The sequence below is a fragment of the Leifsonia sp. AG29 genome (assembly GCF_009765225.1).
In the GTDB taxonomy this organism is placed as follows: domain Bacteria; phylum Actinomycetota; class Actinomycetes; order Actinomycetales; family Microbacteriaceae; genus Leifsonia.
Window position 1 is genome coordinate 1 of the sequence record NZ_VMSF01000001.1, and the last position, 55,423, is coordinate 55,423.

Genomic DNA, 55,423 nt, shown 5'->3' on the forward strand with positions numbered 1-55,423 from the left:
TCAGCGCGAGCACGACGTGCTCGCCGCCCACGCCGTCTTCATGGACGCGTTCAACACCGACGTCCGCGGCGACCTCGCGGCCTACCGCGAGTCGCGCGGACTGCCTGCCGATCCGATGGCCGCCTACAAGGCGTCGGGCTACCAGGAGAAGATCGAGTCCGAGCGCGTGGGCGGGACCCAGGCCGGATGGGGGGGCGTGAGTCCAGTGGATCATTCTAGATGTTGATCTCCATCCTGGCGGGCAGCACGGATGGAGTGAAGGTAAGACCGCTAACCAATCATCGTCTTGCGGGTGCTCGCCAGCTGAGAATTGAGGAACCCGCAGACGTTGGAATTCGTCCCTGGACCACAGGCATGGGCAGTGGCTCGGGCGCTGATCAACGCGATCGTCCGCGAATACAGTCGCTTCACCCGCGAACTCACTTTCATCCTCAACGAGGTCGGAGCCTGACCCGGTTTCCCGGACACCTGATCTGGGGCGATGATCGTGTCGGGAAGGGGGTCTGCTGATGCCTGCTGCGAAGTCGCCGGAGTTTCGGCGTAGGGCGTTGGATTTGGTCGCGCAGGGTGAGCCGGTGGCGCAGGTTGCCCGCGGTCTCGGGATCAGCGAGTCCGGGTTGCGGCCATGGATGGCGCAGGACGACATCGACGCCGGCCGGGCGGAGGGGCCATCGCCGCCGACCCGCAAACGTTGATCGGCAGACTCGCAGCACTCACAGCTGAGACGGCAGCTGTGCCATTCGTCGCGCTCAACCGAGTTCCGAGCTTCGGAGGTCCGACTATCGGGGTGTTGACACCCGACACTGACGTCGCCGAGCTCTCATGATGTTCGATCGGCGGAGTCAGGGAGGCGGCGCGTCTTGCGTTCACGTCGTGGGACTAATCCGACTCTTACCGCTGCCGGCCGGAGCGTGTGCACTCTCGCACGCGACCATGACCGCCACCCTACGGTCCTTAGTTCGTCGCGAGTCAGCGCGGTATAGGCCGGCGCTGATCCTTGCCCATCTCCTCCGAGTAGTGACCGCGACGCGAACCGGAACGTGTTGCGGATCAGCTGGATGGTGCAGGTCTGAACCGTCGCCAACTGCCACGCCGTGTTGATCAACTCGGGCAGACCCTTCAGCCCGTCGCACACGACGATGCAGACGTCCTCGGCGCCACGGTTCTTGATCTCGGGGAGCACCCCGAGCCAGAACTTCGCCCCTCGCCGCCGTCACCGGCCCAGATCCCGAGGATGTCGCGCTCTTTGTTCACAACGACTCTGATCGCGAGATAGAACGGCTTGTTCCGCACCTGCCCGTCCCGCACCTTCACTTTCGAAGCGCGTCGATGAACACGATCGGACAGACCCGCTTCGGCTCGAACTACCCCTCCCTGTCCCGAGGCACCACGATCTCCACCGGGCCGACCCCAGTCAGCACGGTCTTCGATCTGCTGCCGTTGCGGATGTTCCCGCTCGCGGTCTGCTGATGCTTCGCGTGACCGAGCTGCTCGGTCGTCTCCGCCTCCAGCTCTACCTCCAGGACTCGCATGGCGAGCCCGTTCAACAGCTCACCAGGCCCAACGAGGTCAACGCCGTGCTCCTTCGCTTGCTTCAGCAACTGCTGCGCGAGCTGCTGCTCATTGGTGATCTCTCTCGTCACAGGATCGATCATCTCGGTCGTGTCCATCACGGCCTGTTCCTCTCGGTCAGGCGGCCGACCAAGAAACACCGACAATCAGACAGTCCCATGGCTTGCCGCGATCTACTTACCCGTGTTGACGGCATACCTCGACCTGGATCAGCTCAGCGAGACGGCGAGCAGTCCGCGGACTTGCGTGGCGAACATTTCTTCCAGCATGCTCGCGAAGTCGGTCCCGAATGCAGCGAGCGACGGGTCCTTCTGGTATACCGCGGCGACGGAAGGCGCCGGGTGCGCATGAACCCAGAGCGCGCCGGCGAGGACTACGAGTGAACCGGCGGCCGCCCGGGCGCCTGGCTCCCCGAGCTCCGGAAGTGCGCTCAGAATCGTCTCGGCCAGCCGTGCGAACAGGTCACTCACCACACGTTTGTGGTTCTCGGCCAGCGCGGTCGACACGTTCCGTTCCAGCACGGCCGCCTCCGCGCTGAGGAGCTCGCAGAGGACCGGATCCTCGTCGAGCGAGCGAGCTACGCGCTGCGCGAAACGATCCGCACGCTTGAGCGACGATCCCCTCGCCGACTCGGGCCGAGCCTGCAGCGAGGTCGCGAAGGCGTCTAGCCATCGCGCGGCCTCCCGCTCCAGCAGCGCGAGCAGCACGGTCTCGCGGGTCTCGAAGTAGCTGATGATGTGCGCCTTGGACCTGCCGGCCCGGCGAGCGAGTTCGGTGAGCGTCAGGTCGGACACCGAGAGCTCCGCGAGCATCGCGGCGGCCGTTTCGAGGATGTGACGCTGCCGCTCCTCTCGCTGGCCCTGGCTGCGGGCCCGCAGATACGTGGTCATCAGCGGCATTCTATACGCACGGGCGTTGACAAGCTACCGCCAGTCGCTTATTGTCTATTATGCGACCGACGGTCGCCTAAAGCGAGAGGACCGATCGAATGACCAGGAATGAAGGACGAGTCGCTATAGTTACCGGCGCCAGCGCTGGGATCGGCCGGGAGTCGGCGTTGGCGCTGGCTGGCTCCGGCTTTACCGTCTACGGAGCTGCCCGGCGTGCCCAGCGACTCTCCGAGCTTGCCGGCAGAGGCGTGCTTCCCCTCGCCCTCGACGTGACTGACGAGGTGTCATCGAGCGCCGCAGTGACTCGGGTGATTGCCGAGGCGGGGCGCGTCGACGTCCTAGTCAACAACGCGGGATACGGATCGTATGGCGCGCTCGAAGAGGTGCCGCTGACGGAGGCCCGCGCGCAACTCGACGTGAACGTCCTGGGTCTCGCCCGCATGGTGCAACTAGTGCTGCCCCACATGCGCGCGGCCGGGCGCGGGCGGATTATCAACATCAGCTCGATGGGTGGCCGCTTTGCTACCCCGCTCGGATCCTGGTACCACGCAAGCAAATACGCGGTCGAAGGCTTGAGCGACGCCCTCCGCCTCGAGACTGCCCGTTTCGGAATAGAAGCTGTGGTGGTCGAGCCCGGGTCGATCCGCACCGACTGGGGCGATATCGCCGCACGCAAGCTCCGCGAGACCTCGGGTTCGGGTGCGTACTCGGAGCAGGCCGAGGCCATGGCGACCACGCTGAGCCAAAGCTCCCGGCCCGACGCGGCGCGCACCTCCTCGCCTGCCGCCGTAGCAGCCACGGTGCTCCGCGCGGCGACCGTGCGTCGACCACGTACCCGCTATCGCGTGGGGTACGGCGCCGCACCGATGATCGCGCTCGCCTCTCTCCTTCCGGACCGCGCCTTCGACCGGCTCATCCTCGGGCTCTCCCGGGTTCCGTCGTAGCAACGCTGACCCTCCTTTCACGAGTGAGCGCCAGAAGCTGGCCGGGAGTAGCGGGCAGGGGCGACCAATCGGCAATAGGGCGGACTCACCGCACATACGGTCGCCGATGGCGAGCGAACGCTCCGCGGTGCAGCGCTCAGCGACCGGCGAAAACGGAAGATCAAGGGAATTCATGCCCTCGTGCCAAGACGTTGAAGAGCTACGTTCGGTAGTTGGAGAAGCGCCCGTCGATCGAGACGTTCTGCGCCGAGCGCGGGGTCTCCCGAGAGACGTTCTACGCGATCCGGAAACGGGCCGCGGAGGATGGCCACGCGGCGGCGCTGGGGCCGCGACCGAGGCGGGCGCGAAGCAGCCTCTCGCGGATCACCGGCGACGGTCAGACGCCGAGAATGCAGCAGGTCGCCTGGCGACATCAGATGAATCGCGGTGGAGCGCGGGGAGCAGGATCGTGACCACGATGGCGACGGTGAACCCGACGACGAGCGCGAGGCCGGTTGGCCGATCATCCGAGCCAGCCATCTCACGAGGCCGACCGAGAGCGCTGCCAGCGGCCCGAAGTCCGGGCCGACGACCATCGCGCCGACGATGAGGATGGGCTCGGCGAAGACCACGCCTTTGGCGGCGATCATGGTGGCGACGAACATCTCAAGCGCTTCGCCGCGTCCGAGCTTTCGCCCCCGATGTCAAAGGCCGAGATCGAGCCCTGGTGCTGCACTTCCAGTTGCTGAAGCCGGTCGAGGAGGTCGCTCATCCCTTCAAGGGCGACGTCCCAGAGCACCAGGCCGCCTGCCCGGTCGGGTAGCGGTATTCGGAATTTGGACGACGTCGGTCGTCGCAACATTGTATTCAAGGGTCTCGAGCACCAGGTCCACGAGGTGCCCCGGCGCGATGATCCGCACATGCTTCACAGGGCCAGTGTCACCGCAATCGAACCGCCCCGCGGGTGAACTTCGGCGTGTCGGTGAGCGGACAGGTACCATTTTGCGGCGGCCGTTTCGGGTAAAGAGACGTGCGCCCGAGGTTGGGCAGCTCTTCGTGCTGCGTCCAAGGTGACGTTGACGCCCGATGTGCTTGTTTTCGAGTGAAGATCTAATCGCGGGAGTTCTGCACCCCAGGCAGGGCGCCGTTGAGGACTTGGTCGACCAGTCGCGTGCAGTACTGTTCGGCCCCATCCGAATCGGCGTCAGGGGCCACCGTGAATCCGAGAATGGCACTGACGAATACCGCTCCGGTCACGGACTGTATCAAGACGTCCGGATCGCAATCAGCCGCCAGCTCGCCGCTCTGGATGGACTCCGTCACTAGTGCGCGGTTCTGAAAGTGGATGACGTTTCGAAGTCGATCGAGGTATTGGTCGAAGAGTCCGGGTTGCACGTATTGCTCGGCGTTGAGCCTCAGAATGAAAGCCCCCTGCTCCGAATGCACGAGTTGCAGGGTTCGCATGGCTATCTCGATGAGCTCCGCCCGGATGCCGCCGCCGGAAGAGTCTTCGGGGACCAGTTCGTGCGAGCTCAGGATATCGTCCATCAGCTCCGTCGTTGATGGCCATCTGCGGTAGATCGCAGGCTTTCCGACCGCTGATTCTCGCGCGATCGCCTCGAAGGTGAAGCCTGCCATGCCCGATCGAATGTACACGCGCTGTGCGGCGAGAAGGACCCGTGCGCGGATCCCCGGGTCACGCGGCCGCCCAGCGGGTCTGCGCGTCTGATCTTCCATCGCGAGGCCCCTCACTTTTCCCTCCACCCTAGTAGTCGACAACCGCATGTCGGCCCGGCACTGGACTGTCGTCGATGCTTGCGGCCGGGTCGAGGATCGCCTAGTCTCACGATACGTACGAAATTCGTACGTAATAGACGAAGGGGTCTGACATGAATGACGCGGTCGACGCTCCCAGCCGTAAGCCAGGGGTTCCGGTTCTCACTCACGATCTCCTGCTCGGGGATGCGGCGCGGTGGCGCCGTTTCGGTGAGGTGACGCCTGCGGGGGGATCCGAAAAAAGCGACGGGACACCGGATTACGGGCTCTTCGGCCCGGGTTCGATCATGTGGGAGGTTTTGCTGCATCCCGCCACGATCGTCTTCGAGACGGCGGCGCAAGCAGCAGCCCAGACGCTGTACATGCCGATCACCGCCGGCATCAGAGACGCAGACCCGATCTCTCGCAAAGCCCGGGCCGGTAGATTCACAATGTTCGACTTCTTCGAGCGCTTTCAACGCAACTCCGGGATGCACGCGCCGATGTGGCTCGGTGATACCACCACGGCGACGAATATGGCTATGCATCTGCATCGTATCCATGGCCACGTCAAAGGCCCCGTCATCGACCCTGAAGACCCATCGATCGGCGGATACGCGGCAGCCGAGCCAAGAGATGCAATGTGGGCTGCCATCACCGAATTGCACGGGACACTGTGCGCCTACGAGAAGCTCGCCTGGCACGGCGACGAGGCGCCTCAGCCATTGACCGCAGAACAACGAGACCAGTTCGTGCGCGAGATGGCATCGTACCTGCGGCTGGTCGGAGCGGAGGAAGCGGAGATTCCCTTGAGCATGGCTGAGTTGAATGCGCTCTACGGCAAATACTCGCCCTATTTCGGGCACCGAGAAAGCGTTCTCCGGGACCCCGAGACCGGAGTCTCCATGAATGTTCAGTTTGCGCAGGTGGCCCGGGAGAATTGGCATCCCTCGCATGCGCTCGCGACCGACGCTCTCAAAGAGGTCTATGAGCAATGGAATGACGTCATGCCGGCTATCCTTCCGGAACACCTGCAGCGCGCCGCCGGTCGTACGCAGGAGCAGATCGATTCTTCGGCTGACATCATCCGTCGCCGAGAGTCAGATATCCGCGAAATTCAAAGTCCCGAGAACGAAGCGCGGATCATGCGCTTGCTTTGGGGACCCGATGGCGTCGATCTGATCGAAAACGCCCGACGTCTTCACCGGAAGGCGACGAGCCAAGCTGCATAGGGGCGCCCCTGAGTTCTCCCTGAGACGCTGGCCAAACGCGGCGTTCGAGTGCGTGTTCGTACGTATGCAGTCGGGGCCGGACGCGGTGGAGCTCGCCGAGGCCGCATGCGCCTCGCGGAACCAGTCGCTCGCCGCGGGGCGGACTGAACCACGACCGGCCCGTTCACTTCCTGGGAGCCCGTAGCGGAGGTGCAGGTCAGACGAATGACGGCGCCATCGCCGACAGGAGCTTCATGGCGCGATCGACATCGGGCTCCGGATCGTCGACCCATACCTCGATCGCCGCCATCCCGCCGCCGGCGACGAAGGCGGCCAGGAACTCGATTGCCGAATTATCGTCGGGCCCCACACCGGCCGGAAGCGCCTCGGGATGACGGCGCAGATAGTCCTCGGTCCACAAGCGGAAAGAGTGAGCCAGAGTCAGACGCATCGACTGCATCAGTTCGACACGAAGCGGTCCGCGGTACACCGCCCCCCACTTCGCGATGTGGGTCAACGCCAGACGAGCCCGCAACGTGCGGACCTCGTCGTCGCTGTAGCGCCCCTCGATGTCGTCGAACTGGGACAGCAGTTCATCGCTCAGCGCCTCGGCGAGCAGCTGGATGGGCGCCGGGGCCAGACGGTAGTAGTCGTCGCGGGAGATTCCCGCCGCGCTCGCAATCGAGGAGACGTTGAGGGCCGTTTCGGGGCTCGTCATCACGAGCTCGAGAACCGCGGTCCGCAACCGCTCCACCGCTTCGTGGGTGTCCATGGGAAAAGTCTAGGGCGACTGGTCGACAGGCGTGCCGAAGGAGCCTGCAGGGTCCGACGCGCCCTCAGAGGGGAAGGGAGTCGAGAACATTCGCGAGACTGTTGCGGAGGTGCACGGCGGTCACCTGGGAAGCGAACATCTCGTCACCGCTGAGGATGGCCTCTACGATCTGGATGTGCTCTTCAATCGCGCGCTCCTCCCGATGCGGATTCGAACGCGCATGGAAGCGAACGCGGGCGATCTGCCCGCGGATATCCTCGAGTGCGGACTGCAGATAACGGCTCTGACAGGCCGCATCGATCGCCACATCGAGTTCGCTGGCGAGGAAGTAAGGCCGCCGCGGATCCGCGTCGCCCTCTGAGCTCGGCCCCCGGCGAAACTCCTCCAGCAGCTCGGCGAAGCGTTCGGGGGACCTCCGACGGGCGGCGAGACGAGCGGCCTGCGTCTCGAGGGCTTCGCGCAATTCGAACAGCTCGAGGACGTCCTTACGTGTCAGCGAGGTCACGATCGCCGTGCGCCCGGAGGTAGACACAAGCCCCTCGGCGGCGAGCCTGGCGAGTGCTTCCCGTACGGGGGTGCGGGAGACGCGGTATCGCTCCGCCGTCTCGATCTCGCCGAGCGTCGATCCCGGGGGAAGCACCCAGTCGATGATGTCCTGCCGCAGCCCCTCGTATGCCAGGTCGCTCGCCCTCACGGAACACATCCTAGAACGGGGTGGAACTCGAGGTGGATGCGCATGAGGACCGCTGCCCTGGCGGGTCAGCGGTCCTATCGCCGGAGGGGGATCAGACGGATGAGCGAGGAGGGGCGGCAATCACCTGGAGCTCCGTGAAGCTGTAGTAGCCCCACGGGCCGTTTTCCACACCGAGACCGCTCGACTTGTGTCCGCCGAACGGGAGATGGGGCAGAACCGCGCGGCCGTGCTGGTTGATCGCCACCTGACCCGCGTCGATCTGACCTGCCAGTGCCGCCGCGTGGTCGAGGTCTTGTGACCAGACTGACGCTGTCAGACCGTACTCGCTCGCGTTCGCGCGGCGGATCACGTCCTCCTCGTCCCTGAACGACAGCACCGGGAGGACCGGGCCGAACTGCTCCTCTGCGACAACACGGAAGTCGTCGGTGACGCCGTCCAGCACGGTGGGCCGGTAGAAGTAGCCGGGTCCGTTCAGGGCCTCCCCGCCGGCGACTACGCGCGCACCTCGGGCTCTGGCGTCGTCGACCAGACCCTTCACACGCTCGAACTGCGGGCGATTGTTGATCGGCCCCAACTCGACGTCCTCCTCGAAGCCGTCGCCGACGCGGACGCTTTTGGCCAGCTCGCCCAAGGCCGCTACGAGCTGCGGCTGGATCGACTCGTGGGCGTAGACGCGCTTGACCGCGAGGCAGATCTGGCCGTTGTTCGCGAACGCGCTCCAGAACAGACTGGAAGCGATCTGCTCGACATCGACGTCGGGGAGGATCACGGCAGGGTCGTTCCCGCCGAGCTCGAGGGTTACGCGCTTGAGGTCGGGAGCCGCAGCTGAGGCGACCTTGCGTCCCACCGCGGTTGAACCGGTGAAACTCACCTTGCGCGGGACAGCATGCGACACCATGGCCGAGCCGAGCGGCTCCAGGCCGGTGACGACGTTGAGCACGCCATCCGGAAGGATGCCGCGAAGCACTTCACCCAGAGCTAGCGTCGCCATCGGAGTGTAGGGCGACGGCTTGACGACCAGAGTATTGCCAGCCCGCAAGGCCGGCGCGATCTTCCACATCGCGAGAGTGATCGGGAAGTTCCATGGAGTGATAGCGCTGACTGCGCCGAGGGGCTTGCGGATCACCTCTTCGTAGGCTTCGGCGTCGTCGCGGATCACTTCGCGCGGGATCTCGAGATCGGCGAAGTAACGCAGCCAGTGCGCAGCAATGAGGAACTCGCCCCGTGCATCGGACAAGGGCTTCCCCTGCTCCGTCGTGAGGATAGGAGCGAGGTGGTCCGCCTCTGCTTCGATGACATCCGCCGCGCGACGCATGGCCTCGCGGCGGGCGTCGTCATCGCGCTTCCAGGTGTCGAACGCTGCCGCGGCGCCAGCGAACACTTCGTCGAGTTGCCCCGGAAGAACGGATGGGGCCCGTCCGAAGACTTCACCGGTGGCCGGGTTGATCACGTCGAACCCGTCGGCCGTAGCGAGTGCGTTGCCTTGGGAGGTCGCGGTCCAGACGCGTGCTGTGGTGTCGATGCTCATAGCCATGCCTCTTTCAGTTCATCAGCAGGACGGGCTTGACCGTCTTGCCTGAGATGGAATCCGCCTCCGCCTGGTTCACGGCGGCGAGGGGATAGGTGGTGATCAACTTCTCGAAGGGGAACCTTCCGGCGCGCCACTCCTCTATGAGGCGTGGCAGGAGGAGTTGGGGAATGGCGCCTCCTTCCAGAGCGAAGGTGACGGTCCGGCCGGTGAGCGCCGAGGGATGGATGTCGAGCCGGCCGGCGCCTGCGCCCACGAGGACCGCCTTGCCCGGTCTGCGCAGAACCGCGATCGCGGTGCCGATGAGGGCCGTCACCGACGTCGTCTCAAACGAGAAGTCGACGCCATCCGCACCGTTCCTGATAGCGGATGCCAGGTCTTCGGCGTCGCCCCGGATCGTGCGCGTCGCGCCCAGCTCCTCGGCCAGCGCGAGCCGGGATTCGTGGAGATCCACGACAACGATGTCGCGGGCGCCGGCGATCTTCGCCGCCATGACGGCGGCCAGTCCGACGGCGCCCGCTCCGAGCACCGCCAGGCTCTGCCCCGGCCGGAGCCTCATCGCGTTGAACACCGATCCGGCTCCGGTCTGCAGACCGCAACCGAGCGGTCCGACCACTTCGAGCGGAACATCGTCGGGAACGACGACGATGTTCCGCTCGGTCGCGATCGCGTACTCGGCGAATGACGACTGCCCGAACCACCGATTGGCGACGTCCGCGCCCGCCTGGTCGACCGCCGAGAGAGTGCCGTCCGCCCGGGCGCCCGTGACGTTGCGCACCTCGAACTGCACGCAATACGCCGGATTGCCTGCGAGGCATGATCGGCACCATCCACAAGCGTCGAAGCTCAGCGCGACATGGTCGCCGGGCTTCGTTTGCGTGACCGCATTCCCGACCGCTTCGACGACCCCGGACCCTTCGTGTCCGAGGATGATCGGCCGGAATCCCGCTGCAAGCGCGGGATTGCGCATTATGAGGTCGGTGTGGCACATCCCGCTGGCGACGACCCGGACCAGGACCTCGTCGGGCCGGAGTTCGCCGAGGTGGATCTCCTCGATCTCGAAGGGCCGGTCGGTCGCCCGAAGAACTGCGGCGCGCATCAGGCGGCAATCCGAACCGGAAGGCGCTTCACACCGTTTATGAAGTCGCTTCGCAGCAGTTCCGGCTCACCGACCTCCATGTCGGGGAGACGCGTGAGGATTTGCTTGAACAGCGCCCGCAGCTGAGCCTTTGCGACGCCGTTGCCGAGGCAGTAGTGCACTCCTCCGCCGCCGAAGCCGACGTGAGAGACCGGCCGACGACGGATGTCGAACCGGTGCGCGTCCGGCCACGAATCCTCATCACGGTTGCCCGAGCAATAGAACAGCAGCACCTTGTCACCGCGCTCGATGTGCTGGCCCCGGATCTCCACATCCTGGAGGGCGGTGCGGGCGAACTGGAGGACGGGCGACGCGTGCCGCACGAACTCTTCGATTGAGGCGGCGATCCGGCCGTCGAAATCCTCGATAAGCCACTGGCGCTGGTCCGGGTTGCGCCAGAGCGAGACGACCGTGCGCGTCGTCGTCTGCTTGGTCGTGTCGTTCCCGGCGACGCTCAGAAGCAGCATCATCGAGCCGATCTCCGCTTCGTTCAGCGGCCGTCCGTCGGGCTGGAAGTTGGCTAGTGCTGTCGCGATGTCGCTCGCCGGGTGCGTGCGTCGATGCTCGACGATGTCGACGCCGATCTGGGTCAGGATGCGGGTCTGCTCGAGGATGTACTCCTGGGGGTTCGCGAGCTCGGCCACGAATTCTGGATCCGCGGCACCGACGACGTTGTCTCCGGCGTGGGCGAACGTCTGGACGAGGCTCTCGGGCACACCGACGAGATCGGCCACCGTCAGCATGGGCAGCTTCGCGGAGACATCCCGGACGAAGTCGAACTCGCCTCCGCCGGCGACCGCGTCCACGATCTGCTCGGCGCGCTCGGTGATCTTCTCGGTCAGGCGAGCCACCGCCTTCGGGGTGAACGCGGCACTCATGATCTGGCGGTACCGCGTGTGGTCGGGCGGATCCATCGTGAGGAATGTGGGAGTCGTCTCGAATCGCGGATCGACCGCGTGGAACGAGATCCCGCCGTTCCGGGTGTCGGAGCTGAAGATGCCGTGGTTCTGGCTGGCGAACGAGATGTCCTCTTTCTTGGTGAGTGCCCAGAAGCCTGCGGGTTGGTATTCCTCGGCGACCTCGGGGGTGTTGCGGCGAGGGTGCCAGCTGACGGGGGCGGTCTTGCGAAGGCGCGCGAACGTTTCGTCTCGTACGTCAAACGGCTGGTCCCAGAACGTGTCTGAGCTGATGTCTTCGTCGGTCGTGATCGGGTGCTCGCGAGAGAATGGGCGCGATTCATTGGGGGTTATCAGGGTCACGGTCATGCTCCGGGTCGTTGTGGGTGACTACGAGCGCGTATGCGCTCCGTTGTGTGGGCGTTACAGTGTATTTGTATACAGAGACACTGCAGCGTGAGCGTACTCAGCTCTAGTTGGGTGTCAAGCAGGGATTTGTTTACCCTGCTCCTTTCGTTTCGTATACAGTTCGCTCCTGATGTCGCTGCAGGCCTGGGCGACGAGGCCCTGCGGCCGGGCTGTGTTTGGGGGCGTGGGGGTCGTCCGTTCAGGAGCTGGCGCCTACGGCGTGGGCGTGCCGCGTCTCTTCGATCAGAGAGAGTGCGTCCTCAACAGTGCCCCGTAGCTGGATGACACGGCGCAGCTTCATCACTTTCCGCTGCTCGTTGAGCGCGGCCGCACCGACGAGCCGGTCGCCGGTGCGGTACAGAGCGATGAATCGGTCGCGCTCCGGATCTCCCGACGCGAAGTTGACGCTCTCCGCGACGGCACTTCCCACGAACTGGATACGGCTGCCGTACCAGTCGCTCCAGAAGTAGGGCACCGTCTCGAAGGCAGCGCGCTTCTCTGGAGCGACGGCGTTGATCCCCGCGCGGGCGCCCTGATCGGCGGCACTGGTCCAGTTTTCCAAGCGCATGGTGGTGTCCATCAGTCGGTTCGGCCAATGGGCGACATCGCCCGCCGCATAAACGCCGGGGATCGACGACTCAAGATACTCGTCGCAGACGACGCCTCCGTCATCCGGGTTCAGTTCGATCCCGGATGACGCGAGCCACCCCGTGGCCGGCGCCGCCCCGATGCCGACCACCACCAGATCGGCGGGTATCCGCTCCCCGTCGGCGAGTACCACCTCGCGCACCCGGTCGACGCCCGCGATCTCGGTGATTCGGGCACTGCGGACGAGGCGTACGCCGTTGCGGTCGTGCAGGCTCGAAAGGGCGGCGCCTACCACCTCGCCGACTGCGCGTACCAGCGGGACCGGGGCGGCCTCGAGAATGGTCACCGTAGCGCCCTTTTCGTGGGCGGACGAGGCGATTTCGGAACCGATGAAGCCGGCGCCGATGATCACGACGTCGACCCCGTCGTGTAGCATCTCTCGAAGCTCGAGGGCATCGTCGAGGGTGCGGAGCGTGACCACTCCAGGAAGTTTCGGGACCCCCGGCAGTCTGCGCGGTGTCGCGCCGGTTGCCACGATCAACGTGTCGAACGGCACGCGTTCCCCCGTGGATAGCACGACCTCGCGAGCCTCCGCGTCGAGCCTGTCGACGCGCGTGGACAGCCGCAGCGTTATGCCCAGGTCCCGGAGCTCTTCCGCGGTCGCGTAGAAGTCCGGCTGTCCGTCTGCTGCAAGGTACGCCTTCGAGAGCGGGGGCCGGTCGTAGGGGAGGTGCGCCTCGTCTCCGATCAGCGCGATGTCGCCCTCGAAGCGCTCCCGACGAGCGGCCTGAGCGGCGCGAAGGCCGGCCAAAGAGGCGCCGACGATAACGAGCCCGCCGCTCATCAGGCCGCTGTCCCCGCTGCGTGCAGCCTGAGCGCTGCGGCCGGGCAGGAGCGCACGGCCTCTTCGGCGGCGGAGAGCTCGTCCTCGCTCACTTCCGCCTTCATGATGACGAGCGCGCCGTTGTCTCCGACTTCGAACCGCGCCGGGTCCAAAGACTCACAAATTCCGATGCCGGTGCACCGGCCGCGGTCGACGATGATCTCCATTGATTCCTCCGTTGAGGTTCTATCGGGTCGCTTCAGCGCGATCACCGAATTGTATACACACGCGCCCTGATTCTGCATAAAGAGGTCATCGGAATGACTTTCTGCATGCAATCGGCTTCGATGGGGCTTGATTGGGCAACGTTGCCATGGTTGTATACAAGAACCGCCCGCGGCGAGGCAGGCGAAGGAGTTGACGTGAAGGCACATGAGAGTCGGGGGCGGTGGCGATGACCGAACCCCAGCCACCCCTCCACGCCCTGGCTTGGGGGGTGAAGCACTCGTTTCTCGTCTACGTGGCGGCCGTCGGCGGGAACGTTGTCACCGATGGAGGCGCGGAGGCCAGCGCGGAGGAATTCCGGTTCCCGTTCGTCGGAGAGGGCGCGCCCGGTGAATACCGGTTCGCCGGCCGCATCCGGTTCAGGGCACACGACGGCTTGCTCGACGTGACCATCCGAGACCCGTGGGTGCGTAAAACTCCGGTGTCCACCCAGGTTTCGGTAAGTGACGGCTCGCAACGGTTCGTCGTCGCAGTCGGTCCAGCCTTTTCGGGGCAAGAGCTGAGTGCAGTGCCGCTGCAGCTCAGCGAGCGTGGAACGGGGCTGTTCCACAACACTTATCCTGCATTCACCGACATGGACTCGGTCCGATTCATCCGACCAAGCCATGATTCGCGGGGAGGCACCCACACCCGCTTCCCCCGCCCAAGCGTCATAGAGAAGGATGAAGTGCTGAGCTAAAAGGTGATCGGACTTCGCAGCTTCGTCGGGCGTCGTTTTCGTCGCGACGACCTATCGGGGTGCGAAAGCGGGTGCCCGCAGACTGCAGGAGGCCGTGGCACAGCGGCGGTTAGGACTCCTTCTCAGTAACGGGCACCCGCAGGTGAAGGCGGCACGGACCGAGGTGTGACCTCCAGAAGGGCCGAGTCACCGCGCGAGGGCCCACCGCCAGGCGCGTCCTGCAGTGCGCCGACAACGGCGCCGACCGCGCCGGAGAGGTCGCCGAGCTCGGCGACCGCGAGTCGCGGCCGGAGGGTGTGGGGACTTCAGGCGCCAGCGCCGGTGCTCTCGCGGATGCACACCCCCCGGTCGCCGCCGAGCTCGCAGCCCCCTGCTTATGGGCTCGTATGTCTGGATGCTGAGCCGATGGGAGATCGTGAGTAGACCGTCGTTCACTCCGATGCGGCGGAGCAGATGCGGCGCAGAGCGAGATCGTCGAGCGCGCGAACCTTTGAGCCGGTCGAGTAACCGCGTTGCGCTCATTCCGACGGCGTCGATCACGGTGATTTCGATACCGGCGTCAGAGGTGGCTGCTCGAGACAACACCAGGCTGTCAGCGGTCCTATGATCGCGGCCAGAAACAGTTACCGGAATATTGATGTTCCCTCATCCGTTAATCGGGAGGGCCCTCTCCGCGTGCTCTGCCCCTAGCTGCGGAACGACATTCGGTCCGCGACCGCGGCTGGGACCCCCGCATCCCCACCGCATAGACGAATGCAGCGGATGCGGCTTGCGGCCCCAGCGGCGAAATTGCTGATGGCGACGAAGAGGGCATCGGTGACCGCATAAGGTGCGGCAACCGTGTCAGTGTCTCCGTCACCAAGGGGCTGGCGTCGGGGAAAGGCGCCACGAAGCGCTCAGACGTCGTAGCCAGGATCAGCGGAGTGCCGATGGTCCCCAACGAGGTTCTTGGCCCCGTGTGGGCGGAAGCGGAACGACGGCAGCCGTCCAACCCTCGAGCAGCCCGCTTAGCCGCACAAGGCTGGCGGCAGATCCATCCACTGCGCTTGCCCGGACAACTGTCTTACCCAGCAGATCGGCAATGGTCCAATCGCCGGTGTCGGATGCTTCAACCTCACCTGCGAACAATGCAGGATCACCGCTCAAGTTCACCATGACCAGGGAACGGTGCTCTTTGTGCCGAGTTTCCACGGCATAGACATCGGCGTGGCCCACGTCGACGCTGCGCGCGACACCGCGTTGGAGCTCCGGCCGCTGAGCCTTGAGGTGCAGGGTGTCGCGCAGAGCGGCTTCGATTCCTTCTTCCCCGCCGGTGAACGTCATGTACGGGCCCGGTCTTAGAGCGAAGAGGTACATGAGTGCTCTCGTGCGCGGAACGTCATAGAGCTCGCGGAGCCACTTGTGGCCGGGTAACTCCCACCAGAAGGTGTCGTGCGAATCGATGTGGTGGGCGGTGAGCGCGCCACGCGGAAGGGCTGCGTCTCGCTCGTTCAACCAGGTTGCGCAGGTCTGCGCGGTGATGGCTTCTTGGTCATCGGGATCCCCTCCGTCGTAAAGAGCGCCGAAGAGCCACTGCTCGTCGTAGTTGTACGTCACATCCATGTCCTGCCGAAGGAGAACACCAGATGGCTCGGTGTAGAGCATGACCTCCGGTTTGATCCGCTTGAGCACGCGCCGCAGGTGCCGGAACATCGGCACACTCCCAAGCATGGACGTGCTCGCGTGGGCCCTGGCGCGGTAGGTCCAGTTGGCGAAGTAGTTAAAGGTCGGCGCATCGAAACGAAACCCATCGATGTCGAGATCGACGACGAGTCGCGTACACGCATCGATGAAGTATTTCTGCCACGCCGGATGCCCGTTATCGAAGGACTTGGTATACATGCCGATGATCATGCCGTCGCGGGACCGTCCGAACCATTCGGGATGCTCGGCCACGAGAGGGTGACGTTCCGCCGAGCCGCCGCTCCAATAGGGCTCGAAGTCGATGATATGGCGACTGTAGGCGACGTGATAATTGTCGCCGTCGCCCTTCCACAGAGGGGATGTGGCCTCGCCGATGCGCCTGTAGTAGGGGCCTCGTCGTACGGCGTCGGCTGCCCGGGTGACAGCCTCCTTGTCGACGACACCGTGGAGGAGGATGTCGAAGATCACCCGCATGCCCCGCTCATGGCATGTCTGGATAATCGCCCGGAGGACGTCGATCTGCCCCCAACTGGTGGAGACGTCCCGGTAGTCGAAGACGTTATACGAGGGGAAGGGGTGCTGCGGCATGATCTGGAGGGTGTTGAAGCCGAGGTCTTGAATGCGATCTAGGTCCTTCAGGAGGTCGTCCGCTGTGGAGTACGGCGAATAATGCCAGCCGCCAGCGAACGTGGAGAAGCCGATCTGGGCCTCGTAGATCCGAGCTCCCGCTACCCACCCCGGAGATGAGTCCGGCTTTCTGACGCCCACCTGTTCGAGCCACTCCGGGATCTCGTCCAGCGCGTCGTTCCAGGACGCGCGGAGGAGGTCAAGATGAATCGTCGTGCTCAGTGAGGTTCCGATCGCCGGTTCGCCCGCGAGGTCGGTTTGGAAGTGTACGAGTAGACCGTCTTCTTGGCCGAAGATTGTCACGTCGCCGATCTCCTCTTCAGGAAACGGCCACACAACCGCGAGCAACCGCTCGTCGCCCGGCCGTTCGAGTCCGATGATGCCGGATGACCCCTTGAGTCCCCCGGGCGGCGACACTGGCGCGGCTCGCGTCAGGGCCGCGATCGGGAGGTCTGGGCGAACCCGATTGCCCGGCGCGTGGACCTTCCAGTGGTGAGGGTCCAGGCCTCTCGCCCGGATCCGGAAGTGAACGTTTCGCAGAACTCGGTCGGCGCTCTCCGTGGGACCGAATTCAGCGCGAAGGCTGATCCGAGGAGAGGTGGCTCGGAAGAATAAACCCATGTGACCTGCCAATCATCGAGGGTGGCCGCCACGCGGTATTCACGCGAATCAAGATGAAGCACCTCGAGAGCTTCCTGGTCGATGCGCTCAGGCTGTGTCAATCGGCGGGTTTGCGTGTAATCGAGACCGCCCACCGGCGGATGTGTTTCCGTCCCGGCGAGAACCAGTTCCGCGTGAAACTGGAAATCCAGTCGGCGCTCACCGTCCGCGAGAGTCACGAGCAGGCCCGTCTCCTGGTCCAGCTCAAGCGTGAGGCGGCTGATTCACTGGTCAGGGCTATCCGTCTGCCGCCGTCGTGCGTTTGGGGGTGTGCAAAGTCATGAATCTCCTCTCGTCTCCAATTCATACTGGGCTGACTGGTATTACCGCAACTAGGATGACGGTATAGATCCGGGCGGCTCCGAGTGTGAACCCGGGCTGGACCAATAGCCCAATTGCCGAAGGAGACGCGAGTGCGTCACGCCGCTGCATCGCAGACCGCGTCGTGGGACTCTGCAGTTATGGGCATCCGCGGTTCCGGCTGCTGGTACGGGACGCCCTCGCGGCGCAACATCCGGCGCCAGCTGCAGGCGCAGTACCCGCGGGACCGTGGAATGGTGCAAGACGAGGTGGTGCGCGATCGGATGCGGACCCCACCGGCGGGTGAAGCGTAACGCGACGATCCGCTGCTCGATGCGCCGACTCAACCGCGACGGCGACGTTGATGGGCAGCAGCTGCGATCAGTCACCGGCACCCTCGCCCGGTAGCGGTCAGCCCAAGCTCCGCTGTTGCCGGCGAGCATTGGAACCGCTCCGCGGCGCGCCGCCTCGGCCAGCCACGATCCACCACGAGGACGGCAAGATGACGACACTCCTCCGGCGTCAGCGGTGGGTTAGCGTGAGTCACGGAGACCTCTGTGCGACGAGTGGTGTGTGGTGCCCCGCATCGCCCCGGAGGCCTTCGCCTAAGTCACGCGTTCACAACGTCCCCGCGAATTATGTCCAGGGCTCGGTGTAGTCTCCTGACTTCGATGGAGCTTGAGAGGGGCATCGGAGTGACAGCGGGGGAAGAGTGGGTTCAGCGTTACCTGATTGCCTGGCGTTCGAACGACCCGAACGATATTCGAGCCTTGTTCACAGAGGATGCGGTGTACGAGTACGAGCCTTCCGCCGAGCCTTTGCGTGGCCGAGAAGCGATCGTCCGAAGCTGGGTGGACCATCCAGATCAGCCCGGGATCTGGTCCTTCGAATGGAAGATCTTTCTCGAGAGACCCGGTCTCGCGATTGTCAGGGGGTGCACCGACTATGTGGGCAGGAAGCTCTTCGACAACCTTTGGATCGTTCAGCTTGCAGAAGATGGGCGGGCCACGCGCTTCACGGAGTGGTTCATGGAGCGTCCGCTTCTCGAAGCACCGGAGTCGGATGCTCAGCGGCGAGATCAGTAGGGCGTATCGGGGCTGATTCTGCTGGATGCGAGTCGGATGTCGGCGCGCGAAAGCGCCCTGCCGCTAATGCCCCAGCCGCCGTCGGGGCTCTCGGTGAGGAGTACCCAGGTCCGTTGAGCGAGCGATTCGTCGCCGGCGACGGCTGACACGATCGCTGTTAGGTCGCGGACCACTCCGATTTGCTGATCTCGGTCGAGGGCGCCTTCGGGTGTGAGCACGTCGACGCGCACGACGTCGTGTTCGCCCGAGGCGGTCGCCACCGATTCCCAGGGGAGTTCATGGATGAAGCCCGCGACGTTCTCTCTGAAGGCCGGGTGATCAGGAGCGCCCTCGTTGCGCAGCAGAGCCTTTGTCAGCTCTGAAATCAGAGTGGACTTCTGCTCCGCATTGAAGCGTCCTTCGACGGTGGTAACGGCGACCATGGGCATGGCCTGCTCCCTTCATCCGTGTTCTATGACGACTGTCATAGGCGTGAACTGCACTGTAGAGTATGATGATCGTCATAGTCAAGGAGGTGTTCGCATGGCCGGCTCGGACGGCAGCACCAGCCGCGCGCGGATGATCGCCAGCACCGCCAAGCTCGTCGCGCGGCAGGGACTCGCAGGCACGGGCTTCGCCCGGGTGATCCAAGAGAGCGGCGCGCCACGAGGTTCGATCTATCACCACTTCCCCGGTGGCAAAGCAGAGCTGGCCGAAGAGGCTGTGCGCTTCGTCGGACAGAGAACGGAGGCGACGATCCGTTCGCTGCCCGCAGAGTCGGCAGCGGATACGATGGCTGATTTCGTGGACCTCTGGCGGTCGGTGGTCCTGCGCGGTGACGGGTCGGGATGTGCTGTGGCCGGCTCCGTGCTCGACGTCGACAGTGCGGACGAGCGCTCGGCCGCGCTTCTGGATGTCGCTCACGACATCTTCTCCTCGTGGTCGGCCGCTCTCGCTGAACGATTCGCGTCGGCTGGGCTCTCGGAGGAAGCTGCCGCCGCTCTGGCCACATCTGCGCTGGCTTCAATGGAGGGAGCGCTCATCCTGAGTCGTGCGGCGGGAGGACCCGGACCGCTCGAGGTCGTCGGCGATCAGTTGGCCGTGCTGGCTCGCGCAGCCTCGTGACATGGACGCGCCGCTCTTGACCTGGTTCGGAGCGACTTATGAGCGCTAGTCGAGCACGCTCAAGGCGGAGTCGACCGCGCCCATCAGGGCGCCGCGGTCGGGCTGGATCATCCCGGATACGCGCAATCCGTGGATGATGGTGACGAAGAACTGTGCCAGTGCCCGGGGGTCTCGGTCCGGTTCAAGGTCCCCCTGGACTTGCGCGGCGACGAGCGCATCATAAACGGCGTCTTCGATCGCTCGAACCGTCTCGCGCACGCGTCCCGCGGCTCCAGTATCGACCGGCAATCGCTCGATCGCGGCGCTCACGATGAGGCAACCGCGGCTGCCGTCGGCTTCGATCGCGAAATCGACGAGTTCGAGCAGGGTCGAACGGAGAAGTGAGCGAAGCGATACTCCGGAGCGGAGGGCCTCGATAAGCGGCTCTGACAGATCCCGGCGGTAACGGTCAAGTGCTGTGAGGTAGAGATTCTCTTTGCTCCCGAATGCTGCGTACAACGAGCCGCGCTGCACCCCGGTTGCCTCGACGATGTCCTGAATCGACGTGGCTTCGAATCCGCGACACCAGAACAGATTCATCGCGGCATACACGGCGGCGTCCGTGTCGAACTCGCGGGTTCGTGCCATGTGACCTCCCGGCTTAATCTTCAGTTTATCTTGACCGATTGTTCCAGTTATGGGTAGCGTTGTCAGCTATCTTGAATGATCGATCCAGAAAGGGTGTTGTCGTGGGGCGCTTCACGGACAAGGTGATCCTCATCACCGGAGGAAACAGTGGAATGGGCAAGGCGGTAGCGCGTCGGATCGCTGCCGAAGGGGGCGCTGTCGTCGTCGGCGCGAGGCGCCAACGCCAAGGAGAGGAGACGGTAGCCGACATCCGTTCGGCGGGTGGAACGGCGTTGTTCGTCCCGACGGATGTCACGGTCGAGTCCCAGGTCGCGAGTCTTGTGGAGACCGCGGTGCGAGAGTTCGGTCGACTTGACGGAGCCTTCAACAACGCTGGCGGAGGTCGGGTTTTCGGTCCGGTGCAAAATATCGACGCGGACGACTGGGCATCCGACGTGGCGGTCAACCTCACCAGCGTGTTCTATGCGCTCAAGTACGAGATTCCCGCTGTCCAGGCGAGCGGAGGCGGAAGCTTGCTGAACAACGCCAGCAACCTCGGCGTCGTCGGCATGCCGACCGCGTCTCCCTACGTCGCGGCAAAGCATGGTGTGGTGGGCCTCACCCGCTCGGCGGCACTCGAGCTCGCCCAATCGGGCGTCCGGGTGAATGCGATGGTCAGTGGGGGTGTGGATACGCCCCTGTTCCGCAGCTCGATGGGCGCAACCGCCGAAGGAGCCGCCTATATCGCTTCGCTGCACCCCGTCAATCGAGTGGCGACTCCTGAAGAGATTGCCGGCTTCGCCGCGTATCTGCTTTCCGATGAGACGACATTCATCACCGGCGCGGCGCTGGCCATCGACGGGGGGTGGACCGCGCAGTGACCAAAAGCGTCACCGGCGGAATCTTCATCCTTGGAACCGGCGGGCGGACGCTCACTGTCCTGTCGGGACGAACTAGGCGCCGCCGCCGACGTGCCTGAGGGGGCTCTCAGGGGATTCCTCTCTCCGGGTGGCGGATGAGAGCTGCGACGACAGGACCGCACCGGGAACCGCGCGGCCCCAGTGCGCGGCACCGGATCGCGCGATTGCCAGCTGTGACCACGGTGGTGGTGACATCCACCATCACGTGTATGGCCTTGGATGCGTGGTTCGGAGCTCGCGCGGGGCAGCCCTGGCCGCCGTGCCTTGGCCGTCGTGCTTCTCGTCGCGGGCGCGCCCCGTGGGGGCTTTGCTGCTTCGCGTCAGCTTGGTCGTCGCCGTCTGCTATCGCCACGCTGGTCGCGCTAGTGGACGTCAGCACGGTAGTGACGTGTGACGGGTTGCTCGAACCTCGACATCGGTCAATGGTGTTGGATCATGAATCCCCCGTCGACGAAGAGGGCGGTACCCGTGATGAAGGAGGCCAGCGGGGACATGAGCCAGGCAACCGCGTTCGCGACATCCGTGGTCTTCGCCATGCGGCCGAGCGGATGCAGGCTCACCGCGAGAGCCTCGAGAGCTTCGGGATTCTCCGAACCCTCCATCGCTTGGTGGGTGAAGCCTCCATCGACCCATCCCGGGCAGACGGCGTTGACCCGTATTCCATACGGGGCTAGCTCGCCCGCGGTTCCGATGGTGAAGCTCAGGACGGCGCCCTTCGTTGACGTGTAGGCGGCGCCGTCTGCGGAACCGATGAAGGCCGAGACGGATGAGAGGTTGACTATCGAGCCTCGACCCGCAGCGCGGAAGTACGGGGACACCGCGCGGGTCGTGCGGAAGGTGCCCGAGACGTTGACGTCGAAAATCTCATCCCAGGCTTCATCGGTCATCGCCGCGAGTTCACCGGTGCGCAGGACGCCGGCTGCATTCACGAGCCCAGTGAGCGAGCCGAACTGCTTGTAGGCGCTCTCGATCGCCTCCTCCACAGAACTTGTGGAACGGACGTCCGCGCTGAGCGCGGTTCCGCGGCCGCCTTCAGCCTGGATTGCCTTGACGACCTCTTCGGCGGCCGCGATATCGCGATCGGCGACCACGACGCGAGCGCCAGCGACCGCGAGCTCGAGCGCAATCGCTCGGCCGATGTCGCCGGCTCCTCCGCTGACCACGACAACGTCGTCAGATAGATCTATCGTCTTCACTTCAGTCCCTTCAATCGGATCGCTCGATGGTTTGGTCTCGCCGAATCGGCCTGTATCGGCCTTTCAGCGACATTCTTATCGGACTTACTGGTCATACCACAATCCCTCGACTGGGTTACCGTTGCTGCGGCCGCGGATGCCGCCATACGCGAACGACTTGACGTTGACGCTACGGGAAGGAATAGCGTCCCGCTCATGAACAGCAGACGTCAGATGCGGTCGCCCATGTCGGACGATGACAAGCGTGAGATGTGGGGCGATTTCGCGGATCGAGAGGACGAGCTTCTCGATGAGGTCGAGGCCCGGTGGGGTGAAACCAACGCCTACCAGGAGTCGGCGAGGAAGGTGTCGCGGTACACGAAGCAAGACTGGGCGCAGATCAATGCCGGCAACACCGCGATCGAGGCCCGGATCCGCGAGCTCATGGATGCCGGGGCCGATCCGACCTCAGAAGAGGCGATCGACGTCGCCGAAGCGCAGCGCGTGCACATCAGCCGCTGGTTCTATGCGATGGATCACGAGTTCCATGTCCAGAAGAGTCAGCTGTACGTCGACGACGATCGGTTCAGGGATGGGATCGAGCGGAACACTCGCCCCGGTGCCGCCGAGTGGCTGCAGGCAGCCATCATCGCAAACGCTCGTCGTGCTCGGCTCGGCCGGTAGGTCGTCTCCCGTCTTCGCCGTCACCGGGGTTGCCGGTTGATGAGGTCCCGACCTGTCTCGAGCCGATCGATATTCGCTTGAACGAGTTCGCTTGCGCGGACCGGCCGATTCCCGGCGACATGCGGCGAGATGACGAGATTCGGCGTTTGCCAGAGAGGCGAATCGGGGGCGATCGGCTCCACCTTCGCGACGTCGATTGCCGCTGCGCGCAGCTGGCCCGTCGACAGCGCATCCGCCAAAGCGACCTCGTCGACGGTCGCACCGCGTCCCACGTTGACGAAGATCGCTCCTCGTTTCAGAGTCGAGAATAGCCGACGGTCGAAGAGGTCTGTTGTGGCGGGGGTGGCAGGGACCAATGAAACGAGCACGTCCGCCTCGGGCAGCACGTTCTCGGCGGCATCTTGCGCAATCACCCTCGTCTCGTTGCGGTAGCCCGCTGTACGCCCCACCCCGATGACCTCGGCGCCGAGCGCTGTGAGCAATGGCTCGAGCGTGGCCGCGATGGAACCGAAACCCCACAGCAAAACCTTCGCGCCCGCCAATGTGTAGAGTGCGCGTGTATCTGCAGCGCTCTGTGCGGCAACGAAATCGGAATCCCATTCCCCGTTCCGCTGGGCGTCACGCAGTCGGTCGAGTCGCCGAACACACGTCAATATGAGCGCCAGGGTGTGCTCTGCCACCGGACCGTCATGAAGCGATCGACCGGAGCAGATCAGGACGTTGGACCCGAAGCCGGCCGCCATCACGGCGTCGGGCCCCGAGGCCAGTGTTTGCACGAGCCGCAGGCGGTTCATTGCGCGCGCCGCGTGCTCGAGCTGCCATTGCGGATTCTGCCAGACGACGAGAACCTCCGCGTCCAGAGCGGCTCCGGAAAGCGGCTGCGTCACGTCGTAGACGATGATGTCATGGCGGCCAGTCACAGACAGTTCGATCGTGTCGGGCAAGAGAATCTTCATCACTGGGCCTCCTAGGTCGAGTCGCACGGGCCTCCCGCCCCACTGCAGTATCGTCTTACCGGACCGCCTGGTCTGACCATAATCCTTCCCAGCGGTGCACGGGTGCCGGCCTAGTCCGAGCGCAGCGCGATGCGCGTCTGGCTTTGGGCGACGCCGCAGTCCCGTTTAAGGCGTCGGAGGAGCAGGTCGAGGTTGCGAGTGTTCGGTGTGTGCGCCCTGAGGAGATAGTCGTACGGGCCCGTGACGTGAATCGTCTCGACGATCTCGGGGATCTTCTTGACCGCCTGTGTGAACTCGCGGTAATCGGTTGCTGGGGCGAGGCGCACATCGATGAACACTTCGATGCCATCCCGTGGGGCGGCGACCGCTCCGGTCATCAGCGTGTAACCGAGGATGATCCCCGTCTCCTCCAAGCGCCGGACTCGGGAGGCCGTGGCGTTCACGCTGAGGCCGACCAGGTGCCCGAGCTGAGTGAATGAGCAGCGAGCATTCGTACGTAACAGGGCGAGAATCTTGTCGTCGATGCTGTCCACGTGTGAAGAATATCGCTTCCACCGCTGAATCTTCCGTCTCCTTCCCGATGCCATAGGACGCTGTCCACTGTGCTGAACGACATCTGGATCTCCCTGGTCGCTGGCGTCGCCGCGGGGCTGGGTGTGGCGATGCCCGTCGGAGCTGTGGGGACGCTCATCCTGCGAACAGGGGTCGTCGACGGTTTCCGGGTCGCCGCGTCAGCGGCGTGGGGCGTTGCAACGACCGATGTGCTGTATTGCGCGATCTCGACGACGGCGGGCGTCGCGTTGGCGCACGTCGTCCAGGAGTTCCGCGCGCCTTTCTTGGTGTGTTCCGGTCTGGTGGTCGTCGTTGTCGGCTTTGGTCAGCTTTTGAGCAATCGGCGAACTCGTCCGTTGGGGACGGTCGATGTGAAGCCGGGCTCGTCCGCGGCGACGTACGTCCGGTTCCTGGCCCTTACGGCGGTCAACCCGTTGACTGTGGTGTACTTCGTGGCCCTGAGTGGCGCGGTGACGCGCCCGGGAGCATCGTGGTTGTCGGCGGCGGTCTTCGTCTTGGCGGTGGGTGTGACGTCGCTTGCATGGCAGTTGCTCCTGGCGGCAGCCGGTTCTCTGCTCGGCGGGATCGGAGGTGTAAGGGCCTCGCGCGCAATCGGGGCGATCGCCTCGCTTCTGATACTGGCGTTCGGCGCGGCGATACTCTTCGAAGGCATAGCGGCCGCGGGCACTCCCTCCGGATGAGGGCCCGAGATCGTTTCAGCTCAGGGTTGAAGTGCGCGGCTACGGGACGACGGAGGGTGCGATTGGGTTGCCTGGAGCCTCTGGTCCGAGCAAAGTCGCCACGAACCGCCGCAGTTCCGTCTCGAAATCTATGCACGCAGACGCGAGTTGACGATCCGCTCCCAGGGCAGCGGCAACGTCCGGGCTCGGGTTTGCGATCTGCCAGATCGCGCCCGCGAACAGCGTCACGACCGAGGCGAGGTAGCTGCCTTGTGCGGGGGAGGGCGCGCCCCCGATCGTACTGAGGCTGTGCCCGACGCGGTCGATGGCTTCCATCGCATCCCTCTTGTAGCGCAGGACTTCTGCGGGTGATGCTTCGTGCTCGAGGGACAATGGCATGTTCGCGATCAGATCGCAGAGCAGTGGCCGCTTGATCAGGGGCTCGACCAGAAGGTCAATGGGATCGCGCTGACAGCAGGCGTCATCCGCCCAGGCGCGCCACTCCTGCGACGCGACGACGAGCAGGACAGACTCCTTGTTGGTGAAGTAGCGAAGTACACCTGACTTGTGGATCCTGGCTCGCTCACCGATCTGCGTGAGGGTCACCCGCCGCGTCGTGTGCTGCTCCGCCAGAGCGCGCGCCGCGGCGACGAGGTCGTCACGGCGCGCGCTCTTCTGCTCGGGATTCCGCGCGCGTTGGTACGAGCGTGCGGGTGAACCGGCTCCGGAGGGGTCAGGCATATCGGAATCGATGTTACCGAGTGCTTGTGGTGGGTTGATCGGCGACCTGATCGGAGTCGGCGTCCACGGGTCGAAAGAGCCGCTTGATCAGAGCGTCGAACACTGAGTCGGGGAGAAGTCGGCGAAGGGCGACCAAGGGCTTTGCGCCCGCTCCCACGACGTAGCGAATGCGAGGTCGCGCCGCGGTGGCCGCATGCGCGATCCTTTCCGCGACGACGTGCGGCGCGGTCGCGCGACGAGGATTGGAGGCCGTGGAGTCGAGCACGCGGCCGAGTCCGAGAGCCTGCGCGCGGTACGGACCGCTGCCGCTCACATCGAGGAGCGAGGTCGATGCGCCGCTTCCCCATTCGGTGAGAACGGCCCCGGGTTCGATGACGGAAACCGAGATCCCGAATGGCGCGACCTCGATTCGCAGCGCGTCGCTCAGGCCTTCGAGGGCGAACTTGGTCGCGTGGTACCACGCCCCGAGGGGCTCGTAGATCTTCCCCCCGATGCTCGAGACATTGATGATTCTTCCCGCGCGTTGGCGGCGCATCGCCGGGAGGACGAGTTGGGTGAGCCGCCCCACGGCGAGCAGGTTGACGTCGACCTGAGCGCGAGCGGCCTGTGGGGCCACCTCCTCGAGGGCGCCGTATGAACCATAGCCCGCGTTGTTGACGACCACATCGATTCGACCGGTCTCCGCGATCGCGCGATCCACCAGCTGGACGAGCGTTTCATTGTCGCGCACGTCGCCCTGCACGGGGCGGAACGCCGGAGTCGAGGCTGCTATGGCCGCGAGGAGCTCGTTGCGGCGGGCCAGCCCATACACCGTGAAACCTCGGTCGGTCAGGGCTTGGACTGTGGCTTTGCCGATTCCTGATGATGCGCCGGTGACGATTGCCGTAGGCATGGTCTTCCTTTCTACTTGAGTGTCCGAGCCCATCTCAGGCGAGGAATCCGCCATCGACTGCCAGGTGCGCGCCCGTGATGTACGAGGCATCGTCCGACAGGAGGAAGGCGATGGCGCGGGCGACTTCCTTCGCGTCACCGATGCGCCCGAGCGGGATCCCCCGGTCGGCAACGATTTGCGTGCCCTCGGGATTTGCTTCGGTCATCTCTGACCAGATCACGCCGGGTTGGAGCTCGTTGACCCTGATGCCGAGCGTGCCGTACTGCTGCGCGGCCGACCGGGTGAGGCCGCGGAGTGCGTGCTTGGCGGAGGAGTAGTCGACGGTCAGTCCGCGGTCGGCGAACACGCTCGAGACGTTGACGATCGAACCGCCCCCGGCGTCGAGCATCGCGGGGATCTCCGCGCGCATAGCCAGAAAGACCCCAGTGAGGTCGGTGCCGAGTACCCGCGCCCAGTCCTCAACGGCGACCTGATGCAGCGGGGCCGGCGTGCCGGCGATGCCGGCGTTGTTGACGGCCCAGTGCAGTGCCCCAAAATGCTCGACGGTCGCGGCGACGACGTTCTGCATCGCTTTCGGGTCGCTGCTGTCGGCTGGGAAGACCAACGCATCACCGCCCACCTCGGCGATCTCGCTCGCGGTCTGGGTGAGAGCGCTCTCGCGGCGGCCTACGAGCGTGACGGAAGCGCCGCGCTCGGCGAGCACGATCGCGGTCGCACGCCCGATTCCGCTGCCGGCTCCGGTGACCAGGGCCACTCGGGGGGATGGAGAGAGAGTCATAGTGCCTCCAATATTCGTTACGAAACAGTGTTTCACAAACGTAGCAAAACAATGTTGCTTTAGTCCAGAGAGCGCGAAGATTGGAGTGCGCGCCAGGCCGGGACGTACTGGTCGAGTCTCGGCGCCGGCCAATGGATCATGTACAGGTCCACGTAGTCCAGACCCAGCCGCCTGAGACTGGCGTCGAACGAGCGGAGCGTGGAGTTACCAGTTGCCGGTTCACCACACCTTGGTGGTCACGAAGAGGTCCTGCCGCTGAATGCCGCAGCCGCGAACGGCCTCGCCGACTTCGGTCTCGTTGTCGTAGAAGGCGGCGGTATCGATGTGCCGATAACCGGCCTCGGTTTCGACGGTGACCGTCTCCGCGGTCGCGCTCCTGGGGATCTTGTACACGCCGGATCCGAGTTGCGGCATCAACCGGCCATCGCACAACTGGACCTCACGAACCGCGGGTCCCGAATCCATGGCGACCTTCCCTTCTTGCGTCGAGCACCGGCCCAACATCATGCCCCAGGGTCTGTGGACCCTAGCGGACCACCGGGTCGGACGAGTCCTCGACAAGGAGATCCTCGTATCGAGGCAGGCTTTCCCAATCTCCCGGATTCATGCAGGCGATCGCACCCGCGCGGTTCGCGTACGCCAAGCGGTGTTCAACATCCCAAGCCATGAGGACGCCGTAGAGGTAGGACGCGACGAAAGCGTCTCCGGCTCCTACGGAGTCATAGACGGGAACCTGTATGGCGGGGCTGTCGTAGTGCCGACCCCCGACGAGCGCATGGCACCCTTTGTCGCCGAGTTTGATCACAACCTGTCGAGCCCCGAGTGCCGAAATCCGCTCACTCGCCTCCTCTGGAGTGCAGGCGGTGCCGAGAAGAAGACATGCTTCATCGAGACCCGCGAACACAATGTCGCTGAGGGATGCCATCGTCCGATACAACTCATCCGGATTGCCTGAGGGCCACAGCTTGGACCGATGATTGACGTCGAATGCCACCGTCTTGCCCGCATCCCGCGCCATCTTCATGGCGAAGAAGACAGCGCCCTTGGCGCTCAATGAGAGGGATGGTGTGATGCCGGTCACATGCAGGATGGCAGAGCCGGCGATGATGCTCGGGTTGATGTCGCCGGATTCTAGGCGGCTGCCGGCGCTATTGTCCCGGTAGTAGTGGACCGCGGTGCGCCCCGTGCTTCGCCGTTCCTTGATCATGATGGCGGTCGGTGCGGTCGGATCGACAACGACGCTCGTCGTGACGCCCTCTGCGCGCAGCTCTCGGGAGATGCGACGGCCCAGCGAATCGTCGCCCACGCGCCCGATCCAGTGGGCGTTGAGCCCGAGGCGACGCACTCCGATCGCAACGTTCGACTCTGCTCCGCCGATGCTGACCCGCGCCGTCGTGGCCGTTTCCAGACCCACGGAATCCTCGGCCCAAACCAAACCCAGGGTTTCGCCCAGGGTGCAAACGTGTACGGGGTTCACGCTCGCACCTCTCCCGCTGCCCGGGCGAGTTCTTGCGCGTCTCGGCAGAGGCGCGCGATCCCCGACCAGTTCTGGTCGACGATCAATTGCTTGGGAATCATCCAGCTCCCGCTGACTGCGGCCACGGCCGGGTGGGCGAGGTAGTCGGCTGCCGTCGTCGATGAGACGCCGCCCGATGGCATGAAGCGAGCGTGAGGGAGGACGGCGGAAAGCGCCTCGATGAGGGCGAGCCCGCCCAGTGCGTGTACCGGATACACCTTGAGCAGATCGAAACCCGCAGCTCGAGCCGTGATGCCTTCCGTCGGTGTTGCAACGCCTGGAATATAGGGCATTTGAATGTCGATACTCGCATCGGCGACCTCCCCTACGAAGCCGGGACTCACGACGAAGGAGGCGTTGAGAGAGTCGGCCAGCTGCACCTGTTCGGCGACGATCACGGTGCCCAGCCCCACAGAGAGGCCGCCGTGTGCGATCAGCTCCGCTGCCGCGTCCGCCGCACCACGGGTGCGGAGGGCTACCTCGACCAGGCCGATCCCGGTGCTCGTGAGGACATCAGCGAGTCGTCGACCGTCCCCCGATCCTTCGAGTATCGCGAGAGGAACCAGGCCCGAAATGGTGGTCGGGGGAGAGGGCAGGCGCCTCGGGGTAGAGTTCACCATTGAACCTTTCTGGTATGGCTGGTAATACCAGAACAGTGCCAGACGGTATCCGCCTTGTCAACGCGGCTTCCAGAGCGGTATTGACGGGTTGCATCGCGTCTTGTAAAACTGGTCAGACCGGACAGGATTGGTCCGAGTACTCGAAGAGGAGTTGTCATGGAAGTCTTACCCTTGCGCCTCAGCCACTCTCGCCGCGAGCTTGGCGATCCCCGGAGGCGAAGGCGGGCGCGAGCGGTCGCTCTCGGGGCGATCGCGGCTGCGGTCTCTCTTGTTCTTGCAGGTTGCGTCGGTTCCGGGTCGGGTGCGGAGAGCACTCAGCAGGCCAGTTGGGCGCTCCCCGCGAAGGATGTCACTACGACGCTTAAGCTCTGGAATTACCAGTCGAGCCCGCAGGAGAAGCAGTGGTGGAATGCGGCCGTGGACTCGTTCAAGAAGGAGTACCCGAACGTCACGATCCAGACGACGATCGTTCCCTACGCAAGCATGACGTCCAAGCTGCTCGGCAGCGGGGTCAGCAAGAGCATCCCCGATGGTGTCCTGTATAACCCGGCCGACAGCGCAAAGCTCTATGAAGCGGGCATCATCCAGGACATCACTCGTGGATGGTCCGGATTCGCGGATAAGGCAAAGTTCCCGTCGTCTGTCATCTGGAAGTCGGGGGACAAGGTTCTCTCGGTGCAGGGTTACATCAACACCACCGCCATCTGGTACAACAAGACCATCCTCGACAAGGCCGGCGTGAGTGCACCTCCGAAGACCATCGAAGAGTTCGGCCAGGCCTTGGCCGCGGTCAAGAAGGCAGGATTCAACGGATTCCTCCTGAGCGGCCAACCGAACGGTTCCGGCGAGTTCGATTTCCTGCCGTGGCTCTATGCGTACGGGCAGAATTACGGAAAGTTCGATAAGGCCACGGTCGAGAAGGTGTTTGCACAGTTCGGTCAGTGGATCGATGCCGGGTACATCCCGAGAGATATCACGAACAACAACGAGGGTGACAACGGCAACATCTTCGCGAATGGGCAGTACGCCTTCGTGCAGAACGGGAACTGGAACCTCAAGGGCGCGCGCTCCGCTAATTACTCGTTCGAATGGGGCGTGAGCGACTTTCCCACCGGCCCGAGCGGGGCACACGGAATCGGCGGTGGCGAAGGCTTCTCTGTCGGTGCTGGAACGAAGTATCCGGCCCTCGTGTACAAGTTCTTCGAGCACATGCTGCTGAACAAGCAGGCTCAACTGGACATTCTGGCCGCGACGGGCAGCCTTCCGGTTCGGAGCGATGCGGCGGAGGACCCGGCGATCCAGTCCAACCCCGACCTGACGGTCTACGCGAAGGTCGTCAAGGATCTCGGGTCGCGCCCGAACACGCCGAAGGTCAGTGACTTCCTCAACACCATGGGAAAGATCTGGAACTCGTTCGCAGGCGGGTCCATCAGCGCCTCCGAAGCCGCCGATCAAGTCGTCTCCCAATTGAACAATCCGTGAAACCGGCTGATCAGATGAACACGACAGCACAGCCTGGTGGGCTGGGAGCGGCGACGCTCCCAGCCCGCCAGGGCCCGGTCTCGAGTAGGGCGAAAAAGCGCGGAAGCCGCCGACGTTGGGCCACTTACGCGCTCTTCTCTGCTCCGGCGGCCGTCCTGCTCGGAGTCTTGGCCCTTTATCCCATTTACATCCTGCTGCGCATGGCGTTCAGCGACGTCGGCGTACAGAACCTTCTGGGCAGCTGGCCGCTGAACGGCGTCGACAATTTTGTTAGCGTCTTCGCCGACCCGGCCTTCCGCACCGTGGTCTTGCAGACGTTGGCTTTCGTGGCGCTCGTCATGGTTGCCACGCTGGTACTCGGCTTCTTGGCGGCGATGCTGCTCCGGGGAGCGAGTCGCGTCAACTCCGCCGTGCAGACGACCATGATCTTCGTCTGGGCGTTGCCGCCTGTTGTCGTCGGCAGTTTGTGGAAGTTCCTCCTGTCGAGCTCCGGTCCGGTCAATTCCGTTCTGCTGGATCTCGGACTGGTCAAGGCCCCCATCCCGTTCCTCGGTCAGCCCTCCACGGCGTTGTTCTGCATCGGCTTGGTCACCGTCTGGGTGGGCATCCCTTTCGCGGCGCTTGTGCTCAAATCAGCGATCCTCGACATCCCTCTCGAGGTCTGGGACGCCGCACGGGTCGATGGCGCAGGCCTACTGCAGACCGTCTGGTACGTGGTCCTCCCGGCAATCCGGCCGACTCTGTACATCCTCGGCGTCTTGAGCGTGGTCGGGGCGTTCCGTGGTTTCGACTTCATCTACGTGATGACCTTCGGTGGCCCCGGCTCATCGAGTTCTACGATCCCGTTCTTCGGTTACCTGACGGCGTTCCGGGATTACCAATTCGGCCATGCTGCCGCGATTTCCGTGGTCGCAATGGTCATCGTGCTCGGCCTGGCGATCGCCTACATCGCCGCTGTGCGGAAAGAGGACAGGTGACATGACCATTGCAGCCAGCCGCACTGGAGCACGCCTCGGACGAGCCGTCGCAATGGTGGGCCTCATCGGTATGTTCGCGCTTTACGCGGTCCCGATGGCGTACGTCCTCATTTCGTCCGTCAAGTCCAATGTGGACATCACGAACTCTCCGCTTTCCCTGGTATTTCAACCCACACTGTCCGGATACCTATCGATCCTGACCCCGGCGTTAGGTTCCGCGCTGTGGAACTCCGCCGTCATCACCGTTCTGGCCACGGCGAGCACGCTGATCTGCGCGGTGCCGCTGGCGTACGTTCTCGCACGGGTTTCCGGTCGATGGACGGGAATCGTCATCGGTGTCCTGATCGCGCTGCAGATGGTTCCCGGGTCGATCGCGGTAATCCCGCTCTACAGCCTGCTGCCCGCGTTGGGGCTGATCGGCACACTGCTGGGAGTGGCGCTGTCGATCGCGGCGGCTACGCTGCCGTACGCGGTCCTGCTCCTGAGACCGTTCTATCTGGCCGTTCCGCGGGAGGTGGAAGAAGCCGCCCAGGTCGACGGCGCCGGTCCGCTTCGATCCTTCTTCTCCGTCACACTGCCGTTGGTGCGCAATGGCGTTCTGGTGGTGACGATCCTCGTCTTCATCGGGGCCTGGGGGGAGTTCTTGTTCGCCATTTCGTTCCTGAGCAGTGCCAGCCAGTACCCGCTGAGCGTTCTCCTCGTACAGCAGCAGGGTCAGTACGGGACCGACTACAACGCACTCATGGCCTTGTCGATCATCGGGTCGCTGCCCACTCTGTTGCTGTTCATCTTCGCCGCGCGTCGCCTGACGAGCGGACTAGCCCTCGGAGCCGGGAAATGACGGGTCTCGATCTGAAGGGCCAGAGGGTACTGCTCACTGGAGGTCTCGGTGCGCTCGGGTGGCAAGCGGCGGAGACATTGACCGCAGGAGGGGCGCGCGTCGTTATCAACGACGTCGTCGCGGAGGTGACCGTTCAGCGCGATCTCGAGGCCGTCGCGGGGTACGTCGAGGGTGATGCCGCCCACGAAGGGCATGCCGAAGCAATCCTGCATGAAGCGACGCGCTTGTTCGGAGCTCTCCCCACTGTGGTCTGCCTGCACGCTGGCATTGTGACGTCGTCGCCCATCCTCGAGTACTCGCTCGAGCAGGTCGAGGAGGTCTGGCGTGCCAACACCCTGGCTGCATTCGCGTTGGCGCAGGTGGCCTGTCGGGCGTGGATCGATGCAGGACAGCAAGGCAACTTAGTCTTCACCACCTCGTGGGTCCAAGACATCCCGTGGCCGGGCATCGCCGCCTACTCCGCCTCGAAAGCAGCGATGAAGTCCATCGCCCGATCGTTTGCCCGCGAACTGGCCGGACAAGGAATCCGCGCCAATCTGATCGCTCCCGGGATCGTCGGCGCCGGCATGGCTTTGCACCAGTGGGAGACAGAGCCGGATTATCGTGCGCGCGCGCGAAAGGCAGTCCCTCTCGGACACCTGCAGACACCGCAGTCGTTCGCCGAGGCGCTCGCCTTTCTCGTTAGTGACTCGTCCGCCTACATGACGGGCGCGACCCTGCTCGTCGATGGCGGAGCAAGTTTGTATCCCATGGATGAGGAGGACCACCAATGACCACCACGACGAGTACGCCCACCGTTCAGCGGATTGTCGAGAACGGGGAGATGGTTCTGTCCTCTGAGTTCTCCACGCTCGCGGTCCATGTATCGACAGCGACCGGTCTCCCCACGGCGCTCGCCCTAGCGGAAGATGGCGGCGCGGAAGTCGAGCTCGTCTCCTCCGCGATCCTCGTCACGGGAGGTATGGATCGGCGGGGGGCGCTGGGCAAGCTCGAATACGACGGTGCCCACTCGGATAGTGGCCTGGAAGTCGTGGGTGAGCCCACGTCGCGCCTGGTACGCGGCGGGCGCGTATTCAGCATCCCGGTCCGGCTCGCCGGGTGGGCGGGGGAGGTGCGGTACACCTTCCGTGCTGTCTCGCCGCGCGTGGAGTGGTCCTGGTCCTGGTGGCCCGCGGACGGCGCAGAGGACCTGCGGGAGTTCGTTCTGCACCTGAAAGTGAGAACCACCGCGAAGGATGAGTGGTCGATCGACATCCCGGGTGCCCCTCTGCGTGCCGATGCTCCTCTAAGCGCGGTCGGCGCCTCGACGCCTGTGGCGACTGTCGGCGGCTTGCGGGGATCCAGTGCCATGTTCGCGCTCACTCACGCCCCCTCTGCGGCGTCGGTCGTCCTCTGGCCGCGCTCCGTCGACGAGATCGGCTCTCTCAGGTTCGTCGTCGACGAGGATTCCGCGGGGGTGGAGTACGCGACTGGTGTGGCCGGCATAGCAGCAGTGGGCAACCGCCTGGACTTCGAGACCGTCGCGATCGATCTCGTCTTGGATTCGGATCCGTTGCGCAACGCCTCGGGTTGGTATGGGCGGGCGGGTATCTCGACACCCCAGGACCGCCCTTCCTGGACGGCGGGCGCCACCATCTATGAAGCGCAGATCGGCACGTCGATCTTCGCAGGCGGCACGTGGACGTACTCTCCATATCCCGAGGCGCACGATCTTTTCGTCGATCTGCCTCGGATCCACGCTCTGGGTTTCGACACGATCCAGCTCATGCCTCGCCAGCCCTTCCCGAGCTACAACGTGATCGATTACGACGACATCGACACCAGTTACGGGGCGGAGGACGAGCTTCGACGCATTGTGGCCTGGTGTCACGAACACGGCATGCGGGTGATCCTCGACGTGCTGCTGCACGGCGTCATCGATAGGGAATCATTCCAGCAGGTGGTCGATGCGGTGAAGAGCGGCCCCTGGGCAGATCTTGTCGGATCGTCAGCGGACGAAATCCGTCAGCGCCATCTCACGGAGGAGCAGAAGTACGCCCTCTCTTGGAGTCGCCATATTCTGGATTTCGAGGCAGCTTGGTTCTCGGGATCAGCCGAGCGCCACCCTCTGGCCGACGAGCACCCAGAGTGGTTCTGCCGGGACGCGCGCGGCAACATCATCGGTATCTACACCAAAGCCTTCGACATGTCGCACCCCGGCTGGCAGCGGTACTTTACCGAGAAGATGCTCGCGCTCGTGGATCGGCTCAACATCGACGGGTTCCGCTTTGACGCTCCGGGCTATAACGAGTTCCCCAACTGGTCCTCTCGGTCTGCGACGCGGCCGGGCCTGCAGACGCTCGGCGCCGTGGAATTGTTCGAGCACATGAGGGTGGCGCTCCACTCCCGGAATAGCGCACTCATGATGTACACCGAACCGAGCGGTCCGCTGTGGCGGCAGTCGATGGACATCAATTACAACTATGACGAGTCCTGGCTTCTGGACTCGCTTGCCGGAACGGGAGGGGATCATCCCGCGAGTCGCGTCCGGACCGGGTCCGAATTGGCATTGTGGCTGCACCGGCGCGATCGCGCGCTGCCCCCGGGATCGGTGACGGCTCACCACATCGACTCCCACGACACCTTCTGGTGGCCGCTGCCGGGCGAGAAATGGCGTCGTGAGCAATTCGGACTCACCGCCGCTCGCGGGTTCATGACGCTGTTTGCCCTGTCGGGAGGTCCGTACATGATGTTCGTCGGAGGAGAGATCGGCTTGGAGGATGCGGTCGAGCAGGTCAACCGCTTGCGGCGTGAGCGTCCGGAGCTGGCGGCTGGTCAGCACCGTTTTGGAGTGCCCGCGGTGGGCGGCGACATCTTCTCCGTCAGCCATAGCTTGGCGGGGAAAGTCATGTCCACTCTGTTGGTCAATGCGTCGCACGCATCCGCGGTCGTCGAGGTCGGAATGAGTGAGGTTGGGCTAGGAGTGTGGTCCGATGCGCTCAGCGGGGATCGGTTCGAGAGTGCCGGGTCGTCCGCGCGGATGGAGTTCGGTCCGTTCCAAGCCCGGTTTCTCACTTTGGAGGCCGCGGCAGAATGATCATTACCGATGCCGATGTCCACGTGACGGGCAGAGGCCGCAACTTTGTCACTCTCGTCGTGCGCACCGATGCAGGGGTCATCGGCCTGGGCGATGCGACGGTCAACGGCCGTGAACTCGCCGCCGCCTCTTACCTGCGCGATCATGTCGTCCCGCTGCTGGTCGGTCGTGATGCGTTCACCATCGAAGACACCTGGCAGTACCTCTACCGCGGCGCCTACTGGCGGCGCGGGCCCATCACGATGGCCGCGATCGCTGCGGTCGATGTCGCCCTGTGGGACATTAAGGCGAAAGCTGCCGGGATGCCGCTATACCAGTTGCTCGGAGGCGCCAGCCGAAGCCGGGTTCGTACGTACGGACACGCCAATGGACGGGACACGGTCGAGCTGCTCGAGTCGGTTCAGCAGAGGATCGACGAGGGTTTCACCGCTGTGCGAATCCAAGTCGGAATTCCGGGGCTAGATAAGACGTATGGCGTGGTTAGCGATCCAACTTCGACGGCGTATGAGCCCGCTAACGGTCATCATCGCCCCGAGGAGGAGCTCTGGGACACCGAGCGGTACCTTCTGAGCATTCCCGGTGTATTTGCAGCGGTGCGGGAGCGATTCGGTGAGGATATTGCTCTGTTGCACGACGTGCATCATCGGCTCACGCCCACCGAAGCGTCTCGGCTTGCCCGTTCGCTGGAGCCGTACCATCCTTTCTGGATCGAGGACCCTAGTCCAGCAGAGAACACTCGCCTGTTCCGGCAACTCCGGCAGAGCACGACCGTGCCCATCGCCACCGGCGAGATCTTCAACACGGTGTGGGATTACGGTGCCCTGATCGAAGAGCGGCTGATTGATTTCGCCCGCTCGTCGGTGACTCACGGCGGAGGCCTGAGCGCCATGAAGAAGTTGCTCGATTTCGCCTCCCTGTTCCAGGTTCGATCGGCCATTCACGGTCCCAGCGACATCTCTCCCGTTGGCTTCGCGGCGGCGCTCCATCTCGACGTTGCTATCCACAACTTCGGAATCCAGGAATTCATGGGCTACCCGTCGGAAGTCTTCGACCTGTTCTCCGTTGAGTACTCGTTCCGGGACGGCTACCTGCACGTGGGAGAATCGCCAGGTCTCGGCGTCGGCTTCGACGTTGCGGCGGCGAAAGCGAGCGAGTACAGATCGGCGTACCTCCCCGTGGCCCGACTCGTTGACGGGACTATGCATGATTGGTGAGACAGCCTCGCCGGGCGGGTACGGTATGAGCGGAGGATCCACATGACGGCACCGAACCTCGGGCAAACGCTTGGAGCGCCTCCCCGTAAGTCCGACATTCTTGACGACTTGCAGGGGCAGATCCTTGAAGGTGCGCTCTATCCTGGTCAGCAGCTCCCGTCCGAACGGGAGTTGTGTCAGCGTTACGGGGTCAGTCGCCCGGTCATTCGCGAGGTGCTCGCGAGCATGGCCGAGGGCGGCTTCATCGCCGTGGTGCCCGGTCGGGGGTCCTACGTGCGTCCGCCCGCCCCTGACGAGTTGTCTCGGCCGATGGCGCGCGCCGCTGCGCGAGCGGGCACGACCGCTCGCGATCTGGTGGCGGCGCGTGTTGCGTTGGAGTGCGCCAGCGTCGAGCTGGCCGCGATGGCCGATGAGTCCGCTGTGGGAGCGATCGAGGAAGCGTTGCGCCGCCACAATGCTTCTGTGTCCTTGGAGGCCCAGGCGCGCACGGACCTGGAGTTTCATCAAGCGATCACGGCGGCGTCCGGCAATCCGGTTCTGTTGCTGATGTTCGGTGCCATCAGCGAACAGATCTACCAATTGATGCTTCGCAGCCACAGTGATGGCAGGGTGCATGAGGTCGGCGATCCTCTCCACGAGACCATCGTCGAGGCGATCAAGAACCGGGATCCGCAGCATGCGGCGCTCGTCATGAAACAGCACCTCCTGCTAGCCCTGGAGTTGTACGGCGACGATCTCGATCGAAGCCTCTTCGACGTGTTGACCGCCCGGGGTCTCCCGAGACCGGCGGGTGCTTAGAAGATCCCTGGCAGCGCCGGCGTGCAGTTGTCATAGTGTGCACATTTGAGAGCTCCACTGGACGCAACGTCTCGGCTCGTCTGCCGGGCGACGATAGCGGCTGCCCCAGTCGATAGCGTGGCCGGATGAGCACCCCGAGCACTGACACGCGCTCGTCTCGGCTCGCGGGCAAGGTCTGCGTCGTCACCGGAGGCGGCTCCGGGATCGGCGCGGCGGTCGTGAGACGGTTTCGAGCCGAAGGAGCGGCCGTCGTGTCGTTCGATGTCGCGGACGGTGTCGCCTCCGGGGCCGATGAGGCAGACCTGGTCGTGCGGTGCGATGTCACGGACGAGGACCAGGTGGTCGCGGCTTACGACGCGGTGATCGAGACGTTCGGGATGGTGAACGCGGTCGTGGCCAACGCCGGGATCGGCGACGAGGTGCCGCTCACCGAGATGTCGTTGGCGCGCTGGAATCGCCTGATCGGCGTCAACCTGACCGGCGCATTCATCACCGCGAAGCACGCCATACCGCGGATGCCACCGGGAGGATCGCTGATCTTCCATGCATCGATGTCCGGGCTCGTCGCAACCGCGAACGAGCCGGGCTATTGTGCGAGCAAAGCCGGAGTCATCGGACTCGCTCGTGCGATCGCCGTGGACTACGCACCGAGGCGCATCCGTTCGAACGCCGTGTGCCCCGGAGTGGTCGACACGCCGATGACGATCCGCCAGTTCGAGAATGCGCCGCAGTTCCGAGACCTGGTCGAGCAGCAGCATCCGCTCGGACGGTTCGCCGACCCCCGAGAGGTTGCCGCGGCCACCGCTTTCCTTGCCTCCGACGATTCCAGCTTCATGACCGGGGCCGTGCTGACCGTCGATGGCGGGTACACGGCCCGGTGAGGGGCCTCAGACCAACGAGGCGAGGTAATCCCGCCACCCTCCGGTGGCCGTGATGTCGTGGGCACCCGTCAGAGCATCGGCGGTGCACCCGAAGCCGACGACCGACCTTCCGTCGGACAACCTCGTGGGCCCGAGCGTCATAGGCGCGGGAAGCGCTCCGAGAAGCGTTCCGAGGGCAGCGGTCGAGATGCGCCACAGCTCACCTGAGATCGAGGCGCCATCGCGAGCGGGCACGAGGCCGGGCTTCGGAGGGTCGGTCGCTAGCGCGAAGAGGCGGTACTCGGGCGCTGTCCGGATCTCGCCGAGGAAGCGCGCACCCGCATCGACGAGTTGACCGTTCAACGGTTGGCCACGCAGGTGGGCGCCGAAGACGGCGAGCTCCAGCCCGGGGTCACCGATCTCCGGCGAAGGGCGCGCTCCGACGAACGCGGAAGCGATGTCGACCACGACCTGGTCCTCGAAGGGTCGCCCCACGAAGGAGACGCCGAAATCGCCGGATGCGCCGTCCGGCCCCAGCTGCCCGGCGGGCACCGCCACAGCGGAGAGGTCGAGCAGGTTGACGAAATTCGTGAACGTTCCCAGCCATGAGTTGGCCGCGACGGGTTCGGCGGCGACATCCTCAAGGGACGGGTGCCCGGGGGCTGTGGGCAGCATGAGCGCGTCGGCTCCGCGGAGCAGCTGCAGGGCCGCGGCCTTGACGCGGTCGAGTTCCTGCCGGTCGCGGACGTACTCCCAGCCGGCGACGTCTCGAGCCGAGCGGATGATCCCCGTAACCGTCGGGTCAAGCCCGGCGCCTCCTTCGACGTAGCCGCCGGCCGCGGTGTACCGTCCCGCCACGATCGCCCCGCCGTAAAGGAGCCGGGCGGCGTCGAGGAGCGGTTGGATGTCAACGACCGTGACCTCGGCCAGGCGCGACAGCCGTTCCACCGACGCATCCCACGCTCGGTGCGCGTCAGGCGTCAAGGATTCCAGTCCGGCGGCCGCCGGAATCGCTACCGCAGGCCGCGGTGGCGCCGCCAGGCGAAGCCCCGCTGGGGCCTCCCGGACGCCCGGGTCGATCCCGTCCGGTCCTCGCATCAGCGCGGTGGCGGCGACTGCGGTCTCGATGTCCCGCGCGAAAGCCGTGATCGTGTCGTACGGCCAGCAGGCCGGGGCCATGCCCGTGGTCGGGATCGTGCCGAGGGTCGGCTTGACGCCGATGATCGCGTTGAGGGCGGCCGGTACCCGACCGGAGCCGGCTGTGTCCGTTCCGAGCGCGATGTCGACGAGGCCGAGCGCGACCGCGACGGCGGAGCCCGAGCTTGACCCGCCTGAGACGAGCGTGGGCAAGCGGGAGCCGCGGACGGCGCCGTACGGGCTGCGTGTGCCGACCAGCCCCGTGGCGAATTGATCCATGTTGGTCTTGCCGACGACGACGGCACCGGCAGCCGTGAGCCGCGCGACGGCCGTCGCATCGGCGGAGGGAACCCGGGCGGCGGCGGGGAGGCCGAGCGTGGTGGGCAACCCGGCCACGTCGATGTTGTCTTTCACTGCCAGAGTCAGGCCCCGGAGCGGCAGGTTCGCCCCGGCTTCACCGGCCTCGTCGACGAGGTCGGCGGCGGCTTCGGCCTCGTCGCGTGTGCGCAAGGTCGTCCACACCTCGGGACGCCCCGAGCGTTCGATCGCTTCGTACGCGCGCCGGACGCTCCTTCTCGCCGAGACCGTCATGACGACCTCCGTTCTTCCGCCGGGTCGGTCTCGTTCAGCAGGTCCGCGACCGCCAGCGCGAACTCGAGCTTCAGACACGTCGCTTCGTCTTCGATGTCCGCTCCGAGGACCTCCCCGACGAGTCGCAGCCGCTCGTGCATCCACGGCCGCGAGACGAACGCGCGCTGGGCAGCCACCGTCTTGTTCCTGCCCGCTTGCAGGTAGTGACGCACCAGGGTGACCAGCGCGGTGCCGTGTTCGCGGTCGTAGCGCCGGAGCGGGTCGAGCGCCTGATCCGAGAACCGCCGGAGCCGCGGATCGTCCCGGAGCGAGTAGATGAGCCCGTGCACGCCCAAGTCGGAAGCGGCGACCACGGGGCCCGGCATGCCGAGCCCCGTGGCCGTCGCGACGGTCTCCATGGCCTCGATGAGGGCTGCGCGGATCGGCTGGGGGCCCCGAACGGGTCCGGACGCCGACAGGACGACCTCCAACCCGCGCGATAGGAGGGATTGCGCCAGTTGCGAGGCCAGGAGTGGAGCCGAGCCCTCCGCCGGAAGCACGGCGAGGACACCGACGGTGAACTCGTCGGCGGGGGCGGTGAGCGCCCTGAGCTGGCGTGCGCGCGCGAACTCCGCGACGGCGACCGTGAGCGACCTCAGTGCGTCCCGATGCTCGTCCGGGTCGGCCCTTCCCGGATGGCGCGGGCGCACGGCGATCGCGACCACCGATGCGCGGCGAAGGGAGACGCCCAACGCCGAGCTCTGCTGGTCGAGTTCGGCGGGATCGATCGAGTCTGCGAGAAGGCGCGTGAAGATGCCCTGGTGGATGCTCAGATCCATCAGTTCGGACTCGCGATCCACGAGGCGCCCGATCGCCAGGGTCGAGGCCGCCTGTTCGACCAGCATCAACAGGCTGCGGGGGATCGACATCGTGGGATCCTCGGCGCCCTCGATCTGGCGCGCCCCCACCGCTCCGGCGAAGAGGATGAGCCGGCCCCAGTCGTTCCCTCGGGCGCCCACCCGGGTCTGCAGCCAGCCCGTCTGCGGATCGTAGAAGGTGCGTCGCGCATCCGGGGGGCGTTTCGAGTGCTCGGCCCATTCGGCGAGCACGTCGCCTCTGCTGCGGTCGGCCGGGTCGAACGCCAGGATCTGCTGCTCGCGGTTCTCCAGCACGACGGCGAAGCCGGACAGCTTGGCCACCTGTTTGAGGACGATCTCCGGTCTGCTGCCCTGCACGGCGAGCGAGCTGAAGATCACGTGGATGCTCTCCGAGGCCTGGAGTTCCCGCACCTGCATGTCCACCAGGGCCGAGTGGACCTCCTCGGTCACGTCCATGAAGGCGATCGTCCGCCGGAGCGCCACGAGGGGAAGCCCTGCGCGGTCGGCGGCGTCCCTCAGGGCGCGGGGGAGCGGCTCGGAGAACCGGGGGCCGAGGCCGATGACGAGCGCCGCGGCATCCGCGTCGGCGAGCCGTTCGACGTAGGCGGTGAGCAGCGCATCGTCGTCGCTCAGCATCGCACCGGTCGTCAGGAGGACCTCGCCTCCGCGCAGGAGGTCGGCGACGCCGAGGAAGTCGCTCGTGTGGACCCAGCGAACCCGGCGTCCGAGACCGGCCGCGCCCGCGATGACCACCGGGTCGCCGCGGCGCATGGCCGGATACTCGAGCACGTCGTCCACCGTGAGCGGCTCGAGGGGGTGACGGCCGTAGAGAGGGAGACGGAGCACCATGCTGCTCACCGATCGAGTCCGAGGCGTTCGCCCCAGGACTCGACGAGGTCCCACAACAGGGATGCGGCGAGCTCGACGTCGGCCAGCGGGACGAATTCGTCGGCCGTGTGCGCGTGGTCGGTGGCGCCCGGTCCCAGAACCGTGCTGGAGGTCGACCCGGTCAGCGCGGCGATCATCGCCGAATCGGTGTACGCCTCATGACCGTCGGCTCCGCCGATCTCCGGGGGACGGCCCGCGATCCGCTCATAGGACGAGACGAGCGAGCGCACGATCGGAGAGTCGCGCGCGGCCCGCACGGGAGGGCGGGAGGCGCCGAGCGGCGCCACCTCGTAAGACGCGCCGGGGTAGCGCGCGACGACGGTGTCGGCGACGTTCGCGACGATGCGGCCCGCGTCCTCCGGGGTGAGCGGCGGGACGATCCGCACGTCGAGTTCCGCCTCGCAGAGGGCGGGTACGACGTTGGTCGCGACACCGCCCCGGACGACGCTGCAGGTGAATCGAGGTCTGCCCAGGATGGCGTCGTCGAAGGGAAAGGCGCGGAACGAGGTCTCCAATTCGTGCACGATCTCCGCCGTGACGTGCACCGCGTTGACGCCGAGGTGGGCGCGGCCCGCGTGGGACATCTTCCCGAACACCCGGAGGGACAGCCAGCGCAGGCCCATCTGCGCGATGCGCAGGCGCATGCCGGACGGCTCGAGTGCGAGGATCTGGTCGTCGGGGCGCAGCAGGCCGTCGGCGACCATCTGGTGGGCGCCGAGCATCCCGGGCGCCTCTTCATCGACGGTGTAGTAGGCCACGACGTCCGTGGCGGGGGTCCGTCCGGTCCGCACCAGGGCCTCCAGCAGTCCGATGGTGACCGCCAGCCCCGCCTTCATGTCGCAAGCGCCCCGACCGTAGAGCAGGCCGTCCTCGATCTCGCCGCCGAAGGGATCCCGGGTCCAGCCGTCGCCGACGGGGACGGTGTCCATATGCGACACGAGCACGAGCCTCGGTCCGGTCCGGCTCGCGCCCGGGACGACGACGCGCAGGTTGTCGCGTCCGGGCGCCACCGGGTACCTCTCGACGTCGAGGCCGATTCCGGAGAGGCGCTGCTCGATCCATGCTGCGCAGTCCGCCTCGAGCGCTCCGGGGTTGGTCGAGTCGATGGCGATGAGGCGCTGCAGATCGGCGATGGTGGCGTCCACATCGATCATGATGGCTCCTTTCTGGGGCGTCCGGTCAGAGTGGCGGGCCGTCCACCACGACGGACTGCCCGCTCATCCCGGTGGAGCGCGGACCGGCGAGGTACGCGATGACGTCGGCGACCTCCCGGATGGCGATCAAGCGGTCGAACGACGTGGCCCCGGCGAATTCCGTGAGCACGGCCTCCGTCGTGTCGCCGCGACGGACCGCGACCTGTTCGGCGAGCGTCCGGAGCATCGGGGAGTCCACGTTTCCGGGGCACACGGCGTTGGCCCGAGCACCGAAGGTGGCGATCTCCGCCGCCAGGCACTCCACGAATCCGATGAGCCCGAACTTGGAGGCGGCGTAGACGGAAGCGCCGCTCTCCCCCCGCAGACCGGCGGTCGAGGACAGGAAGACGGCGCTGAACTCGCGCGGAGACGCAGCCAGGTCGAGGCTGAGCGCCTGGCCGACGTGGAAGGCGCCGCGCAGGTTGATGTTCATCACCCGGTCGTAGGCGTCCCAGTCGGTGGTGGACACCGGCCCGGTGTAGTTCGACCCGGCCGCGTACACGAGGGCGGACGCCCCGGCGGCGGTGCCGCCCGGGCCGAGGGCGGCGACCACGGCGTCCCGGTCGGTGACGTCCAGCGACAGCGACGCGTGCGGGCCTCCCGGCAGCCCGGTCCGGACCTCGTCGGCGCCGCGCAGGTCGGCGACCGTCACCGCCATCCCCGCCTCGGCGAGGACCGCGCACACGACCCGGCCGATGGCGCCGGCGCCGCCGACCACCACGACCGCCCGGCTCACTGCGCACCTCCGGCCATGCGCAGGATCGAGTCGAGGATGGACTCCGGTCCGGGCACGATGGCGCGCTCCAGGGTGAGCGCGGCCGGGACGGGCACTCCGGGGTTGCCGTGCCTCCCGATCCTGTCCAGCGCTCCGATGCCGACGCGTTCGATCACGCCCATGGCCAGCTCTCCGCTCAATCCGAATCCGAGGTAGTCCTCGTCGACGACCAGGAGGGAACGCGTGCGCGAGACGGACTCGCACACGGTGGCCCAGTCGAGGGGGACGATGCTCCGCACGTCGATCACCTCCACGGAGATCCCGCGCTCGTCGGCAGCTGCCGCAGCGCTCACGGCGTGACGCACCGTCCCGCTCAGCGTCACGAGCGTCAGGTCGCTTCCCGGCCTCACGATCGCAGCCCGGTCGATCGGGACATCGTAGCGCTCGCGGGGGACGTGGGCGCCGAACGCGAACTCGCTCGCGCGCTGCAGGAGCAGCCCCTTGTGCTCGATGAACACGACGGGGTCGTCGCTGCGCACCGCGGCGGCGATCATCCCCTTGCTGTCGTACGGGTTCGACGGTGCGACGACGCGGAGCCCCGGGAGGTGTGCGAACAGTCCCCAGAGCGTCTGCGAGTGCTGGGCCGCTGCGCCGATGCTCCCGCCCGCCGTCTTGACGACGACCGGCATGCGGACGCGTCCGCCGGACATGTACGGGATCTTCCCCATCGCGTTGTAGACCTGCTCCAGGCAGACGCCGATGAAGTCCACGAACATGATCTCGACCACGGGACGGTAGCCTTCGAGCGCGAGTCCGACGGCCATCCCGGTGAACGCCATCTCCGAGATGGGGGTGTCGAGCACCCTCTCGGGACCGAAGTTCTTGAGCAGCCCCCGGGTCGCGCCGAACACCCCGCCCTGGTTTCCGACATCCTCGCCGAGGACGAGAACGCTCGGGTCCGCCTCCATCTCGAGGCGCAGACCTTCCGCGATCGCCTGGGAGAGGTTCACGTTGCGCGTCGCTTCCGGGGCGGCTGCGACGGAACCGGGTGACGCGGTCATGCGAGGACTCCTTCCCCGGGCACGAGCCCGGACGCGAACACGTGTCGGTGGGCGGTGCCGGCGGGCGGGAGCGGATCGGCCCGGACCTCCTCCAGCACCTGGGCGATGTCGGCCGTCGCCGCCGCATCCGCCTGATCCAGCTCCTCGGGGGTGAGGATTCCCTCCCGGATCAGCCGCTCGCGGGTGAGGACCAGGGGATCGCGGTTCCCGATGCGGTCGGTCTTCTCCTTCGCGTCGCGATAGAGGTCGAGGTCTCCCTCGTAGTGGCCCCGGAAGCGGTAGCACATGGCCTCGACGATGGCGGGGCCGCGGCCGGAGCGGGCATGCGAGAATGCACGCTGCAACGCCTCCGACGTCGCCTCCACGTCCAGGCCGTCGACGCGTTCCCCCGGGGCGCCGTAGGCCGGCGCGCGCTCGGCCAGGGTCGGGGTCGCGCTGGAGGCGGAGAACGGCACGGAGATCGCCCACTCGTTGTTCTCGATGACGACTATGACGGGCAGCCGCAGCACACCCGCGAGGTTCATGCTCTCGTGGAAGCCGCCCGTGTTCACGGAACCGTCTCCGACGACCGCCACCGCCACGGCGTCACGCCGCTCCAGCCGTGCGGCGTAGGCGTGGCCGAGGGCGACAGGGAGCGATGCGCCCACGATGCCGGTCGTGCTGAACCGCCGCTCGGGGCTGAAGAGGTGCATGTGGCCGCCGAAGCCGCCGCACAGCCCGGTCTCCCGCTCGAAGATCTCGGCGAGCAGCGGGCGCAGCGGGACGCGGCTCGCGATCGCGTGCTGGTGGTTGCGGTGGGTGCTGACGACCGCGTCGCCGTCCCGGATGTGCTCCGCGAGGGCCGCGGCGATGGCCTCCTGACCGATCGCCGTGTGCAGCTCGCCGTGGATCTCCTTGCGGGCGACGCCGTCGAGGCAGGCCTCCTCGAAGCGGCGCATCAGCACCATCGTGAAGTAGCGGCGCCGCCACAGGTCGTGCGTTTCTAGTCCCATGATGCCTCCTCGAGCTCGACGACGGTTCCGGCGGGCGTCCAGCAGTACACGGCGCGCCCCTCCTCGAACTGGACGATCTCGCCCATCGCCGACCCGCCCGCGTCGATCAGGGCGTACACCGACGCCTCGAGGTCGCGCACCTGGAAGGCGCTGTGGCCGACGCCGACGTGGACCGGGAATCGGGAGGGGGTCCCCGCCGGAACGCCGCGGACCTCCAGCAGCTCGAGACGGGTCCCGGAGAAAGGGGAGACGAGCTGGGCCAGATCGCAGACGACGCTGTCGAGGCCCACCGTGCGCCGGAACTGCTCGTCCATGTCGCGCACGAGGAAATCAACCTCGAAGGCGAAGGTCTCGCGGTAGAACCGGATGGCCGCATCGAGATCGGCGACCACGAGACCGGAGTGATGCCACGCCCATCCACGCGCTGTGCCGTGCTCGCGGGGGTGCGGGGCACCGCGCGGGGGGGCGGGATCAACGGGCGTTGGCATATGCGGTCCTCCGGGAGTCGGCGCCGGCGGCGAGGACAGTCTCGCCGCCCCTGCGCATGGAAACGATGGTCTGCACACTTCCGGCGTCGAATTCGTTCGCCGGCCAGTCGACGACCTCGTGGCCCCTCCGCTCCAGGTCTTCCGCGACCTGAGGGGGGAACCCGGCTTCGATGAACACCAGCGAGCGGCCCTCAGGATGCGGGTGGAACCCTCCCGGGTAGCTGGAGCCGAACAGTCGGGGTGCCTCGACGGCCGCTTGGGGGGTGCGGCCGTAGACGTCGAGCTGGAGCATGGCCTGCGCGATCGCCTGGACGATCACGTCGCCGCCCGGGCACGCCACGGCCCACACCCCGTCGAGGGCCGGGTTCAGGGCGATGACCGCGGCGGGCGTCACGCACGGGCGCGCCCCCGGCCGGAGGGCGTTGGGGTGCCCGGGGAGGAGCCGGCTCTGCACGCCGCGCGGGGAGCAGATGATGCCGAGTTCGGGGATCACCGGCGCACCGTCGATCGTGTCGCTCGGCGAGCACGAGAAGGCTCCGCCGTCGGCGTCGACGACCACCACCGCGGTGGTCGAGGGGAGCGTGGTGGTCGGCATCCCGAGCGTCGGGGTGTTCGGCAGGGCCTCCTCCCCGATCATCGCTGCGAGCGTGGCGAGGTGGCTGTCCGACAGCAGCTGCGCCGGGTCGACGCCGGTGAAGCGGGGATCGCCGAACGACCGCTCGCGTTCGCTGAACGCGATCTTGAGCGCTTCGACGACCTCATGAGCGTATTCCGGCGACTCTGCCGGGATCGACCGGATACCCCGGCGTTCCAGGATCCCGAGCGCTTGCGCGACGATCAAGCCCTGAGACCACGTCGGAGTGACATGGACCGTCCACTCCCCGAAACCCACGGACGGCGCGGGGGCGACATCGGCGCGGAAGGCAGCGAGGTCGGCGGTGTCGAGGTACCCGCCACGCTCGCGCACGAAACCGACGATGGTCTCGGCGATCTCGCCGGTGTAGAAGCGCCGGTGAGCGGCCTCGATCGCCTCCGTCCGCTCCGCCCCTGCTGCGGCGGCCTCGGCCGCGGCGTCCGACAGGGCCCGAAGCGTGCGAGCCAGCGCGGGCTGCCGAAGTCGTTCGCCTGCCGCCAGGGGCGTCCCGTTCGGCCGGTACACCTCGGCCGATGACTCCCAGCGCGCGAACCCGGCGCCCATCGTCTCCAGGTGCGACGCCGTCCGGGGGTCCAGGAGGAAGCCGTCTTCCGCGAATTCGATCGCCGCCGCCATGACGTCGGGCAACGGCATCGTCCCGTACCGGCTGAGCGCGGTGAGCCAGCCCGACACGGCGCCGGGCACGATCGACGGCACCCCGCCGAGCGGCAGCGCGCCGCCGTAGTCCGCGAGGATGCGGTCGAGGTCCGCCGAGGCCCCCCAGGAACCGACGCCCGCGATGGAGTCGACGTCGGTCGACCCTGCCGCCCGGACAAGGATCGGTGCGATGCCGCCGAGGTTGCACATCTGCACCTGCACGACGTTGGAGACGAAGCCGGCCGCCACTCCCGCATCGACGGCGTTCCCGCCGCGGCGGAGGACGTCGGCGCCGGCCTCGGTCACGAGGGGGTGGCCGCCGACGATCGCCCAGCGTTCTCCGTAGACCGTTGGCCGCATGGCCTCGGCCTGGTCGAAGACGCCCGGCACGATACCGCCGCCCATGCCGGACCCCTGGGGGAGGACCTCCCCCGACCGGGTCCTCAACGTGGTTCTCATGGTCATGGTGTGAGGGTTCCTTCCCAAACAGGCCCGCCGCCGCAACAGGGGGAGCACACGAAGACCGAGCCGGCGTCAGGCTGCCGGATCAACTCGTCGTCGTCCGCGTCGACGCGGGCAGTCGTGATGTACAGCTCCTCGCCGGTGCCGAAGCCGCAACTGGAGACGCGTTGCGCGGGAACGCTCACGCGGTGGACGACAGCGCCGTCCTGGTCCACGCACAGCACCACCCCTCCGCCGAACACCGCGACCCAGACCCGGTCGTGCTCATCGACGGCGAGGCCGTCCAGCTCGCCGGGCTCGCCAGCGGGGTGGCGGTAGAGCGTCCGCGCCGCGCCGAGCTCTCCGGTGGCGGGGTCGTGCTCGATCACGCTGATCGTCGCCGCCGCACTGTCGATGTGGAACAACCGCTGGCCATCGCGACTAAACCCCAGCCCGTTCGAGAAGCCGACGTGATCGAGTGCGACGATGGTCCCGTCCGGGCCTCTCCGGAGAAGGAAACCGTCTGCGGTCGACGCGCCGTCGGCCACGACGCCCAGCCACAGGTGCCCGCTCGGCCCGGCGGTCGCGTCCGAGAAGCGGTGCGTGGGGGGCACTTCGTCGACGGGTACGCTGCGCGTCTCTGCGCCGGATGCGTCGATGACGGCGATCCGCTGCCGAAGTGCCACCGCGGTCTCGCCGGTCCGCAGCGGGAGGAGCGCGCTGGCCGTCTCCCCGTCGAAATGGGCCACCGCCGCTGCTTCTCCGGATGGGTCCCGGCGCAGCACCGTCCCACGAAGCAGATCGACCCACCAGGGATCCGTGCGCCCGGGGAGGAGCCGCGGGCCCTCGCCGAGCAGCGCGCTCCCTCGGGCGTACACCTGCGCCTTCATGCGTCGTCTTCCCCGAGCAGAGCCTCGACGATCCCGACCGACTCGGCGACGACCGCCAGACGCTCCGCCCGCCGCTGTGCGTCGGCGTCGAGGTGCGCTTGGAGGCGCCTCCTCACCTCGCCCGTGTCGAGCAGCGAGCGCCCGGAGCTCACCCGCCGGACCCCGCCGACCCAGACGGTGGCGACGGAATCGGCGGTGCCGAGTCGCACGATCTCCGTGACGGCCGCCGCGGGGTCGGTCTCGAGCGCGAGGGCGACCAGATCCGCCGGGGCCCCGGGCTCCAGGCGGCCGAGCTCGCGGCGGCCGACCGCTTCGGCACCGCCGGTCGTCGCAAGCGCGAACACGGCGGTCTCGTCGATCGGATCGCCGATCCCGGCGGCCGAATCGACCGCGTCGCGCATCACGGAGAACATGTCGGGATGGGCCGTGTTCTGGCTGTCGATCCCGAGCGCCGACGGAATCCCGCGGCGCAGCCACTCAGCGACCCGAGCCGTCCCGACTCCCAGTGCCCGGTTCGAACTCGGGCAGTGCACCAGGACGACCCCGCGCTGCGCGATGACCGTGAGCTCCTCGTCCGTGAGGTGCACGGCATGCGCGGCCGAGAGGCGGGAGTCGAGGAGCCCGGCTCGGTCGAGCCGGGCGACCGGCGGCTCGTCGCCGGCGATCCACGTCCGCTGGTGGACGCTCTCGTTGAGATGGGTGTGGAGCCGGGAGACGGCCGGAAGGCGCGCGAGCCGATCGAGCGCGTCGGGGCTGACCCACTGCGACGCGACCGGGCCGGCGCCCCAGTCGGGCACGCCTCCCTGTTCGGCCTGCAGCCAGGCGTCCGCGAGGGCGCCGAACCCGGCCGGGTCCATGCGATGCGAGACCTCCGGGATGAGCGACCAGGCGCCTCGGGGCGGTTGCGGCGCCCGCTCGGCCCGATCGCTGTAGCCGAGGATGACCAGAGCCCGGATGCCGCTCTCCCTCAGCCCGTGGGCCGTGTCGGCCAGCATCGACCGATACGCGTCCGGATCGTCGAAGGAATGGGCCATCCCCTGGACCGTGGTGACCCCGGTCTCCAGGAGCTCGGCGGCGGCGAGCCGGGCTTCGTCCGCGGGGGAGAGCGGTGTCATGGCCGCCAGAGAGCACAGCCACGACTCGAGCCGGCGCTGCGGGATGCCGTGGGCGTCGAGCGGCATGCCGCGCAGATGCGAGTGCGCGTCGATCATGCCGGGCATCAGCGTTCCCGGGACGTCGATCACCGGCAGCCCCTCGGTCGGCAGGTCGATGAAGCGGCCGACCTGGCCGATCGTCCCGTCGGCGATGATCACGCCTCCGCCGGCGATGGCCTCGCCTGTCGCGCTCGGCACGAGAGTGCGTGCCCGGATGGCGTAGCCGCTGTTCACGTTCGCACCGCCCAGCCGAGGAACAGCCGCTCCGCGAGCGACACGACGCTGAACAGCGCCCAGGCGACCACCGCCGAGAGCACGACCGCTCCCCACATCGTCGGGATGTCCAGTCCGAGCCAGGATTGGACGACGAGCCTGCCGAGTCCGGCGCCGCCGATGACCCATTCGGCCGTCATGACGCCGAGGACCGCGCCGGGTGCGGAGATGCGGAGCGCGCTCACGAACCACGGCATGGCGAACGGGATGCGCACGCGCACGTACTGGAACACTGGGCCGGCGTTGAACACGTGCCCGAGTTCGAGCGCTTCCTGCGGCACGGATCGCAGGCCGACGATGGTGTTGACGAGCGTCGGGAAGAACACGATGAGGGCGCCGACGACGACGGCGGACAGGACGCCTCGACCGAAGAACAGCGTGATGAACGGGGCCAGGGCGACGATCGGGATCGACCGGACCATCACCGCGCCGGGATAGATGATGTCGGCGAGCGGCCGGGAGGCGCTGACCAGGAGCGCGAGGGCGAACCCCACCAGATTCCCGAGCGCGAAGCCGGCGAGCACCGATCCGATCGTGCTCATCGTCGCCGCACCGATCGCCGGCCAGTCGGCCTGGGTCAGGATGGTGGCCGGGCTCGGGAGCACGGTGACGGAGGTGCCGGTCAGCGAGGTCCCGAGCTGCCAGACGACCAACAGGGCGCCCACCACGAGGACGGGGGCCAGGACGACACCGGGACGGAGGCTGGGCCGCGGCATCCGCGGCGTCGCAGAACTCATGCGGACGCCCCTCCCGGACGTGCGGAGCGGTGCCAGGGCGTCGCAGCTCGTCCGATAACGGAGAAGAAGAGCACGATCAGGCCGTTCAGCACGGTCGCCACGAGGATCACCGTCCAGAGCAGGGGGACATCGAAGTTGAACATGGACTGCAGGATCATGACCCCGAGCCCGAGCTCCGCCCCCATCCACTCCGCGAGAATCGCGCCGATGAAGGCCGCCGGTCCCGCGATCGCGAAGGACGAGAAAAGAGCGGGCAGGACCGCCGGGGCGCGCAGTCGGAGAAGTCGCCGGAAGTACCCCATCGCCAGGACGCGACCCAGTTCCTCGACGCGCGGGTCGAGCGTCCTGAGCGCACCGGTCACGTTCACCAGGACGGGGAAGTAGGCCGACAGGGCCGACACGGCGACTTTGCTCGCCATGCCGAGCCCGAACCACGCCGTCAGGGGAGCGGCGATCGCGATCACGGGCACGGCGTACAGCAGCAGAGCGAGCCAATAGAGCGCTGTGCCCGCCGTGCGGAAGCGATCGATCACGACGCTGAGCAGGACGGCGCTCGCAGCGCCGATGGCGAACCCGAGCCCGGCCTCCGCGAGGGTCTGGCCCGAGACCAGGACGATCGCGTTCCAGCGATCGACGAGGGTGCTCGCGATCGTGCTCGGCGGGACGATCGCAGAGCCGGGAGCCATGGTCGTCGCCGTGCCGACCTGCCAGGCGACGAGGGCCAGCAGGTAGAAGCCGATCGGGATCGCATAGCGGAGGGCCTTCTTCGCGGTCACGCGTCCTCCAGGCGCTCGTATGCCGAGCTGAGCAGCGCGGTGAGGGCGCGCTCGTGCTCGATGAACTCGGGCGAGAGCATGTCGTCGAGCGTCCGCGGGCGGGGGAGGTCGATCTCCCGTCGCTCGATGATCCGGCCGGGGTTCCGACCCATGACCAGCACCGTGTCCGAGAGGAACACGGCCTCGCTGACGTTGTGGGTCACCAGCAGCGCCGTCGTGCCGGTCGCCTGCCAGATCCGCTGCACCTCGGCGTTCAGCTGACGGCGCCGCAGTTCGTCGAGGCCGTTGAACGGCTCGTCGAGGAACAGGACCCGCGGATGGTCGATGAGCGCGCGGGCGATGGCGACACGTCGTGCCATACCGCCGGACAGCTTCGCCGGGGCGGTGTGCTCGAATCCGTCCAATCCGACGAGCTGCAGCATCTCCATCGCCCGCGAGCGGCGCTCTGCCCGGCCGATGCCGCGGGCCTGCAGCGGAAGCTCCACGTTGGCGACCGCCGAGCGCCACGGAAGGAGCACGGGGTCCTGGAATACGAACCCGAAGTCGCCGGCTTCCCTGGCCTCCTTGGCGCTCCGTCCGAACAGGCTGACGTTGCCGCGAGAAGGATCGATGATGTCCGCCACGATGCGCAGGACGGTGGACTTGCCGCACCCCGAGGGGCCGAGCAGTGTCGTGAAGCCACCCGCATCGAGTGTGAAGGTCACATCGTTCAGGGCGGTGAGAGTGCTGCCGCGCTCCCCGGCGAAGTCCTTGCCGACCCCGTCGACGACGATCGTCGAGGTCGCCGTAGCGGTCGTCACGGCGTCCTCAGGTTCAGCACCCGGGCCAGGTTCTCGCCCTCCACCAGGCGACGGTCCGCCTCGTTCGGAATGGCCCGCGCGATCTTGGCGCGTTCGAGCGCGAAGTGGCTCCCGGGCCAGTCGGTGCCCATGACGATCCGCTCCGGTCCGAGCTTCTTGTAGGCCATCTGGACCTCGAGCAGCTGGGTGCTCGAAGTCTCCAGGTAGATGTGCGGATTGCGCTCGGCGACGATGAGTGCCTCGGTCACGTTCCACACGGTGCCCATGTGAGCGATGAGCACAGGGGCCTCCGGGAAGTTCCGCGAGATCTCCTCGATCGCGAGCGGGGCGCACCAGGGGTCGTCGAGTGCGTTGACGAGCAGGACGAGGCCCTCCTCGGTCGCCGCTTGGAAGATCGGGTCGAGAAGGCCGTGGTCGGCGAAATGGTAGCCGTGGAGCGTCGGGTGGAGCTTGATCCCCTTGAGACCGAGGCGCGCGCACTCCCGCAGGGTCTCGACCGCGCCGGGGAAGCGCGGGTTGACCTGGCCGAAACCGATGAACCGGTCAGGGTGGGCCTCGACGATGGAGGCGATGTACGCGTTGTCGATGCTCTGTCCGAGGGAGCACCCGACGGCCATGTCGACCCCCGCCTCATCCATGTGAGCAAGGATGAGTTCGGGAGTGTAGGACTCGGCAGTGAGGTAGTCGGAGGTCCCGGAGGCCTCCCAGATGTTGTTGTACGCGTCGATGATCACGGTTCCGCCTTCGCAGCTCGGTGCGGCTGCCGCCCGTGCCGGGCGGCAGCCGCGTGAGGTCATTCCAACAGGCTCGTCTTGTCCCCGTAGACCGCGTCGAGCACCGTCGGGTCCACGACGTCTTTCGCGTCGAGCTTCTTGGTCAGGGTCCCTGCCGCGACCAGCGAGTCGATGAACGCCTGCATCTGCTCTGCGGACACCCGCAGCACACCGGTCTTCGACTCGATGAGCGACGCCTGGATCTTCGCGGTTTGGGTCTCGGTCGACAGCTTCAGGCCGCCTGTCGGGTTCACGTCGTTGACGACGATCTTGGCCGCATCCTCGGGGTGGGCGTTCATCCACTCGTAGCCCTTCACCGCGGCGGTCATGAACTTCTCGATGGTCTTCCGCTTGGCCGGGTCGGCCAGGTTGGCCTTGGTGGTGACGATGACGTTGCCGTAGCTGGGCACCTTGGTGATGTCGTCCACGTACAGGTACTTCACCTTCAGACCCTGGACCTCCAGCGAGGCGCCCTGCGATGTCGCGTAGCCGCCGTACCCGGCGACCTGATGGGTCACGAGCTGGGTCGGATCGGCGCCGGCGGGGACGATCGTCACCTTGGAGACATCGACCCCGTCCGCCTGGAGTGCGGACTTCAGCTGGGCGATGCCGTTGTCGGGGTAGGCGATGGTCTTCCCCTCCAAGTCCTTGGCCGAGGAGATCGGCTTGTCCGCCAGGCTCATGATCGCCATCGGCGACTTCTGGAACACCGCTCCGATCGCGACGAGCGGCTCCCCCTTGGCGATGGCCTCGAGGAGGAGGGTGTTGTCCTCGTCGCCGAGGAGGGCCGTGCCATTGGCGACCTGCTGCCAGGCGAGAATGTTGGATCCGCCGGCGGTGAAAGTCGGTTCGATCCCTTCGTCGGAGAAGAACTTCTCCTTGTCTGCGGCGAAGAATCCGCCGAACTGGGTGATCTTGAGCCAGCTCAGCTGGTACTTCACGGGCGTTTGGGCGGCGGTGCTCTGCGCGGCTCCGCTGGTGCCGGAGCAAGCGGCGAGGACCAGCGCGATGGAGAGGGCTGTGGCAGCGAGCAGCGAACGCTTCACTCGCCTCGAGGTCTTGGTGCTGTGCGTCATGTGATTCACTTCCCTGATTCGGCTTCGGGTGGGTTGCGGCGAATTCCAGTGGTACGGGCGAATTCCCATGGTGCGGGAGGGCCGCTCCCCTCCAGCCGGGGGAGCGAGGGGAGCGGCACAGCCATCGTCTGCTCCGGCTTGCTGCCGTCGCAATCGACAAACTGCCCGTGAGTGGTGCGAGTGACTTTACGATTCGTCAGCGTCGCGCGGATTTCGCGGGTGTGGCTTTCGCGTAAAATCCGCGATGTGCGCTGGTCGCGCGGCCGATCGGGACTACGTGATGTCAGCGACTCTGCGCCGA

57 protein-coding genes and 3 pseudogenes are annotated in these 55,423 nt (G+C 66.2%); 19 read left to right on the forward strand and 41 right to left on the reverse strand.

Going from position 1 to position 55,423, the window contains the following annotated elements; all coding sequences use genetic code 11:
- Positions 1-226: pseudogene (locus tag FPT20_RS00005) on the forward strand (hypothetical protein); the annotation flags it as partial.
- 283 nt (positions 227-509) lie between these two features.
- Positions 510-695 (forward strand): transposase, encoded by a 186-nt coding sequence (locus FPT20_RS18195; RefSeq protein WP_158861648.1) that lies wholly within the window; start codon positions 510-512, stop codon positions 693-695.
- 278 nt (positions 696-973) lie between these two features.
- Here FPT20_RS18195 and FPT20_RS18200 read toward each other — a convergent pair.
- A pseudogene (locus tag FPT20_RS18200) lies at positions 974-1,655 on the reverse strand (transposase); the annotation flags it as partial.
- A 126-nt stretch (positions 1,656-1,781) separates the two neighbouring features.
- The gene (locus tag FPT20_RS00025) at positions 1,782-2,462 is read right to left on the reverse strand and encodes a TetR/AcrR family transcriptional regulator (protein ID WP_158861651.1); all 681 of its coding nucleotides are present in this window, start codon (positions 2,460-2,462) and stop codon (positions 1,782-1,784) included.
- 98 nt (positions 2,463-2,560) lie between these two features.
- Between FPT20_RS00025 and FPT20_RS00030 the strand changes: the two genes are divergently transcribed.
- On the forward strand, positions 2,561-3,406 hold the full coding sequence (locus tag FPT20_RS00030; RefSeq protein WP_158861652.1) for an oxidoreductase: 846 nt from the start codon (positions 2,561-2,563) through the stop codon (positions 3,404-3,406).
- Between the two features lie 170 nt (positions 3,407-3,576).
- Here FPT20_RS00030 and FPT20_RS00035 read toward each other — a convergent pair whose 3' ends face one another.
- The 3 genes from FPT20_RS00035 to FPT20_RS00045 all read right to left on the reverse strand — a co-directional run bounded on the left by FPT20_RS00035 (position 3,577) and on the right by FPT20_RS00045 (position 5,170).
- On the reverse strand, positions 3,577-4,050 hold the full coding sequence (locus FPT20_RS00035; RefSeq protein WP_158861653.1) for a hypothetical protein: 474 nt from the start codon (positions 4,048-4,050) through the stop codon (positions 3,577-3,579).
- Positions 4,032-4,184 carry a hypothetical protein gene (locus tag FPT20_RS00040; RefSeq protein ID WP_158861654.1) on the reverse strand — a complete coding sequence of 51 codons (153 nt, stop codon included), beginning with the start codon at positions 4,182-4,184 and terminating at the stop codon, positions 4,032-4,034. The genes FPT20_RS00035 and FPT20_RS00040 overlap by 19 nt, the downstream gene beginning before the upstream one ends.
- A gap of 311 nt (positions 4,185-4,495) precedes the next feature.
- Entirely contained in the window at positions 4,496-5,170 is a 675-nt protein-coding gene (locus tag FPT20_RS00045; RefSeq protein ID WP_325064778.1) for a TetR/AcrR family transcriptional regulator, read from the reverse strand.
- A gap of 104 nt (positions 5,171-5,274) precedes the next feature.
- Between FPT20_RS00045 and FPT20_RS00050 the strand changes: the two genes are divergently transcribed.
- Positions 5,275-6,372: an oxygenase MpaB family protein gene (locus tag FPT20_RS00050; protein WP_199245609.1), complete on the forward strand. Its 1,098-nt coding sequence runs from the start codon at positions 5,275-5,277 to the stop codon at positions 6,370-6,372.
- A gap of 196 nt (positions 6,373-6,568) precedes the next feature.
- Here the strand turns inward: FPT20_RS00050 and FPT20_RS00055 are convergent, their stop codons facing one another.
- From FPT20_RS00055 to FPT20_RS00085, 7 genes are all read right to left on the reverse strand, one after another.
- Complete coding sequence (locus tag FPT20_RS00055; protein ID WP_158861656.1) at positions 6,569-7,123, reverse strand: hypothetical protein; 555 nt, start codon at positions 7,121-7,123, stop codon at positions 6,569-6,571.
- A gap of 64 nt (positions 7,124-7,187) precedes the next feature.
- Positions 7,188-7,817 (reverse strand): GntR family transcriptional regulator, encoded by a 630-nt coding sequence (locus FPT20_RS00060; RefSeq protein ID WP_158861657.1) that lies wholly within the window; start codon positions 7,815-7,817, stop codon positions 7,188-7,190.
- 91 nt (positions 7,818-7,908) lie between these two features.
- Positions 7,909-9,345 carry an aldehyde dehydrogenase family protein gene (locus FPT20_RS00065; RefSeq protein WP_158861658.1) on the reverse strand — a complete coding sequence of 479 codons (1,437 nt, stop codon included), beginning with the start codon at positions 9,343-9,345 and terminating at the stop codon, positions 7,909-7,911.
- A 13-nt stretch (positions 9,346-9,358) separates the two neighbouring features.
- Positions 9,359-10,444, reverse strand: coding sequence for an NAD(P)-dependent alcohol dehydrogenase (locus FPT20_RS00070; protein WP_158861659.1), 1,086 nt, complete (start codon positions 10,442-10,444; stop codon positions 9,359-9,361).
- On the reverse strand, positions 10,444-11,748 hold the full coding sequence (locus tag FPT20_RS00075) for a cytochrome P450 (RefSeq protein WP_158861660.1): 1,305 nt from the start codon (positions 11,746-11,748) through the stop codon (positions 10,444-10,446). Before FPT20_RS00075 ends, FPT20_RS00070 begins: the two co-directional genes overlap by 1 nt.
- 238 nt (positions 11,749-11,986) lie before the next feature.
- Positions 11,987-13,219 (reverse strand): NAD(P)/FAD-dependent oxidoreductase, encoded by a 1,233-nt coding sequence (locus tag FPT20_RS00080; RefSeq protein ID WP_158861661.1) that lies wholly within the window; start codon positions 13,217-13,219, stop codon positions 11,987-11,989.
- Positions 13,219-13,425 carry a ferredoxin gene (locus FPT20_RS00085; protein WP_158861662.1) on the reverse strand — a complete coding sequence of 69 codons (207 nt, stop codon included), beginning with the start codon at positions 13,423-13,425 and terminating at the stop codon, positions 13,219-13,221. The genes FPT20_RS00080 and FPT20_RS00085 overlap by 1 nt, the downstream gene beginning before the upstream one ends.
- A 227-nt stretch (positions 13,426-13,652) precedes the next feature.
- On the opposite strand from FPT20_RS00085, the gene FPT20_RS00090 reads away from it, so the two are divergent.
- Positions 13,653-14,162: an HtaA domain-containing protein gene (locus FPT20_RS00090; RefSeq protein ID WP_158861663.1), complete on the forward strand. Its 510-nt coding sequence runs from the start codon at positions 13,653-13,655 to the stop codon at positions 14,160-14,162.
- A gap of 915 nt (positions 14,163-15,077) precedes the next feature.
- On the opposite strand, the gene FPT20_RS00095 is transcribed toward FPT20_RS00090, so the two are convergent.
- The gene (locus FPT20_RS00095) at positions 15,078-16,889 is read right to left on the reverse strand and encodes an alpha-amylase family glycosyl hydrolase (RefSeq protein ID WP_158861664.1); all 1,812 of its coding nucleotides are present in this window, start codon (positions 16,887-16,889) and stop codon (positions 15,078-15,080) included.
- Between the two features lie 257 nt (positions 16,890-17,146).
- Here FPT20_RS00095 and FPT20_RS00100 point away from each other — a divergent pair, with 257 nt between their 5' ends.
- Positions 17,147-17,416, forward strand: coding sequence for a hypothetical protein (locus FPT20_RS00100; RefSeq protein WP_158861665.1), 270 nt, complete (start codon positions 17,147-17,149; stop codon positions 17,414-17,416).
- Between the two features lie 231 nt (positions 17,417-17,647).
- Here FPT20_RS00100 and FPT20_RS17790 read toward each other — a convergent pair.
- Positions 17,648-17,979 (reverse strand): annotated as a pseudogene (locus FPT20_RS17790) (helix-turn-helix domain-containing protein); the annotation flags it as partial.
- A 124-nt stretch (positions 17,980-18,103) separates the two neighbouring features.
- Between FPT20_RS17790 and FPT20_RS00105 the strand changes: the two are divergent.
- Complete coding sequence (locus FPT20_RS00105; protein ID WP_158861666.1) at positions 18,104-18,517, forward strand: nuclear transport factor 2 family protein; 414 nt, start codon at positions 18,104-18,106, stop codon at positions 18,515-18,517.
- On the opposite strand, the gene FPT20_RS00110 is transcribed toward FPT20_RS00105, so the two are convergent.
- Complete coding sequence (locus FPT20_RS00110; protein ID WP_158861667.1) at positions 18,511-18,945, reverse strand: tautomerase family protein; 435 nt, start codon at positions 18,943-18,945, stop codon at positions 18,511-18,513. The genes FPT20_RS00105 and FPT20_RS00110 overlap by 7 nt on opposite strands.
- A gap of 94 nt (positions 18,946-19,039) precedes the next feature.
- Between FPT20_RS00110 and FPT20_RS00115 the strand changes: the two genes are divergently transcribed.
- Complete coding sequence (locus FPT20_RS00115) at positions 19,040-19,621, forward strand: TetR/AcrR family transcriptional regulator (protein WP_158861668.1); 582 nt, start codon at positions 19,040-19,042, stop codon at positions 19,619-19,621.
- Between the two features lie 45 nt (positions 19,622-19,666).
- Here FPT20_RS00115 and FPT20_RS00120 read toward each other — a convergent pair whose 3' ends face one another.
- Complete coding sequence (locus FPT20_RS00120; protein ID WP_158861669.1) at positions 19,667-20,248, reverse strand: TetR/AcrR family transcriptional regulator; 582 nt, start codon at positions 20,246-20,248, stop codon at positions 19,667-19,669.
- Positions 20,249-20,349: 101 nt separating this feature from the next.
- On the opposite strand from FPT20_RS00120, the gene FPT20_RS00125 reads away from it, so the two are divergent.
- On the forward strand, positions 20,350-21,108 hold the full coding sequence (locus FPT20_RS00125; RefSeq protein ID WP_158861670.1) for an SDR family NAD(P)-dependent oxidoreductase: 759 nt from the start codon (positions 20,350-20,352) through the stop codon (positions 21,106-21,108).
- Between the two features lie 458 nt (positions 21,109-21,566).
- Here the strand turns inward: FPT20_RS00125 and FPT20_RS00130 are convergent, their stop codons facing one another.
- Positions 21,567-22,343: an SDR family NAD(P)-dependent oxidoreductase gene (locus FPT20_RS00130; RefSeq protein WP_158861671.1), complete on the reverse strand. Its 777-nt coding sequence runs from the start codon at positions 22,341-22,343 to the stop codon at positions 21,567-21,569.
- A 225-nt stretch (positions 22,344-22,568) separates the two neighbouring features.
- Here FPT20_RS00130 and FPT20_RS00135 point away from each other — a divergent pair, with 225 nt between their 5' ends.
- Entirely contained in the window at positions 22,569-23,006 is a 438-nt protein-coding gene (locus FPT20_RS00135) for a TipAS antibiotic-recognition domain-containing protein (protein WP_158861672.1), read from the forward strand.
- Between the two features lie 20 nt (positions 23,007-23,026).
- Here the strand turns inward: FPT20_RS00135 and FPT20_RS00140 are convergent, their stop codons facing one another.
- Both FPT20_RS00140 and FPT20_RS00145 read right to left on the reverse strand, forming a co-directional pair.
- Positions 23,027-23,962 carry an NAD(P)-dependent oxidoreductase gene (locus FPT20_RS00140; RefSeq protein WP_158867667.1) on the reverse strand — a complete coding sequence of 312 codons (936 nt, stop codon included), beginning with the start codon at positions 23,960-23,962 and terminating at the stop codon, positions 23,027-23,029.
- Between the two features lie 110 nt (positions 23,963-24,072).
- Positions 24,073-24,495 carry an Lrp/AsnC family transcriptional regulator gene (locus tag FPT20_RS00145; RefSeq protein WP_158861673.1) on the reverse strand — a complete coding sequence of 141 codons (423 nt, stop codon included), beginning with the start codon at positions 24,493-24,495 and terminating at the stop codon, positions 24,073-24,075.
- 69 nt (positions 24,496-24,564) lie between these two features.
- Between FPT20_RS00145 and FPT20_RS00150 the strand changes: the two genes are divergently transcribed.
- On the forward strand, positions 24,565-25,215 hold the full coding sequence (locus FPT20_RS00150) for a LysE family transporter (RefSeq protein ID WP_158861674.1): 651 nt from the start codon (positions 24,565-24,567) through the stop codon (positions 25,213-25,215).
- Positions 25,216-25,254: 39 nt separating this feature from the next.
- On the opposite strand, the gene FPT20_RS00155 is transcribed toward FPT20_RS00150, so the two are convergent.
- The 7 genes from FPT20_RS00155 to FPT20_RS00180 all read right to left on the reverse strand — a co-directional run bounded on the left by FPT20_RS00155 (position 25,255) and on the right by FPT20_RS00180 (position 29,741).
- Entirely contained in the window at positions 25,255-25,935 is a 681-nt protein-coding gene (locus FPT20_RS00155) for a TetR/AcrR family transcriptional regulator (protein ID WP_158861675.1), read from the reverse strand.
- Between the two features lie 13 nt (positions 25,936-25,948).
- Positions 25,949-26,827, reverse strand: coding sequence for an oxidoreductase (locus FPT20_RS00160; protein WP_158861676.1), 879 nt, complete (start codon positions 26,825-26,827; stop codon positions 25,949-25,951).
- A gap of 34 nt (positions 26,828-26,861) precedes the next feature.
- On the reverse strand, positions 26,862-27,605 hold the full coding sequence (locus FPT20_RS00165; RefSeq protein WP_158861677.1) for an SDR family NAD(P)-dependent oxidoreductase: 744 nt from the start codon (positions 27,603-27,605) through the stop codon (positions 26,862-26,864).
- Positions 27,606-27,664: 59 nt separating this feature from the next.
- Entirely contained in the window at positions 27,665-27,757 is a 93-nt protein-coding gene (locus tag FPT20_RS18085; protein WP_267902686.1) for a hypothetical protein, read from the reverse strand.
- 67 nt (positions 27,758-27,824) lie between these two features.
- On the reverse strand, positions 27,825-27,998 hold the full coding sequence (locus FPT20_RS18090; protein ID WP_267902687.1) for an aldo/keto reductase: 174 nt from the start codon (positions 27,996-27,998) through the stop codon (positions 27,825-27,827).
- Positions 27,999-28,131: 133 nt separating this feature from the next.
- Positions 28,132-29,082 carry a sugar kinase gene (locus FPT20_RS00175; protein ID WP_199245613.1) on the reverse strand — a complete coding sequence of 317 codons (951 nt, stop codon included), beginning with the start codon at positions 29,080-29,082 and terminating at the stop codon, positions 28,132-28,134.
- Complete coding sequence (locus FPT20_RS00180; protein ID WP_158861678.1) at positions 29,079-29,741, reverse strand: bifunctional 4-hydroxy-2-oxoglutarate aldolase/2-dehydro-3-deoxy-phosphogluconate aldolase; 663 nt, start codon at positions 29,739-29,741, stop codon at positions 29,079-29,081. Before FPT20_RS00180 ends, FPT20_RS00175 begins: the two co-directional genes overlap by 4 nt.
- A gap of 156 nt (positions 29,742-29,897) precedes the next feature.
- On the opposite strand from FPT20_RS00180, the gene FPT20_RS00185 reads away from it, so the two are divergent.
- The 8 genes from FPT20_RS00185 to FPT20_RS00220 all read left to right on the forward strand — a co-directional run bounded on the left by FPT20_RS00185 (position 29,898) and on the right by FPT20_RS00220 (position 39,010).
- Positions 29,898-31,223 (forward strand): sugar ABC transporter substrate-binding protein, encoded by a 1,326-nt coding sequence (locus FPT20_RS00185; protein ID WP_158861679.1) that lies wholly within the window; start codon positions 29,898-29,900, stop codon positions 31,221-31,223.
- 200 nt (positions 31,224-31,423) lie between these two features.
- Positions 31,424-32,200, forward strand: coding sequence for a carbohydrate ABC transporter permease (locus tag FPT20_RS00190; RefSeq protein WP_158861680.1), 777 nt, complete (start codon positions 31,424-31,426; stop codon positions 32,198-32,200).
- A gap of 1 nt (position 32,201) precedes the next feature.
- Entirely contained in the window at positions 32,202-33,041 is an 840-nt protein-coding gene (locus FPT20_RS00195) for a carbohydrate ABC transporter permease (protein WP_158861681.1), read from the forward strand.
- Entirely contained in the window at positions 33,038-33,814 is a 777-nt protein-coding gene (locus FPT20_RS00200; RefSeq protein ID WP_158861682.1) for an SDR family NAD(P)-dependent oxidoreductase, read from the forward strand. Before FPT20_RS00195 ends, FPT20_RS00200 begins: the two co-directional genes overlap by 4 nt.
- The gene (locus FPT20_RS00205) at positions 33,811-36,117 is read left to right on the forward strand and encodes an alpha-amylase family glycosyl hydrolase (RefSeq protein ID WP_158861683.1); all 2,307 of its coding nucleotides are present in this window, start codon (positions 33,811-33,813) and stop codon (positions 36,115-36,117) included. The genes FPT20_RS00200 and FPT20_RS00205 overlap by 4 nt, the downstream gene beginning before the upstream one ends.
- Positions 36,114-37,331, forward strand: a complete 1,218-nt coding sequence (gene manD, locus FPT20_RS00210; RefSeq protein WP_158861684.1) for a D-mannonate dehydratase ManD — start codon at positions 36,114-36,116, stop codon at positions 37,329-37,331. The genes FPT20_RS00205 and manD overlap by 4 nt, the downstream gene beginning before the upstream one ends.
- 42 nt (positions 37,332-37,373) lie before the next feature.
- A complete protein-coding gene (locus FPT20_RS00215) occupies positions 37,374-38,129 on the forward strand; it encodes a FadR/GntR family transcriptional regulator (RefSeq protein WP_158861685.1) in 756 nt (251 codons plus the stop codon).
- Between the two features lie 125 nt (positions 38,130-38,254).
- On the forward strand, positions 38,255-39,010 hold the full coding sequence (locus FPT20_RS00220; protein ID WP_158861686.1) for an SDR family NAD(P)-dependent oxidoreductase: 756 nt from the start codon (positions 38,255-38,257) through the stop codon (positions 39,008-39,010).
- 6 nt (positions 39,011-39,016) lie between these two features.
- On the opposite strand, the gene atzF is transcribed toward FPT20_RS00220, so the two are convergent.
- From atzF to FPT20_RS00295, 15 genes are read right to left on the reverse strand one after another with little or no spacing between them, the layout of a single operon-like run.
- Positions 39,017-40,717 (reverse strand): allophanate hydrolase, encoded by a 1,701-nt coding sequence (gene atzF / locus FPT20_RS00225; protein WP_158861687.1) that lies wholly within the window; start codon positions 40,715-40,717, stop codon positions 39,017-39,019.
- Positions 40,714-42,423 carry a PucR family transcriptional regulator gene (locus FPT20_RS00230; protein WP_233265611.1) on the reverse strand — a complete coding sequence of 570 codons (1,710 nt, stop codon included), beginning with the start codon at positions 42,421-42,423 and terminating at the stop codon, positions 40,714-40,716. Before FPT20_RS00230 ends, atzF begins: the two co-directional genes overlap by 4 nt.
- 5 nt (positions 42,424-42,428) lie before the next feature.
- Positions 42,429-43,616: a M20 family metallopeptidase gene (locus FPT20_RS00235; RefSeq protein ID WP_158861689.1), complete on the reverse strand. Its 1,188-nt coding sequence runs from the start codon at positions 43,614-43,616 to the stop codon at positions 42,429-42,431.
- A gap of 25 nt (positions 43,617-43,641) precedes the next feature.
- Complete coding sequence (locus tag FPT20_RS00240) at positions 43,642-44,391, reverse strand: SDR family NAD(P)-dependent oxidoreductase (RefSeq protein WP_158861690.1); 750 nt, start codon at positions 44,389-44,391, stop codon at positions 43,642-43,644.
- The gene (locus tag FPT20_RS00245; protein WP_158861691.1) at positions 44,388-45,431 is read right to left on the reverse strand and encodes an alpha-ketoacid dehydrogenase subunit beta; all 1,044 of its coding nucleotides are present in this window, start codon (positions 45,429-45,431) and stop codon (positions 44,388-44,390) included. Before FPT20_RS00245 ends, FPT20_RS00240 begins: the two co-directional genes overlap by 4 nt.
- Positions 45,428-46,423, reverse strand: coding sequence for a thiamine pyrophosphate-dependent dehydrogenase E1 component subunit alpha (locus FPT20_RS00250; RefSeq protein ID WP_158861692.1), 996 nt, complete (start codon positions 46,421-46,423; stop codon positions 45,428-45,430). Before FPT20_RS00250 ends, FPT20_RS00245 begins: the two co-directional genes overlap by 4 nt.
- Positions 46,414-46,911, reverse strand: coding sequence for a VOC family protein (locus tag FPT20_RS00255; protein ID WP_158861693.1), 498 nt, complete (start codon positions 46,909-46,911; stop codon positions 46,414-46,416). The genes FPT20_RS00250 and FPT20_RS00255 overlap by 10 nt, the downstream gene beginning before the upstream one ends.
- Positions 46,895-48,667: a gamma-glutamyltransferase family protein gene (locus FPT20_RS00260; RefSeq protein ID WP_158861694.1), complete on the reverse strand. Its 1,773-nt coding sequence runs from the start codon at positions 48,665-48,667 to the stop codon at positions 46,895-46,897. Before FPT20_RS00260 ends, FPT20_RS00255 begins: the two co-directional genes overlap by 17 nt.
- A complete protein-coding gene (locus FPT20_RS00265; RefSeq protein ID WP_158861695.1) occupies positions 48,664-49,533 on the reverse strand; it encodes an SMP-30/gluconolactonase/LRE family protein in 870 nt (289 codons plus the stop codon). The genes FPT20_RS00260 and FPT20_RS00265 overlap by 4 nt, the downstream gene beginning before the upstream one ends.
- Positions 49,530-50,921: an amidohydrolase family protein gene (locus FPT20_RS00270; protein ID WP_158861696.1), complete on the reverse strand. Its 1,392-nt coding sequence runs from the start codon at positions 50,919-50,921 to the stop codon at positions 49,530-49,532. The genes FPT20_RS00265 and FPT20_RS00270 overlap by 4 nt, the downstream gene beginning before the upstream one ends.
- Complete coding sequence (locus FPT20_RS00275; protein ID WP_158861697.1) at positions 50,918-51,697, reverse strand: ABC transporter permease; 780 nt, start codon at positions 51,695-51,697, stop codon at positions 50,918-50,920. The genes FPT20_RS00270 and FPT20_RS00275 overlap by 4 nt, the downstream gene beginning before the upstream one ends.
- On the reverse strand, positions 51,694-52,473 hold the full coding sequence (locus FPT20_RS00280; protein WP_158861698.1) for an ABC transporter permease: 780 nt from the start codon (positions 52,471-52,473) through the stop codon (positions 51,694-51,696). The genes FPT20_RS00275 and FPT20_RS00280 overlap by 4 nt, the downstream gene beginning before the upstream one ends.
- The gene (locus FPT20_RS00285; protein WP_199245615.1) at positions 52,470-53,273 is read right to left on the reverse strand and encodes an ABC transporter ATP-binding protein; all 804 of its coding nucleotides are present in this window, start codon (positions 53,271-53,273) and stop codon (positions 52,470-52,472) included. The genes FPT20_RS00280 and FPT20_RS00285 overlap by 4 nt, the downstream gene beginning before the upstream one ends.
- Entirely contained in the window at positions 53,270-54,007 is a 738-nt protein-coding gene (locus FPT20_RS00290) for an amidohydrolase family protein (RefSeq protein ID WP_158861699.1), read from the reverse strand. Before FPT20_RS00290 ends, FPT20_RS00285 begins: the two co-directional genes overlap by 4 nt.
- Before the next feature lie 59 nt (positions 54,008-54,066).
- Positions 54,067-55,122 (reverse strand): ABC transporter substrate-binding protein, encoded by a 1,056-nt coding sequence (locus tag FPT20_RS00295; RefSeq protein WP_158861700.1) that lies wholly within the window; start codon positions 55,120-55,122, stop codon positions 54,067-54,069.
- Positions 55,123-55,423: the final 301 nt, after the last annotated feature.

Bases quoted from the DNA above. Each gene is read 5' to 3' on its own strand.
- FPT20_RS00090 (WP_158861663.1), top strand. From the start codon at position 13,653: ATGACCGAACCCCAGCCACCCCTCCACGCCCTGGCTTGGGGGGTGAAG.
- FPT20_RS00115 (WP_158861668.1), top strand. From the start codon at position 19,040: ATGGCCGGCTCGGACGGCAGCACCAGCCGCGCGCGGATGATCGCCAGC.
- FPT20_RS00110 (WP_158861667.1), bottom strand. From the start codon at position 18,945: ATGCCCATGGTCGCCGTTACCACCGTCGAAGGACGCTTCAATGCGGAG.
- FPT20_RS00230 (WP_233265611.1), bottom strand. From the start codon at position 42,423: ATGGTGCTCCGTCTCCCTCTCTACGGCCGTCACCCCCTCGAGCCGCTC.
- FPT20_RS00140 (WP_158867667.1), bottom strand. From the start codon at position 23,962: ATGAAGATTCTCTTGCCCGACACGATCGAACTGTCTGTGACTGGCCGC.
- FPT20_RS00220 (WP_158861686.1), top strand. From the start codon at position 38,255: ATGAGCACCCCGAGCACTGACACGCGCTCGTCTCGGCTCGCGGGCAAG.
- FPT20_RS00155 (WP_158861675.1), bottom strand. From the start codon at position 25,935: ATGCCTGACCCCTCCGGAGCCGGTTCACCCGCACGCTCGTACCAACGC.
- FPT20_RS00075 (WP_158861660.1), bottom strand. From the start codon at position 11,748: ATGACCGTGACCCTGATAACCCCCAATGAATCGCGCCCATTCTCTCGC.
- FPT20_RS00200 (WP_158861682.1), top strand. From the start codon at position 33,038: ATGACGGGTCTCGATCTGAAGGGCCAGAGGGTACTGCTCACTGGAGGT.
- FPT20_RS00255 (WP_158861693.1), bottom strand. From the start codon at position 46,911: ATGCCAACGCCCGTTGATCCCGCCCCCCCGCGCGGTGCCCCGCACCCC.
- FPT20_RS00100 (WP_158861665.1), top strand. From the start codon at position 17,147: ATGAAGCACCTCGAGAGCTTCCTGGTCGATGCGCTCAGGCTGTGTCAA.
- FPT20_RS18195 (WP_158861648.1), top strand. From the start codon at position 510: ATGCCTGCTGCGAAGTCGCCGGAGTTTCGGCGTAGGGCGTTGGATTTG.
- FPT20_RS00030 (WP_158861652.1), top strand. From the start codon at position 2,561: ATGACCAGGAATGAAGGACGAGTCGCTATAGTTACCGGCGCCAGCGCT.
- FPT20_RS00105 (WP_158861666.1), top strand. From the start codon at position 18,104: ATGGAGCTTGAGAGGGGCATCGGAGTGACAGCGGGGGAAGAGTGGGTT.
- FPT20_RS00080 (WP_158861661.1), bottom strand. From the start codon at position 13,219: ATGAGCGGCGGGCTCGTTATCGTCGGCGCCTCTTTGGCCGGCCTTCGC.
- atzF (WP_158861687.1), bottom strand. From the start codon at position 40,717: ATGACGGTCTCGGCGAGAAGGAGCGTCCGGCGCGCGTACGAAGCGATC.
- FPT20_RS00085 (WP_158861662.1), bottom strand. From the start codon at position 13,425: ATGGAGATCATCGTCGACCGCGGCCGGTGCACCGGCATCGGAATTTGT.
- FPT20_RS00035 (WP_158861653.1), bottom strand. From the start codon at position 4,050: ATGTTCGTCGCCACCATGATCGCCGCCAAAGGCGTGGTCTTCGCCGAG.
- FPT20_RS00235 (WP_158861689.1), bottom strand. From the start codon at position 43,616: ATGATCGATGTGGACGCCACCATCGCCGATCTGCAGCGCCTCATCGCC.
- FPT20_RS00265 (WP_158861695.1), bottom strand. From the start codon at position 49,533: ATGAAGGCGCAGGTGTACGCCCGAGGGAGCGCGCTGCTCGGCGAGGGC.
- FPT20_RS00185 (WP_158861679.1), top strand. From the start codon at position 29,898: ATGGAAGTCTTACCCTTGCGCCTCAGCCACTCTCGCCGCGAGCTTGGC.
- FPT20_RS00135 (WP_158861672.1), top strand. From the start codon at position 22,569: ATGTCGGACGATGACAAGCGTGAGATGTGGGGCGATTTCGCGGATCGA.
- FPT20_RS00045 (WP_325064778.1), bottom strand. From the start codon at position 5,170: ATGCGGTTGTCGACTACTAGGGTGGAGGGAAAAGTGAGGGGCCTCGCG.
- FPT20_RS00025 (WP_158861651.1), bottom strand. From the start codon at position 2,462: ATGACCACGTATCTGCGGGCCCGCAGCCAGGGCCAGCGAGAGGAGCGG.
- FPT20_RS00120 (WP_158861669.1), bottom strand. From the start codon at position 20,248: ATGGCACGAACCCGCGAGTTCGACACGGACGCCGCCGTGTATGCCGCG.
- FPT20_RS00275 (WP_158861697.1), bottom strand. From the start codon at position 51,697: ATGAGTTCTGCGACGCCGCGGATGCCGCGGCCCAGCCTCCGTCCCGGT.
- FPT20_RS00205 (WP_158861683.1), top strand. From the start codon at position 33,811: ATGACCACCACGACGAGTACGCCCACCGTTCAGCGGATTGTCGAGAAC.
- FPT20_RS00260 (WP_158861694.1), bottom strand. From the start codon at position 48,667: ATGACCATGAGAACCACGTTGAGGACCCGGTCGGGGGAGGTCCTCCCC.
- FPT20_RS00250 (WP_158861692.1), bottom strand. From the start codon at position 46,423: ATGGGACTAGAAACGCACGACCTGTGGCGGCGCCGCTACTTCACGATG.
- FPT20_RS00055 (WP_158861656.1), bottom strand. From the start codon at position 7,123: ATGGACACCCACGAAGCGGTGGAGCGGTTGCGGACCGCGGTTCTCGAG.
- FPT20_RS00245 (WP_158861691.1), bottom strand. From the start codon at position 45,431: ATGACCGCGTCACCCGGTTCCGTCGCAGCCGCCCCGGAAGCGACGCGC.
- FPT20_RS00295 (WP_158861700.1), bottom strand. From the start codon at position 55,122: ATGACGCACAGCACCAAGACCTCGAGGCGAGTGAAGCGTTCGCTGCTC.
- FPT20_RS00050 (WP_199245609.1), top strand. From the start codon at position 5,275: ATGAATGACGCGGTCGACGCTCCCAGCCGTAAGCCAGGGGTTCCGGTT.
- FPT20_RS00070 (WP_158861659.1), bottom strand. From the start codon at position 10,444: ATGCGCGCCGCAGTTCTTCGGGCGACCGACCGGCCCTTCGAGATCGAG.
- FPT20_RS00180 (WP_158861678.1), bottom strand. From the start codon at position 29,741: ATGGTGAACTCTACCCCGAGGCGCCTGCCCTCTCCCCCGACCACCATT.
- FPT20_RS00190 (WP_158861680.1), top strand. From the start codon at position 31,424: ATGGCGTTCAGCGACGTCGGCGTACAGAACCTTCTGGGCAGCTGGCCG.
- manD (WP_158861684.1), top strand. From the start codon at position 36,114: ATGATCATTACCGATGCCGATGTCCACGTGACGGGCAGAGGCCGCAAC.
- FPT20_RS00195 (WP_158861681.1), top strand. From the start codon at position 32,202: ATGACCATTGCAGCCAGCCGCACTGGAGCACGCCTCGGACGAGCCGTC.
- FPT20_RS00215 (WP_158861685.1), top strand. From the start codon at position 37,374: ATGACGGCACCGAACCTCGGGCAAACGCTTGGAGCGCCTCCCCGTAAG.
- FPT20_RS00165 (WP_158861677.1), bottom strand. From the start codon at position 27,605: ATGACTCTCTCTCCATCCCCCCGAGTGGCCCTGGTCACCGGAGCCGGC.
- FPT20_RS00160 (WP_158861676.1), bottom strand. From the start codon at position 26,827: ATGCCTACGGCAATCGTCACCGGCGCATCATCAGGAATCGGCAAAGCC.
- FPT20_RS00065 (WP_158861658.1), bottom strand. From the start codon at position 9,345: ATGAGCATCGACACCACAGCACGCGTCTGGACCGCGACCTCCCAAGGC.